This is a genomic window from Chromobacterium sinusclupearum (assembly GCF_002902845.1).
Classification (GTDB): Bacteria; Pseudomonadota; Gammaproteobacteria; order Burkholderiales; family Chromobacteriaceae; genus Chromobacterium; species Chromobacterium sinusclupearum.
On record NZ_PPTF01000098.1, the window covers coordinates 79,537 to 137,207 of the forward strand.

General features: G+C 55.9%; 43 protein-coding genes and 1 pseudogene (1 of these 44 running past the window's edge). 28 read left to right on the top strand and 16 right to left on the bottom strand.

Features of this window, described 5'->3' with window-relative positions:
• Nucleotides 1-509: the 5' portion of a peptide chain release factor 1 gene (gene prfA / locus C2134_RS20145; RefSeq protein WP_103321846.1), read on the bottom strand. Its footprint begins 568 nt before the window's first position; 509 of the gene's 1,077 nt are visible here — the first part of the coding sequence; the start codon lies at nucleotides 507-509; its stop codon lies beyond the left edge, outside the window.
• On the bottom strand, nucleotides 509-1,762 hold the full coding sequence (gene hemA, locus C2134_RS20150) for a glutamyl-tRNA reductase (protein ID WP_103321847.1): 1,254 nt from the start codon (nucleotides 1,760-1,762) through the stop codon (nucleotides 509-511). Before hemA ends, prfA begins: the two co-directional genes overlap by 1 nt.
• Before the next feature lie 378 nt (nucleotides 1,763-2,140).
• On the opposite strand from hemA, the gene C2134_RS20155 reads away from it, so the two are divergent.
• Nucleotides 2,141-4,708 (top strand): TonB-dependent receptor, encoded by a 2,568-nt coding sequence (locus tag C2134_RS20155; protein ID WP_103321848.1) that lies wholly within the window; start codon nucleotides 2,141-2,143, stop codon nucleotides 4,706-4,708.
• Nucleotides 4,709-4,794: 86 nt separating this feature from the next.
• Here C2134_RS20155 and C2134_RS20160 read toward each other — a convergent pair whose 3' ends face one another.
• Nucleotides 4,795-5,256, bottom strand: coding sequence for a GNAT family N-acetyltransferase (locus C2134_RS20160; RefSeq protein WP_103321849.1), 462 nt, complete (start codon nucleotides 5,254-5,256; stop codon nucleotides 4,795-4,797).
• Nucleotides 5,257-5,355: 99 nt separating this feature from the next.
• Here C2134_RS20160 and parC point away from each other — a divergent pair, with 99 nt between their 5' ends.
• The 3 genes from parC to C2134_RS20175 are packed head-to-tail and all read left to right on the top strand — an operon-like array spanning nucleotide 5,356 to nucleotide 10,578.
• Nucleotides 5,356-7,707 (top strand): DNA topoisomerase IV subunit A, encoded by a 2,352-nt coding sequence (gene parC / locus C2134_RS20165; protein ID WP_103321850.1) that lies wholly within the window; start codon nucleotides 5,356-5,358, stop codon nucleotides 7,705-7,707.
• Entirely contained in the window at nucleotides 7,707-9,263 is a 1,557-nt protein-coding gene (locus C2134_RS20170) for a two-component system sensor histidine kinase NtrB (RefSeq protein WP_199180009.1), read from the top strand. Before parC ends, C2134_RS20170 begins: the two co-directional genes overlap by 1 nt.
• Nucleotides 9,256-10,578, top strand: a complete 1,323-nt coding sequence (locus C2134_RS20175) for a sigma-54-dependent transcriptional regulator (protein WP_103321851.1) — start codon at nucleotides 9,256-9,258, stop codon at nucleotides 10,576-10,578. Before C2134_RS20170 ends, C2134_RS20175 begins: the two co-directional genes overlap by 8 nt.
• An 84-nt stretch (nucleotides 10,579-10,662) precedes the next feature.
• Here C2134_RS20175 and C2134_RS20180 read toward each other — a convergent pair whose 3' ends face one another.
• The 3 genes from C2134_RS20180 to C2134_RS21675 form a co-directional block, all read right to left on the bottom strand.
• Nucleotides 10,663-11,961 (bottom strand): hypothetical protein, encoded by a 1,299-nt coding sequence (locus C2134_RS20180; protein ID WP_103321852.1) that lies wholly within the window; start codon nucleotides 11,959-11,961, stop codon nucleotides 10,663-10,665.
• Nucleotides 11,961-13,277: a hypothetical protein gene (locus tag C2134_RS20185; protein WP_146042233.1), complete on the bottom strand. Its 1,317-nt coding sequence runs from the start codon at nucleotides 13,275-13,277 to the stop codon at nucleotides 11,961-11,963. The genes C2134_RS20180 and C2134_RS20185 overlap by 1 nt, the downstream gene beginning before the upstream one ends.
• A 161-nt stretch (nucleotides 13,278-13,438) precedes the next feature.
• Nucleotides 13,439-13,603, bottom strand: coding sequence for a hypothetical protein (locus C2134_RS21675; protein ID WP_158248836.1), 165 nt, complete (start codon nucleotides 13,601-13,603; stop codon nucleotides 13,439-13,441).
• A 442-nt stretch (nucleotides 13,604-14,045) separates the two neighbouring features.
• Here C2134_RS21675 and C2134_RS20195 point away from each other — a divergent pair, with 442 nt between their 5' ends.
• The 3 genes from C2134_RS20195 (at nucleotide 14,046) to C2134_RS20205 (ending at nucleotide 18,403) form a co-directional block, all read left to right on the top strand.
• Nucleotides 14,046-15,290, top strand: coding sequence for an HlyD family secretion protein (locus C2134_RS20195; protein WP_103321855.1), 1,245 nt, complete (start codon nucleotides 14,046-14,048; stop codon nucleotides 15,288-15,290).
• A 1-nt stretch (nucleotide 15,291) separates the two neighbouring features.
• Entirely contained in the window at nucleotides 15,292-17,469 is a 2,178-nt protein-coding gene (locus C2134_RS20200) for a peptidase domain-containing ABC transporter (RefSeq protein ID WP_103321856.1), read from the top strand.
• Between the two features lie 136 nt (nucleotides 17,470-17,605).
• Nucleotides 17,606-18,403, top strand: coding sequence for a DUF3658 domain-containing protein (locus C2134_RS20205; protein ID WP_158248837.1), 798 nt, complete (start codon nucleotides 17,606-17,608; stop codon nucleotides 18,401-18,403).
• Nucleotides 18,404-18,994: 591 nt separating this feature from the next.
• On the opposite strand, the gene mnmE is transcribed toward C2134_RS20205, so the two are convergent.
• From mnmE to rpmH, 5 genes are all read right to left on the bottom strand, one after another.
• On the bottom strand, nucleotides 18,995-20,347 hold the full coding sequence (mnmE, locus tag C2134_RS20210) for a tRNA uridine-5-carboxymethylaminomethyl(34) synthesis GTPase MnmE (RefSeq protein WP_103321858.1): 1,353 nt from the start codon (nucleotides 20,345-20,347) through the stop codon (nucleotides 18,995-18,997).
• Nucleotides 20,348-20,556: 209 nt separating this feature from the next.
• A complete protein-coding gene (gene yidC, locus C2134_RS20215; RefSeq protein ID WP_103321859.1) occupies nucleotides 20,557-22,191 on the bottom strand; it encodes a membrane protein insertase YidC in 1,635 nt (544 codons plus the stop codon).
• 18 nt (nucleotides 22,192-22,209) lie between these two features.
• Nucleotides 22,210-22,419: a membrane protein insertion efficiency factor YidD gene (gene yidD / locus C2134_RS20220; RefSeq protein WP_103321860.1), complete on the bottom strand. Its 210-nt coding sequence runs from the start codon at nucleotides 22,417-22,419 to the stop codon at nucleotides 22,210-22,212.
• A complete protein-coding gene (gene rnpA, locus C2134_RS20225; protein ID WP_043628229.1) occupies nucleotides 22,395-22,757 on the bottom strand; it encodes a ribonuclease P protein component in 363 nt (120 codons plus the stop codon). The genes yidD and rnpA overlap by 25 nt, the downstream gene beginning before the upstream one ends.
• Nucleotides 22,758-22,763: 6 nt before the next feature.
• On the bottom strand, nucleotides 22,764-22,898 hold the full coding sequence (gene rpmH / locus C2134_RS20230) for a 50S ribosomal protein L34 (protein WP_021477546.1): 135 nt from the start codon (nucleotides 22,896-22,898) through the stop codon (nucleotides 22,764-22,766).
• Nucleotides 22,899-23,229: 331 nt separating this feature from the next.
• Between rpmH and dnaA the strand changes: the two genes are divergently transcribed.
• The 3 genes from dnaA (at nucleotide 23,230) to gyrB (ending at nucleotide 28,285) form a co-directional block, all read left to right on the top strand.
• Nucleotides 23,230-24,630 carry a chromosomal replication initiator protein DnaA gene (gene dnaA, locus C2134_RS20235; protein ID WP_103321861.1) on the top strand — a complete coding sequence of 467 codons (1,401 nt, stop codon included), beginning with the start codon at nucleotides 23,230-23,232 and terminating at the stop codon, nucleotides 24,628-24,630.
• A 45-nt stretch (nucleotides 24,631-24,675) separates the two neighbouring features.
• Complete coding sequence (dnaN, locus tag C2134_RS20240) at nucleotides 24,676-25,785, top strand: DNA polymerase III subunit beta (RefSeq protein WP_103321862.1); 1,110 nt, start codon at nucleotides 24,676-24,678, stop codon at nucleotides 25,783-25,785.
• Between the two features lie 109 nt (nucleotides 25,786-25,894).
• On the top strand, nucleotides 25,895-28,285 hold the full coding sequence (gene gyrB / locus C2134_RS20245) for a DNA topoisomerase (ATP-hydrolyzing) subunit B (protein WP_103321863.1): 2,391 nt from the start codon (nucleotides 25,895-25,897) through the stop codon (nucleotides 28,283-28,285).
• 144 nt (nucleotides 28,286-28,429) lie between these two features.
• Here gyrB and C2134_RS20250 read toward each other — a convergent pair whose 3' ends face one another.
• Nucleotides 28,430-33,373 (bottom strand): DEAD/DEAH box helicase, encoded by a 4,944-nt coding sequence (locus C2134_RS20250; protein ID WP_103321864.1) that lies wholly within the window; start codon nucleotides 33,371-33,373, stop codon nucleotides 28,430-28,432.
• Between the two features lie 340 nt (nucleotides 33,374-33,713).
• Here C2134_RS20250 and C2134_RS20255 point away from each other — a divergent pair, with 340 nt between their 5' ends.
• The 14 genes and pseudogenes from C2134_RS20255 (at nucleotide 33,714) to C2134_RS20310 (ending at nucleotide 50,086) form a co-directional block, all read left to right on the top strand.
• Nucleotides 33,714-34,136, top strand: coding sequence for a helix-turn-helix domain-containing protein (locus tag C2134_RS20255; protein ID WP_103321865.1), 423 nt, complete (start codon nucleotides 33,714-33,716; stop codon nucleotides 34,134-34,136).
• A gap of 239 nt (nucleotides 34,137-34,375) precedes the next feature.
• Entirely contained in the window at nucleotides 34,376-35,098 is a 723-nt protein-coding gene (locus C2134_RS20260) for a TnsA endonuclease N-terminal domain-containing protein (RefSeq protein WP_103321866.1), read from the top strand.
• Nucleotides 35,061-37,031 carry a TnsB C-terminal domain-containing protein gene (locus C2134_RS20265; RefSeq protein ID WP_103321867.1) on the top strand — a complete coding sequence of 657 codons (1,971 nt, stop codon included), beginning with the start codon at nucleotides 35,061-35,063 and terminating at the stop codon, nucleotides 37,029-37,031. The genes C2134_RS20260 and C2134_RS20265 overlap by 38 nt, the downstream gene beginning before the upstream one ends.
• Nucleotides 37,028-37,996, top strand: coding sequence for a TniB family NTP-binding protein (locus C2134_RS20270; RefSeq protein ID WP_103321868.1), 969 nt, complete (start codon nucleotides 37,028-37,030; stop codon nucleotides 37,994-37,996). The genes C2134_RS20265 and C2134_RS20270 overlap by 4 nt, the downstream gene beginning before the upstream one ends.
• A pseudogene (locus C2134_RS22195) lies at nucleotides 37,989-38,342 on the top strand (TniQ family protein); the annotation flags it as partial. The gene C2134_RS20270 and the pseudogene C2134_RS22195, both read left to right, overlap by 8 nt.
• A 60-nt stretch (nucleotides 38,343-38,402) precedes the next feature.
• Complete coding sequence (locus C2134_RS20275) at nucleotides 38,403-39,236, top strand: hypothetical protein (RefSeq protein WP_233196522.1); 834 nt, start codon at nucleotides 38,403-38,405, stop codon at nucleotides 39,234-39,236.
• Nucleotides 39,211-41,055 (top strand): TniQ family protein, encoded by a 1,845-nt coding sequence (locus C2134_RS20280; protein ID WP_158248839.1) that lies wholly within the window; start codon nucleotides 39,211-39,213, stop codon nucleotides 41,053-41,055. The genes C2134_RS20275 and C2134_RS20280 overlap by 26 nt, the downstream gene beginning before the upstream one ends.
• Nucleotides 41,056-41,619: 564 nt before the next feature.
• Nucleotides 41,620-42,183, top strand: coding sequence for a hypothetical protein (locus C2134_RS20285; RefSeq protein ID WP_103321871.1), 564 nt, complete (start codon nucleotides 41,620-41,622; stop codon nucleotides 42,181-42,183).
• A 37-nt stretch (nucleotides 42,184-42,220) separates the two neighbouring features.
• Complete coding sequence (locus C2134_RS21410; protein ID WP_146042235.1) at nucleotides 42,221-42,832, top strand: hypothetical protein; 612 nt, start codon at nucleotides 42,221-42,223, stop codon at nucleotides 42,830-42,832.
• Nucleotides 42,833-42,868: 36 nt separating this feature from the next.
• Nucleotides 42,869-43,930: a DUF4062 domain-containing protein gene (locus C2134_RS20290; RefSeq protein WP_103321872.1), complete on the top strand. Its 1,062-nt coding sequence runs from the start codon at nucleotides 42,869-42,871 to the stop codon at nucleotides 43,928-43,930.
• A 281-nt stretch (nucleotides 43,931-44,211) separates the two neighbouring features.
• The gene (locus C2134_RS20295; RefSeq protein WP_103321873.1) at nucleotides 44,212-46,035 is read left to right on the top strand and encodes a DUF4365 domain-containing protein; all 1,824 of its coding nucleotides are present in this window, start codon (nucleotides 44,212-44,214) and stop codon (nucleotides 46,033-46,035) included.
• A 646-nt stretch (nucleotides 46,036-46,681) separates the two neighbouring features.
• Nucleotides 46,682-47,779 carry an ABC-three component system protein gene (locus C2134_RS20300; protein ID WP_103321874.1) on the top strand — a complete coding sequence of 366 codons (1,098 nt, stop codon included), beginning with the start codon at nucleotides 46,682-46,684 and terminating at the stop codon, nucleotides 47,777-47,779.
• Nucleotides 47,772-48,263 carry an ABC-three component system middle component 2 gene (locus C2134_RS22200; protein ID WP_103321875.1) on the top strand — a complete coding sequence of 164 codons (492 nt, stop codon included), beginning with the start codon at nucleotides 47,772-47,774 and terminating at the stop codon, nucleotides 48,261-48,263. Before C2134_RS20300 ends, C2134_RS22200 begins: the two co-directional genes overlap by 8 nt.
• A complete protein-coding gene (locus C2134_RS20310; protein ID WP_103321876.1) occupies nucleotides 48,260-50,086 on the top strand; it encodes an SMC family protein in 1,827 nt (608 codons plus the stop codon). Before C2134_RS22200 ends, C2134_RS20310 begins: the two co-directional genes overlap by 4 nt.
• A 290-nt stretch (nucleotides 50,087-50,376) precedes the next feature.
• On the opposite strand, the gene C2134_RS20315 is transcribed toward C2134_RS20310, so the two are convergent.
• The gene (locus C2134_RS20315; RefSeq protein WP_103321877.1) at nucleotides 50,377-52,179 is read right to left on the bottom strand and encodes an ATP-binding protein; all 1,803 of its coding nucleotides are present in this window, start codon (nucleotides 52,177-52,179) and stop codon (nucleotides 50,377-50,379) included.
• Nucleotides 52,176-53,342: an SIR2 family NAD-dependent protein deacylase gene (locus tag C2134_RS20320; RefSeq protein ID WP_103321878.1), complete on the bottom strand. Its 1,167-nt coding sequence runs from the start codon at nucleotides 53,340-53,342 to the stop codon at nucleotides 52,176-52,178. The genes C2134_RS20315 and C2134_RS20320 overlap by 4 nt, the downstream gene beginning before the upstream one ends.
• Before the next feature lie 193 nt (nucleotides 53,343-53,535).
• Between C2134_RS20320 and C2134_RS20325 the strand changes: the two genes are divergently transcribed.
• From C2134_RS20325 to C2134_RS20330, 3 genes are all read left to right on the top strand, one after another.
• Nucleotides 53,536-54,372 (top strand): hypothetical protein, encoded by an 837-nt coding sequence (locus C2134_RS20325; RefSeq protein ID WP_146042236.1) that lies wholly within the window; start codon nucleotides 53,536-53,538, stop codon nucleotides 54,370-54,372.
• Between the two features lie 43 nt (nucleotides 54,373-54,415).
• Nucleotides 54,416-55,330, top strand: a complete 915-nt coding sequence (locus tag C2134_RS21415) for a competence protein CoiA family protein (RefSeq protein WP_146042237.1) — start codon at nucleotides 54,416-54,418, stop codon at nucleotides 55,328-55,330.
• A 109-nt stretch (nucleotides 55,331-55,439) separates the two neighbouring features.
• Nucleotides 55,440-55,718 (top strand): HigA family addiction module antitoxin, encoded by a 279-nt coding sequence (locus C2134_RS20330; protein ID WP_103321880.1) that lies wholly within the window; start codon nucleotides 55,440-55,442, stop codon nucleotides 55,716-55,718.
• A 73-nt stretch (nucleotides 55,719-55,791) separates the two neighbouring features.
• Here the strand turns inward: C2134_RS20330 and C2134_RS22205 are convergent, their stop codons facing one another.
• Complete coding sequence (locus C2134_RS22205) at nucleotides 55,792-56,199, bottom strand: antitoxin Xre/MbcA/ParS toxin-binding domain-containing protein (protein WP_103321881.1); 408 nt, start codon at nucleotides 56,197-56,199, stop codon at nucleotides 55,792-55,794.
• Nucleotides 56,200-56,268: 69 nt separating this feature from the next.
• On the bottom strand, nucleotides 56,269-57,039 hold the full coding sequence (locus tag C2134_RS20340) for an Arc family DNA-binding protein (protein ID WP_103321882.1): 771 nt from the start codon (nucleotides 57,037-57,039) through the stop codon (nucleotides 56,269-56,271).
• 117 nt (nucleotides 57,040-57,156) lie between these two features.
• Between C2134_RS20340 and C2134_RS20345 the strand changes: the two genes are divergently transcribed.
• The gene (locus tag C2134_RS20345) at nucleotides 57,157-57,366 is read left to right on the top strand and encodes an Arc family DNA-binding protein (protein ID WP_158248841.1); all 210 of its coding nucleotides are present in this window, start codon (nucleotides 57,157-57,159) and stop codon (nucleotides 57,364-57,366) included.
• The last annotated feature ends 305 nt before the right edge of the window (nucleotides 57,367-57,671 follow it).

Genomic DNA, 57,671 nt, shown 5'->3' on the forward strand with positions numbered 1-57,671 from the left:
CCCTGGCCGATTAGCCGCACAATCACTTCCTTGTAGCCGCCCAGGTCCGACTCGCTGGCGGAAACGATCTCCACCTGCCAGCGGTTGCGCTCGGCGTAGCGGGTATACATGCGCAGCAGGTCCGCCGCGAACAAGGCCGCCTCGTCGCCGCCGGTGCCGGCGCGCACTTCCAGGAAGATGTTCTTGTCGTCGTTGGGGTCCTTCGGCAGCAGCAGCTTTTGCAGCTCGATATCCAGCGCCGCCAGCTTGTCCTTGCCTTCGGCGATTTCCGCCTGGGCGAATTCCTTCATTTCCGGATCGGCCAGCATGTCTTCGGCGGCGGCGATATCGCCCTCGCACTGCCGATAGGCGGCGAAGGTTTCCACCACCGGCGTCAGCTCGGCGTGTTCGCGGGTGAGTTTCCGGAAGGCCTCCATGTCCTGGGTGGCCGTTTCACTGGCCAGCAGGTGGGTCACCTCTTCCAGACGGTCGGCCAGCTGCGCGAGCCTGGCCGCAATAGACGCTTTCATTACGACTCCGGGTGTAAACGGTAAAGCCGCGCGATGGTTTGCACCTGCGCGTCATGCTCCGCGCCGCTGCCCGAGGACAAAGCCTGGGTCGGCGGGTGCATCAGTTTGTTGGTCAGCTGGACGGACAAGGCCTCCAGCACTTTTTCCGGCGCGTCGCCGCGCGCCAGTTGTTTCATCGCGCCTTCCAGCGCGTGGCGGCGGGTGCGCTCCGCCTCGTCGCGCAGGGCGCGGATCAGCGGCACGGTTTCCCGCTTCTTCAGCCAGTCGTTGAACTCGGCCACCCGGCTCTGGATGATGGACTCGGCCTCGGCCGCGGCCTGCTGCCGCGCCTCCTTGCCCACCTCCACGATGCCGGCGATGTCATCCACGCTGAACAGGAACACATCGTCCAGCTTGTCCACCTCCAGCTCGATGTCGCGCGGCACGGCCAGGTCCAGCATGAACATGGGACGGTGGCGGCGCGCCTTGATCGCCCGCTCCACCATGCCCTTGCCGATGATGGGCAGCTGGCTGGCGGTGGACGTCACCACCACGTCGTAGCGCGACAGCGATTCCGACAACTCGGCCAGGGTGATGGCGTTGCCGCCAAACTGCTCAGCCAGCCGCTGGCCGCGCTCCAGCGTGCGGTTGGCCACGGTGATACAGGACGGATTGCGCGCGGCGAAGTGCGTGGCCACCAGCTCGATCATTTCCCCGGCGCCGACGAACAGCACGTTCAGCTCGCTCACCGAGGGGAAAATCTGCTCGGCCAGCTTGACCGCCGCCGCCGACATCGACACCGAACTGGCCCCCACCGCGGTGCTGGAACGCACCTCCTTGGCCACCGCGAATGTGCGCTGGAACAGCCCATTCAACAGGGTGCCCAGCGTGCCGGCGCTTTCCGCGCTGCGCACCGCGTCCTTCAGCTGGCCTAGAATCTGCGTCTCGCCCAGCACCATGGAATCCAGCCCGGACGCCACGCGGAAAGCGTGGCGCGCCGCCTGGGAAGCCTCCAGCCGGTACAGATATGGCTCCACCTCGGCGCGGCTCAGCCCGTGAAACTGGCATAGCCAATCCAGCGCGGCATGCGGGTCCGGGCTTAGGCAATAGATCTCGGTGCGATTGCAGGTGGAGACGATAGCCGCCTCCCGCGCGGCCTGCGAGGCCACCAGACTATCCAGGGCGTGCGGCAGGGTTTCCGCCGGGAATGCCAGCTTCTCCCGTATCGACAACGGCGCGGTGTGGTGGTTGAGTCCGAGGGCAAGCAGATGCATGGGCGAACAATGCCGCAGACGAAAACAGGACATTTTAGCCTAACTGGGTCGCGCCGTCCCGCGCTTGCCCCTGGTCCTTGGCTTCCCTTCTGCAGTCACCTGCGAAAGATGACAAGAATGTTGCATCATCGAGACACGAGCTGGAAAATTCCCGCCTCAAACCATTAACAAAAAAACACAATTAATTTCATAGCCTTAACATTTCCCACGCAGCCTCCATCCGGCCGCACCAACAGACAATGCCAAGTAAGTACCTTGCCTTTGCCTCTTTTCAATGCCATTTTCATCAATCGCCAATGATGTTGCGGCCACGAGACTGCAACGATACGCCCCGCGCTGACACGCTACGGGCGCCGTGATGACAAAGGAAGAGAAGAAATGAAGGTCAAGATTCTGGCCCAGGCGATCGCCGCCATCGGCCTGCTGGGGAGCGGCTTCGCCCACGCCGCGGATGACTCCAACAATCAGCTGGAACGGGTGACGATTACCGGTTCCAACATCAAGCGCAGCATCAAGCAGGAAAAGGCCCTGCCGGTCACCATCCTGAAGACCGAAGACTTGGCCAAACAGGGTCTGACCACGGTGGAGCAGGTGGTCAACAGCATCGCCGCCAACCAATCCAGCCAGGGCTCATCCTATTCCGTAGGAGCCTCCACCGGCGGCGGCTCTTTCGCCAGCCTGCGCGGCCTCGGCAACCAATATACGCTGGTACTGCTGGATGGCCGCCGCATGGCCAACCAGGCTATCGACGGCACCTCGGCCGACCTGAACGCCATTCCACTGTCCGCCATCGACCGTGTGGAAGTACTGCTGGACGGTGCCTCCGCCATCTATGGCACCGACGCCATCGGCGGCGTGATGAACTTCATCACCAAAAAGTCGCTAAAGGGCTTCAGCATTGGCGGCAGCTTCGCCAACCCACAACATGGTGGCGGAGATGAAAAACGCGTCAATGCATCCTATGGTATCGGCGATCTCGCGCAAGACGGCTTCAATGTCTACGGCGCGATAGACTATCTAAAACACGATGCCATCATGGCTAGCCAACGTGATTTCTCCAACAAGATCACCGCAGACACTGGTAATAGTCCCAATGCCTGGCCTGGCAATTATGTGGATGGCGTCACCAAAAAATGGAAAGCTACCAGCACCACTTGCCAGCCGCCATTCTCTCAGTCCGTCGGGGGCATCTGCAAAGAGTACTACTCGCTTTATCCGGCCTTGTCGCCGGAAGTCGAGCAGATTTCGGGCATTGTCCGTGGCACGAAACGCCTTGGTGATAACCATGAGCTTTCCTTGCAGTACACGCGCACGGAAACCATCACCACCTCTCAGAATGCTCCGCTGCCAACCGGCGGCGACATCACCAGAGCCAATGCAACCGACCCAACCAAGCGCGACTTACTGTATGTACGGACCATTCCGCTAGGCAACCGGGAAACCGAGGCCAATTCGGTAACCCAGCGCTTGATGCTGAACCTGGAAGGCCTGGTTGCCGGCTGGGACTACCGCGCGGGCATTGGCCGCTCGGAGAACTTGGTCAAGGAAAACCTGAATTCCGGCTATGTCAGCAAAGCCAGGATGCAAGCGGCCGTGGATAGCGGCGCGCTGAATCCTTTCGACACCAGCGGCAACAATCTGGCCGCCTGGAGATCAGTCGGCATCACCGGCCAAACCAAGGAAGCTAAATCGACCATAGACTTGGCGGACGCCAAAATCAGCCGCGAATTGTTTGCGCTGCCGGCAGGCATGGTGGGCGTGGCACTTGGTGCGGAAGCCCGTCATGAAAGCCTAAGCACTGTCTATAACAAGGCCGTTACCCGTGATGCATTAAGCACAGGCCAAAACAAGACCGAAGATTCGATGGGCAGTCGTTCCGCCTACGCCATCTTCGGCGAGGCAGAAATCCCAGTCTTGAAAAATCTGGAACTGCAGCTGGCGACACGTTACGACCACTATAGCGACACCGAAAGTTCGCTCAATCCCAAGGTGGCATTCAAATTCCAACCAGATCCAAAGGTGATGTTCAGAGGTTCCGCCAGCAAGGGATTCCGCGCACCGTCGCTGTATGACATCTACCGTCCGAACCAGCTGCAGCTTACCGGCACCAAGTTTGTCGATTACGCAACGTGTCCGGATGGCCAAAATCCGCTCCCCGGTACCGATGGAACCGGTTGCAGCAAGATGCAACGCGACAAGCGGGTAGGCGGCAGCAAGAATCTGCAACCGGAAAAATCGTCCTCCCTGTCGTTCGGCATGGTCATTGAACCGACCAAGGATTTCACTGCCAGCGCCGACCTATGGTGGACCATGATCAAGGACCAAATCAGCATCTTGGATGAAACCTTGATCATCAACGATCCGGTCAAATACGCCAATCGCTATGTCCGCGATGCCAACGGCAACTATCAGTACATGATTGACGACATTTCCAACCTGGGCAACATCAGCGCCTCCGGCGTAGATCTGCGCCTGAATTGGACACTGCCGAAGACTTCATTTGGCACTTTTGTCGCCACCCTAGACGGCACCTATCTGGCTAAATTCTCATACCAGAATGAGAAAGGCGGCGATTACACCAACACCGCGGGTCAATATGTCGATGCCGGGCCTAACTTCCGCTGGCAGCACAATCTAACGCTGAACTGGATGTACGGTCCGTGGAGCGCCATCGTGTCTCAAAACTACAAGTCTGGTTATACCGACCAGAATGCGACACCGAACTCCGCAGGCAGCAACCACATGGTCAAACCTTACTCCACCTGGAATCTCTCGGCCTCCTATGCGTGGACCAAGCAGCTGACCGTGACCGCTGGCGTGAAGAACCTGTTTGACCAAGAGCCGCCTTATTCCAACCAGCAGCGCATGACTCAACAGAACTACGACCCGCGCTTTACCGATCCCACTGGCCGCAGCTTCTTCCTGAAGGGTTCATACAAGATGTAATCAGTCTAAGCCTGGCAGACATGACAACGGACAAGCCGCCCACACGGCTTGTCCGTTTTTATTTGCCAACCGGCAGCAAGCTATGACTACCCCTCCCGCCGCATATCCACATGCAGTATCCCGCCATCGTCGTACGGCTCAGACACCGGGGCGAAGCCGAAACTGGCGTATAGCGCGCTGGCATCGCACTGCGCCGACAGCATGATGGGCTGGCCGGCAAAGTGGATTTGACACTGCGCCACCGCCTGCGCCATCAGCGCCTTGCCCAGCCCCCTGCCGCGCGCCTCCGGCGCCACCACCACCCGGCCGATGGCCGCCGCGGCCGGGTATTTCTCGCCCGGCGCAATCAAGCGCGCGTAAGCCACCAGATTGCCGGCCTCATCGCGGCCGGACAGGTGCAGGCAGTGGATGTCCACGCCGTCCACATCGCCGTAGATGGACTGCTGCTCCACCACGAACACCTGGTCGCGCAATTGCAGCACTTGATAAAGCGCCAAGGGGGTAAAGCCGTCAAAACCGTGGCAATGCCACGCTATCCTGTTTGCCATAGTAGAATCCCTCCCATTCCTGACACAGCCGTCTGCGATGCTATAGCATGCACGCTGACGCCGTGCCTCAATCCAGATCAAGACGATAGCATTTAATATATGAGCGACCACGACCTCTTCGACCCGCCGGCGCCGGCCGGCGACCTCACGCCGCCGCCTCCGGCCGCGCCGGACGCCATCAGCGGCGACTGGATTCCGCTGGACCTGTACGCGGAGCGCGCCTATCTGGAATACGCGATGAGCGTGGTCAAGGGCCGGGCGCTGCCGGAAGTGGCGGACGGCCAGAAGCCGGTGCAGCGCCGCATCCTGTACGCCATGCGCGACATGGGCCTGGCCCACGGCGCCAAGCCGGTGAAGTCGGCTCGCGTGGTCGGTGAAATCCTCGGTAAATACCACCCGCACGGCGACAGCTCGGCCTATGAGGCGCTGGTGCGCATGGCGCAGGATTTCACGCTGCGCTACCCGCTGATCGACGGCCAAGGCAACTTCGGTAGCCGCGACGGCGACGGCGCGGCTGCCATGCGTTACACCGAGGCGCGGCTGACGCCCATCGCGGAACTGCTGCTGTCTGAAATCGACATGGGCACGGTGGATTTCGTTCCCAATTACGACGGCGCCTTCGACGAACCGTCGCTGCTGCCGGCCCGCCTGCCCATGGTGCTGCTGAACGGCGCCTCCGGCATCGCCGTGGGCCTGGCCACGGAAATCCCGCCGCACAATCTGACCGAAGTGGCCGGCGCCTGCGTGGCGCTGCTGGACAATCCGTCGCTGGAAACCGCCGATCTGATGCAATACATCCCCGGCCCGGACTTCCCCGGCGGCGGCCAGATCATCACCCCGGCGGCGGACATCCAGTCCGCCTATGAAACCGGCCGCGGCAGCGTGCGCGTGCGCGCCAAATGGGAAATCGACAAGTTGGCGCGCGGCCAGTGGCGCGCCATCGTCACCGAACTGCCGCCCGGCTCCAGCGCGCAAAAAGTGCTGGCGGAGATTGAGGAAGCCACCAATCCCAAGCTCAAGGCCGGCAAGAAGCAGCTGTCGCAGGATCAGCAAAACCTGAAGAAGCTGATGCTGGACCTACTGGACCGCGTGCGCGACGAATCCGACAGCGAAAACCCGGTGCGCCTGGTGTTCGAACCCAAGTCCAGCCGCCAGGACCCGGACGAGTTCATGAACATCCTGCTGGCGCAGACCAGCCTGGAAGGCAACGCCTCGCTGAACCTGGTGATGATAGGCCTGGACGGCCGTCCGGCGCAGAAAGGCCTGAAGTCCATTCTGACCGAGTGGATAGACTTCCGCCGCACCACCGTCACCCGCCGCCTGGCGCACCGCCTGTCCCAGGTGGACAAGCGCATCCACATCCTGGAAGGCCGGATGATCGCCTTCATCCATATCGATGAAGTGATCCGCGTCATCCGCGAATCGGACGAGCCCAAGCCGGACTTGATCAAGGCCTTCGGCCTGACCGAAGTCCAGGCCGAGGACATCCTGGAAATCCGCCTGCGCCAACTGGCGCGGCTTGAAGGGTTCAAGCTGGAGAAGGAGCTGTCCGACCTGCGCGAAGAGCGCGAAGGCCTGCGCCACATCCTGGACACGCCGGACGCGCTGACCCGCCTCATCCGCGAGGAAATCCAGGCCGATGCCGCCAAGTACGGCGACAAGCGCCGCAGCGAGATCAAGGCCGCCGAGCGCGCGGTGCTGACGCAAACCACCGCCGACGAGCCGGTGACGCTGATCCTGTCGCAAAAAGGCTGGATCCGCGCCCGCGTCGGCCACAACCTGGAGCTGGAAACGCTGAGCTTCAAGGACGGCGACGCGCTGGCGGCCGTGGTGGAAACCCGCACCGTGTGGTCCGCCATCGTGCTGGACAATAACGGCCGCGCCTACACCATCGACCCGGCCACGGTGCCGACCGGCCGCGGCGACGGCGTGCCGGTGGCGTCGCTGGTGGATCTGCAGGACGGCGCCAAGCCGGCGCAGCTGATCTCCGGCCGCGATAGCGACCGCTTCGTGGTGGCCGGCAGCGGCGGCTACGGCTTCATCGCCAAGATCAGCGACATGGCCGGCCGGGTCAAAGCCGGCAAGGCCTTCATCACCCTGGACGCCGGCGAGACGGTGCTGGCGCCGGTGCCGCTGCCGGCCGCGCCGCTGGAGCAGCTGCAACTGGTGGCGGCCAGCGACAGCGGCCGCCTGCTGGCCTTCCCGGCGACAGAGCTGAAAGAGCTGGCCAAGGGCCGCGGCCTGATGCTGCTGGCGCTGGACGACGGCGCGCGCATGACCGCCATCGGCCTGGTGGCCGGCGACAAGGCGCTGCTGTCCACCACCTCCGTCCGCGGCAAGGTGGCGGATGAAAAGCTGGCGCTGGAAGAGTTTGTCGGCAAGCGCGCCAAGAAGGGCAAGCTGATGCCGAAGAAATGGCTGATCAGCGCCATCCGCGAGCTGCCGATGTGATGAAACTGACAGCCCAGCCGCAAGCCCTGTCGCCGCGCGCCGCCTTGTTGTTCGTCAACGGCTTCCGCGCGCTGCTGCTGCTGGTGCTGTTCTCGCTGTCGCTGATCAACGGCGACAGCGGCCAAGCGCTGATCGAAGGCGGGCCGCATTTCTACCTGTGGAGCAGCGTCTACCTGCTGCTGATCGCCATCTGGTACCTGCTGCGCGAAGGCAGCCTGGGCGACACGCTGCAACTGACGTTGGCCATCGCCGCCGACATCGCCATGATGGTGTGGCTGATGGCGATGAACGATGGCGTACGCGGCGGCTTCGGCCTCTTGCTGCTGCCCTATCTTGCCGCCGCCGGCTTGCTGTCCACCGGCCGCTACGCGCTGTTCTACGCCTCCATCGCCACGCTGATGCTGCTGAGCTACGCCGGTTTCGAGAGGCTGCTGGGCAATGCCAGCCAGGCGGACCTGTCGTTCAGCGCGCTGCTGTCCGCCGCCGGCTTCATCACCGCCATCGCCACCTGGCAGCTGGGCCGGCTGGCCCGCGCCTCGGAAGCGCTGGCGGCGCAGCGCGGCGGCGAAATCGCCAACCTCAACCACCTGAACGAACTGATCCTGCAAAGCCAGCGCGACGCGGTTGCGGTGCTGGACGAAGCGGGCCATCTGCACCAGTTCAACCGGCAGGCGGAACGCTATTTCAGCCAGCTGCAGCGCGGCCAGTTGATGCCGGAACTGCTGCCGCTGGTGCAGCGTTGGCGGGACAACGGCTACCCGGCCCTGTCCACCTTTGTTCAACACAATGTGCGCGGCCGCCAGCTGGTGGGCCGGCTGGTGCCGGTGCCGGTGCCGGAAGGCCAGCTGCGCGGCGTGGTGCTGTTCATGCGCGACATGGCGGACATGGCGGAGGAGGCCAAGCGAGTCAAACTGGCCGCGCTGGGCCGCCTCACCGCCAACATCGCCCACGAAATCCGCAACCCGCTGTCCGCCATCAGCCACGCCAGCGACTTGCTGGCGGAAGACGAAACCGATCCGGCGCGGCAGCGGCTGCTGCGCATCGTCCAGGACAACGCCCGCCGCATCAACGGCATGGTGGAAGACGTGCTGACGCTGGGCCGGCGCGACCGCGTCAAGACCGAAACCATCGATCTGCCATCGTTCATCGCCCAGCTGCTGGAGCAATTTGCGCTGGTGCAGCCGCAATCGGCCGGCGCCATCGTCTGCCAGCTGCCGGACCATTGCAAACTGGCATTCGACCGCGGCCACCTGGCCCAGGTGCTGAGCAACCTGCTGGCCAATGCCTGGCGCCATGGCAGCCAGGGCCGCGGCTCGGTGCGGCTGGAAGCCGGCACGGCGGAACACCACCTGATCCTGCGCGTGATCGACGATGGCCCCGGCGTGCCGGAGGCCGAGCAATCCCGCCTGTTCGAACCCTTTTTCACCACGGAAAGCGCCGGCAGCGGCCTGGGGCTGTACATCGCGCGCGAGCTGGCCGAAGCCAACGACGCGCGCCTGGAGTACACCCCGCCCGGCGGCGTGTTCCGGCTGATCTGTCGGCTAGCCCATGACTAAGACACCCTTGCGCGTATTGATCGTCGACGACGAACCGGACATCCGCGAACTGCTGGAACTGACCCTGCTGAAAATGGGGCTGACACCGGTCTGCGCCGGCAGCGTGGCTCAGGCCAAAACGGCGCTGGCGGCCGGCCGTTTCGACCTGGCGCTGACCGATATGCGGTTGCCGGACGGCGAAGGCCTGGAGGTGGTGCGCCATATCGGCGAAGCCGGACTGGACCTGCCGGTGGCGGTGATCACCGCCTATGGCAGCGCCGACAACGCGGTGCAGGCGATGAAGGCCGGCGCCTTCGACTACCTGCAAAAACCGGTCAGCCTGGCCCAGCTGCGCAGCCTGGTCAAATCGGCGCTGAAAGTGGAAACGCCGTCCGCCAAACCCACCCAGCAGCAACGGCTGCTGGGCGAATCGCCGGCCATCCAGGACGTTCTGCGGCTGGTGGACAAGCTGTCGCGCAGCCAGGCCGCGGTGTATATCAGCGGCGAATCCGGCACCGGCAAGGAGCAAGCGGCGCGGCTGATCCATGAGCAAGGCCCGCGCGCCGGCAAACCGTTTGTCGCCGTCAACTGCGGCGCCATTCCGGAAAACCTGATGGAAAGCGAGTTCTTCGGCTACCGCAAGGGCGCGTTCACCGGCGCCGACGCCGACCGCGACGGCTTCTTCCAGCAGGCGCAGGGCGGCACGCTGTTTCTGGACGAAGTGGCCGACCTGCCGCTGGCCATGCAGGTCAAACTGCTGCGCGCCATCCAGGAGCGGGCCGTGCGCAAGCTGGGCAGCGCGCAGGAGGAGATGATGGACGTGCGCATCATCTGCGCCACCCATCAGGACCTGGCGGCCAAAGTGGAAGACGGCGGCTTCCGCCAGGACTTGTACTACCGCCTAAATGTGCTGCCGCTGCGCATGCCGCCGCTGCGCGAGCTGCGCGAGGACATTCCGCTGTTTGCCGAACGGCTGCTGCAGCGCTTCGCCAGCCACGGCCCCACGCCGCAACTGAGCGCAGACGCGCGCCAGGCGCTGCAGGACTACGCCTATCCCGGCAACTTCCGCGAGCTGGAAAACATCCTGGAACGCGCCGTCGCCCTGGCCGCCGGCCCCGCCCTGTCCCGCGACGACCTGCAACTGACCCCCTGCGCCGAATACAGCCCGGAACCGGGCAGCGACGAACCGCTGCAAGACTATCTGGACCGCGTGGAGCGCGAAGCCATCGTCAAGGCACTGGAAGCCACCCGCTACAACCGCACCCAGGCCGCCAAGCGGCTGGGAGTGACATTCCGTTCGCTGCGCTATCGGATGGAACGGCTGGGGGTGAAGTAAACCCCGCGCAAATCAGTTCCTCAGCCGACTTGCGCCTACGTAAAAGCACGCGCACATGACAGCAGCCACTTATAGCCTTCAACTCTAGACAAGCGATATGCCACGATGCTTGTGCAACATCTTTAGCAAATAGCATACCTTTTGTTCCGCCAGCGGATCATCCATTGCCTCCACCAACTGATTTACATCGACCATTTTTTGATTGTTGATTCGATCAACAATCTGGTCTAATCCTTGGAAATTGCGCAAAGTAACCTTTGTTCCCCGGACAAACAGGTCAAAATGGCCTAACTCCTCAGCTTCCCTGCAGACTATTTTATAGGGTAAGTCAGCATACACTCGGTCTCCCCGTTTGATGTCGACATCCTTGGATCTTGGAATTGGACGGTTCCTGAACCCGGCGTTACTGAATAAGGAATAGCGAAAATCTTTATAGATGCTACCAAGCAAAGACTTGATTCCAACATCCCCGCCACCAGGCAGATCAAACAATGATAGAATCGGCTCCACCGTGCTGATATCGTCAACAGGTTTTTTATCTGGCTTCAACATTACTCGAGAGTTTTTCAAATAATTTGACCTGAATCGTTCGAGTAATTGGTTGGCAAAATCATAGTCACAACGATTGAAAAACCAGCAAGCAATCCCAATTGACAATTCATTTTGCATGCCGAGATGGTATTTATTTTCCGGCATGAAATAGAACTCACCCTCACCAAAAGTATGCTTAGTTGCATGGGGCAGATGCTTTTCAATATTCATATTATTGAAGCGATTCTCTTCCGGCCCAGTCTTATAGTCATCATCTTCCCAAACATACATGGTCTTGGGACCCGGTCCAAGATGGAAGTGCAAAACGCTCTTACCAGCAAAATCACGATGAATCCCCAGCGGGGTCATATCGTAGTTTCCAACAAAGATCGTATACAGAATCCCCTCTGTCGGCATGCCTATTTTCTTCAAAATAGGCTCCAACATTAATGCGGTAGCCTGCGATAGCTCCTCGCTGAACTTCTCCCCTCGATTTAAAATAACCCCGAATTTTTTCTCCCCAAATGCCCGGCTTACCCACTCCTCGGCATCTTCATCAGGCCTAGGGTGACGTGAGAAATGATCCTCAAGGTCTAATACTTGCTTACCATCAATCCACAATCGGTATCCATATTTTTCCTTATGAACACACCCAACCTCGGCTAATATGTCCAAGATATACCGTCGTAAAATTCGCGTCTGCTCCCGACTGAGAGATGTCGGGAGTATAGCCGGTATCGTCATGTTCTTGGTTTTCGTCAAAAACCCATCCCACCACTCATTATTGAATTGATTCTGAAGTTGCTCCAAATCAATCCCTACAGCAGGATTATTAATTACGACTCGCTCCATTACACTTCACTCCCCATGATTTCATTTTGATGAGCTAGATGGCTAACATTCACTACTTTCACAATACCATGGTATACATGCAGCTCAGACAAGAAATGCAAGCCAACCTTCTCGCTCCACTGCGGGTCTAACAGCTTCAACAAATAACTAACTTTATGCTCACGCCCATCATTCAGCGCCTTGATCAACTCAAGCAAGCATGCATGATATTTAATCTCGAATTTATGCCCTCGCACATAAATCATCACTTTCTCCATGCCATCTATTCTTCGCGTCAGAATACGGTATGGACTTTCAATTTTGACAACATCCAGAGGAGAGAATACTTCTCGAGTTTTATTTGCAAAAGGAGGATTCCGATACCCAGCATTGCTGAAAATCTCCAGCCGCCAATCCTGATATGCCTTTTTAATCAATTCTTGAAGCGTCAAGTTTTTATATTCTTGTGGCAATTCGCAGGCTGGGAAAATATCATCTATATGACTATCATCTTGGGGAGGGCGGAGATCATGATCAATAGCATCTTTACCTGACAGGTTGATCTGCTTGTGCACATGATTCAATAACTCTTGGGTAAACCTTCCATTGGTGTGGGTGTACTGCCACACCGTTATGGCAATGGAGAGTTCTTTTTGAGCCCCAATATGGAATGTGCCTTCCGGCATGAAAAATAAGTCACCAGACTGTATATGGTAGCTCTGCGCATAAGGCTCTAAATCATTAAAATTCCCCTTGCGCAGCCCTCCCTCAGTTGTCAACTTACCGTATTCATCCTTATCCCACACATACATGGTTTTTTCACCAGGCCCAACATGTAAGTGCAAGACATTTTCACCGCGATAATCTTGGTGTATCCCAAGCGGAGTCTTGTCGTAATTTCCGACAAAGATTGAAAATTGAATCCCATCGCGAGGAAGTCCAATTTTGTCAAACAAGGGCTTCATCAAAACAGCAACGTCTTTTGAAAATTTCTGATCAAACTTTTCCCCGGAGTTTATTATTACCCCAAACTTCTTATCATTAAATACTCGCTCGCACCATTGAACAACACACTCTCCATCTAGCGGTGGATTATCATAGATATCCTCTATCTCAGATGAGCCTAGTTGGTGGCCCTCCAGATAGACTCGAAAACCATATTGAGAAGAGCGTAGTTTAGCAATGGCAGAAATAATGTTTGCAACAGCGTGCCGGTATGAAACTATTTTCTCTGCATCTAGAGGCTTACAAAAAACCGCTGGAACGCTAAGTTTTTTAGTAACATGAATGAATTCATCCCACCATTCATTGCTAAAGACAATCGGCTGATTTTCCATTTGCATCCCTGAGATTACCACCAACACCATAAAACCCGAGCACGCCTAAATACTTTTAGTCGCTACTAAAAACATGAAAGGGCCTAACTTCTGAATAGATGTTAGGCCCCTCCAAGCAAGTCATGCGCAGAGCATATCCCTACGCAATCATTGGTCCAACCTTATTCAGCAACGACATTTGCATGAATATGAGTGCTGCCAGAATCTACGTGAACAGCGCCACCAGAAACAGAAACTTCTTCCAGCGGAGACAGAACCGAAATGCCCAGAACATCAGCGATTTCTTGATCTTGTGCGAATTGTTGCGCTTGCTTTTCGTTTTGCATTTTATTTCTCCTTGACTTGATGTGATATGACCAAAATAAATGGTCGCTACTCTATTTTCACTAAATGAAGTGCCTATCACTCCAGACTGCATTACCCACATGGGTAGCGCTGGAAATGACATAATCATATTATGACTTTGACATTTGACTGTCAACGGCGAAACTTGTCATTTTTTTATTTATCATAAAATAGCGATTAAATTGCAATTAAAAGTTATAACAAACATTATTGTAGCTTTAACTTATGATTTATTAGCACCAAAATACTTAATTAAATTCTACTCTACAGCACTTTTGCAATGCTGATTTACAAATAATCTCTTTTCAATACAATGGCTTACCATGCGCCTCAAAGCGGATACTGCTTCGTACAACTATCTTTCTTGAAAAAAATGTTGCCAGGATAGAGAATGATTCCAATGACATACAAATTAAGACTACCATGCAATCTCTGTTCCGCCCTCAAGCCTTATCCCACGCGACTGTTAGCCAATATGGGAATATTATTTTATTGCGGTCAACTAGTCTTGCCTGGCTAACCGCAACGTTTTTCTTACTCTCCATTTCCATCATTCTTCTCTTTTCTTTCGCGAGTTACACTAGAAAAGAGCAAGTTAATGGCGTCCTAATGCCACTCCAAGGGTTGATTCGGCTTCAGTCACTACAACCTGGCATCGTAATCGCGGTAAAAGCAAAAGAAGGACAACAGGTACATACAGGCGATGTACTGTTTGTTCTGGCGAATGAGCGGGTCAGCGCAACACACGGCGATACTGCTAGCACAATTAGCGCCCTGCTGCAGGCGAGACGTGACAGCCTGCAAAATGAAACGGGACTGCTGCATCATCAAATGGAACAGAAAATCAATGCTCAGCAACGCAGACTGAAAGATCTCGGCAGCGAAATCCAGCGTATCGATGAGCAAGTGATGCTGCAAAAAGGCCGCATCAAACTAGCGGAGCAGGCTGTTGAGCGAAATGACAAGTTGCTATCATCGCACTTTATTTCTGCGGCGGCCTTGCAAGACAAGCAAGCGGAGCTGATAGACCAGCAAGCCAAGCTTGCCGACCTTCAGCGCGCCAAGGCATCGACAGAAAACGACCGGGATACTGCGGCGCAAGATTTGAATGATTTGCGCTTCCAGATACGTCGCGACGAGGCTGCCGCCCAGCGCAATGTCGACGCAGCCGAACAAGACCTCACCGAAAACGAAGCTAAACGCACGACGCTGATCCGCGCCACGCAGGCCGGCATCGTCAGCGGCATCGCCACGCAGGCAGGGCAAACCGTATCGAGCAGCATGTCCTTGGCTAATCTGTCTCCTATCGGCTCACCGCTCGAAGCGGAACTATATGCGCCTTCACGCGCCGCGGGTTTCGCCAAACCAGGCCAAATCGTGCAAATCCGCTATCAAGCCTACCCTTTTCAGAAGTTCGGCCAGTTTCAAGGTGTGATCCGGGAGGTGTCGCATAGCCCCATGACCAAGGATGAGCTACCCATGGGCAGCAATGCGACTGAGCCGCTCTATCGAATACGCGTCCGGCTACAAAACCAATCGGTGAAAACCTATGGCCAGCAACAACCCCTAAAAGCAGGTATGGCACTGGATGCAAGCATACTACTAGAGCAGCGCAAGCTGTATGAGTGGGTGTTGGAGCCTCTGTTCAGCATCAGCGGAAAGGTTTGATATGGCCCTACAGCACCCAGTGCTCCAATTTTTCAGCCGACGCCGTCTCCCCCTACTGCTGCAAACTGAAGCGGCAGAATGCGGACTGGCCTGTCTTGCCATGATCGCCAGCTATTGGGGACACCATATCGATCTGACCAATATGCGTCGCCGCTTCGCCGTTTCGCGCAAGGGCACGACGCTGAAAAGTCTGATCGGCATGGCTCAGGGTTTGGGCCTACAAACCCGGCCATTGAAGCTTGACATGCCATTCTTGCCACAGTTGAAGCTGCCCTGCGTGCTGCACTGGGATATGAATCACTTCGTGGTGTTGAAGCGCGTCACCGCCAAGCACCTTATCATTCATGATCCAGCCGTCGGTGAAAGAAAACTGTCGCTGGAAGAAACCGCCAAACACTTCACCGGCGTCGCGCTGGAGTTGGCTCCGGGGCACGAGTTCACGCCGATGGAGGAAAGACAGCACGTGAGTTTGCTCGCGCTGATGGGCCGAGTCGACGGCTTGGGGCGTGGCGTGACACAGCTGCTATTGCTAGGGCTGGCGCTGCAGGTATGCGTGTTGGCGGCACCCTTCTATCTGCAATGGGTGGTGGATGAGGCCTTGCTGGCAGCGGATCGCAATTTGATCACGGTGCTCGGTATCGGCTTCCTGCTACTGGTGCTGCTGCAATCCGCGATTGAAGCCGTCCGATCTTGGGCCACCACAGCCCTGGCCACTAGTCTCAATTTCCAATGGTTTGGCAACGCCTTCGCCCATTTGATGAAGTTGCCGCTCGCCTGGTTCGAGAAACGTCATCTAGGCGATATTGTCTCTCGCTTTGGCGCGATCCAAACCATACAACGCAGTCTGACCACCCAATTTGTCGGGGGCTCGATCGATGGCTTACTGGCGCTCGCTACGCTTGGCGTCATGCTGCTCTATAACGCCAAGTTGTCGGTCGTCAGCCTAATTGCCGTTTCCTTGTACACCATGCTTCGCTGGTCCATTTTCAGAGGCCTGCGCGAGGCCACGGCGGAGCAAATCATGCATGCCGCACGGCAAAATACCCATTTCATCGAGTCGGCGCGTGGCGCGCAAAGCATTCGACTATTTGGCCGCCAGGAATCCCGCCGCATTTTGTGGATGAACATGCTGGCCGATCAGTTCAACGCCGACTTGACCATTGCTCGATTGACTATCTCTTTTCAAACAGTCAACTCCCTACTATTCAACGCGGAACGCGTCATTGTGGTATGGCTGGCCGCATTGGCCGTACTAGACCACCAGTTTTCCGTCGGCATGCTGATCGCCTTTCTGAGCTACAAAGACCAATTCAGCCAGCGCATCTCCTCCCTCATCGACAAGCTGTTCGAACTCCGTATGCTGCGTCTGCATGGCGAACGGCTGGCCGATATTTTGATGGCGACGCCAGAGCCCGAATACAGTGATGTGGAAGTCGACCCGGAACAGGTGCAGCCGGCGATAGAAATACGCAATGTCTCCTTCCGCTACTCCGACGGCGAGCCCTATGTACTGCAAGATCTCAATTTGATCGTGCCTGCCGGCCAATGCCTGGCCATCACCGGGGCCTCTGGTTGCGGCAAAACCACCTTGCTTAAATTGATGCTGGGCCTGCTGGAGCCCAGTGAAGGGGAGGTGCTGGTCGGTGGCATCCCGCTGAAACAGCTTGGCCTAGCCAATTACCGCCAGCTGCTGGGCACGGTGATGCAGGACGATCAGCTATTCGCCGGTTCCATCGGCGACAATATCTGCTTCTTCGATCCCCAACCTGATGTGCGCCGCATTTATCAATGCGCCAAGTTGGCCGCCATCCACGACGAAATCATCGCCATGCCTATGGCCTACAACACGCTGTGCGGCGACATCGGCTCAGGCTTGTCCGGCGGCCAGAAGCAGCGCATCCTGCTGGCGCGCGCGCTATACAAGCAGCCCAAGCTGCTAGTGCTGGATGAAGCCACCAGTCATCTAGATGTGTGGAACGAAAAACTGGTCAACGCCGCGGTGCGCGACATCGCCATGACGCGGCTGCTGGTGGCGCACCGGCCGGAAACCATCGCCATGGCCGAGCGCGTGGTGGTGCTGGAGCAGGGGAGAATCGTTCAAGATGCCCTCAATACTTCGACCGTTACAGACGCCGTACAGACCAAGCAAGAACATCCGCTGAACGCCTCAGTAAACTGAGTTCCCTGCGCGCCCAGTCGATTGACGATAACTTTTCACAAAGACAAATTTTGAGCAGAGTAAACCCCGCGTAAAACCCCTCACGCCAGCCATCAGCAACGGTATGCTTGGGTCGGTTTGTATCCAATCGACATTGATGATGACACCTCTTCGCCACTTATGCTGGGGCGACAGCGCCGCCGGCAACCTGAAGCAACGCAACCGGCTGCTTGGCTTGTCCCAGCCGATCACCGCCATGATGGAAGACTTCCGCATTGGGGAGCTGGCCGACGCCGATGCGGCCATGCCGCGCCAGCGCATCGCCTGGCTCAAGCGCCTATGGGCCGCGCAGTGGTGGTATGAAGCGGAAGAGTACGAAACGCCGCTGCTGCTGCACCAGGCGGAGTGCCACGGCCAGTTGCTGGAGGCGCTGCAAGCGCCGGCGCCGCTGGTGATCTGGATAGGCAACAACGCGCACGACCGACTAATGCTGGCCATGGCCGCCAGCGTGGCCGCGCCCGCCACGCCGCTGCTGGCAGCGGACATCACGGGCCAGGTGGCTTTCCAGCATGAAGGGCATTACGCAGTGGCGATGTGCCCGCCGGAAGCCTTGTTGGATATCAAGCCGGTGGAGCTGGACCCCGCCGCGCGCGCCTCGCTGGCCACGCAATGGGCGCACTGGAAAACGCGCGAGGCCGGCTGGCGCGAAACCGCCTCGGACGGCGGCATCATCCAATACCCGCTGGACCATCTGGACCCGCTGCTGCTGGCCAGGCTTTCCCGCTCGCCTCAATCGGCCAGCCGCGTGGTGGGAGAGGTCATGGGAACCCATTCTGGGCTGGTGCCGGACAATTTCCTGTTCTGGCGGCTGGATGCCCTGCGCCAGGCTGGTCAGGTGGTCTTTACCCCGGTTGACGGCCCCAAGCCGCAGTCGCCCCTCGTCGCCCTGGCTTGATCTAGACATTCCACGGAAAAGACCGACAGACAATGGCGGAACGCCCTGCACAGCAGGGCTTCCGCCCTACGGGTCGATGCAAAAGCGCGAAGAAGGTCATGCCCAGCTCGGTAGGGCGGATGCCCCAACGGGGCGATCCGCCGCGCCCCGTCATGGTCAACAGCAGTGGAGCGCCCGGCCAGGCCGCGCTTCCGCCCTACGGGTCGATGCAAAAGCGGGAGAAGATCACGCCGAGTTCGGTAGGGCGGATGCCCCGTCGGGGCGATCCGCCGCGCTCCGTCATGGTCAACAGCAGTGGAGCGCCCGGCCTGGCCGGGCTTCCGCCCTACGGGTCGATGCAAAAACGCGAGAAGACACGCCGAGTTCGGTAGGGCGGATGCCCCGGTGGGGCGATCCGCCGCGCCCCGTCATGGTCAACAGCGGCGGAACGCCCGGCCTGGCCGGGCTTCCGCCCTACGGGTCGATGCAAAAGCGCGAAGAAGATCATGACCAGCTCGGTAGGGAGGATGCCCCGACGGGGCGATCAGCCGCGCTCCGTCATGGTCAACAGCGGCGGAACGCCCGGCTTGGCCGGGCTTCCGCCCTACGGCCTTACTTGCCAATACAAAAGCGGGAGAAGATCACACCCAAGAGGTCATCGGCGGAGAAAGCACCGGTAATCTCGGACAAGGCGTTTTGCGCCATGCGCAGTTCTTCGGCGAAGATTTCCACCTGTTCCCAGTCCGCTTCGGCCTGCTCCAGGTGGTCGGCGGCGCGGGCGATGGCGTCCAGGTGGCGCTGGCGGGCCAGGAACACGCCTTCGTCGGCGCCGCTGAAGCCTATCATTTCCAGCAGCTTGGCCTTGAGCAGGTCCACGCCCTGATGCGTCTTGGCGGACAGGCGCACCAGCGGGTGGCCGTCTTCGTCGGCGATGCCGGCCGGCTCCTCGGTCAGGTCCACCTTGTTGAAGACGTGCACGCGCGGCAGGCCGGCCGGGATGCGCGCCAGGATGGCTTGCACCTCTTCGGTCAGGCCGTGGCGGCTATCGGTCAGCACCAGCGCCAGGTCGGCGCGCTCCACCGCCTGCCAGGTGCGCTCGATGCCTATCTTCTCCACCACGTCGTCGGTTTCGCGCAGGCCGGCGGTGTCGATGATGTGCACCGGCACGCCGTCGATGACGATTTCCTCGCGCACCGTGTCGCGGGTGGTGCCGGCGATATCGGTGACGATGGCGATGTCGTCGCCGGCCAGCGCGTTCATCAGGCTGGACTTGCCGACATTGGGCTGGCCCACCAGCACCACGTGCATGCCCTCGCGCAGGATGGCGCCCTGCTTGGCGGTGGCCTGCACGTCCACCAGGGTGGCCCGCAAGCGGCGCAGGCGGCCGATCGCATCGGCCTGCTTGAGGAAATCGATCTCTTCTTCCGGGAAGTCCAGCGTGGCTTCCACCAGCATGCGCAGATTGATCAGCTCGTCCACCAGGCCGTGCACCTGGCGCGAGAACGCGCCCTTCAACGACTTCAGCGCGCTGCGGGCCGCAGTTTCGCTGCTGGCGTCGATCAGGTCCGCTACGCTTTCGGCCTGCGCCAGGTCCAGCTTGTCGTTGAGGAAGGCCCGCTTGGTGAATTCGCCCGGCTCCGCCAGCCGCGCGCCCAGCTCCACGCAGCGCGCCAGCAGCATCTTCATCACCACAGGCCCGCCGTGGCCCTGCAGCTCCAGCACGTCTTCGCCGGTGAAGCTGTTGGGGCCGGGGAAGAACAGCAGCAGGCCGTTATCGATGGCCTGGCCCTGCGCATCATAAAAGTCCGTATACGTGGCGTAGCGGGGCTTGGGCGTCTTGCCCTGGGAGATGGCCTGCGCAAACGGCAGCAAGTCCTTGCCGGAGACGCGGATCACGCCGACGCCGCCGCGGCCGGGGGCGGTGGCGATGGCGCAGATGGTGGCGGGGGTGTAACTGAGGTTCATTGCCATTCCTTGGATTTTTAGCCACGAAATCCACGAAAGGACACGAAAGAACGATCGCAGGCCGGAAGCCGTCCCTGCGCCGCCTCGGAGGCGATTCGCGTTCGTGTTCTTTCGTGGGGTTCGTGGCGAATTGTTTTGAGATCTTTTCCCAGATTATCCAGCAAAAAACCCGGCCAGGGGCCGGGTTTGTTCAGCAATGCCAGCGGCGCTTAGGACTGCAGCGCGGCCTTGTTGCTCTTTTCGATCTGCTTGTTGATGAACCACTGCTGCGCAATGGACAGCACGTTGTTCACCACGTAGTACAGCACCAAGCCGGCCGGGAAGAAGAAGAACAGCGCGGAGAAAGCCAGCGGCATGATCTTCATCATCTTCGCCTGCATCGGGTCAGCCGGCGGCGGGTTCAGGAAGGTCTGCAGGAACATCGTGGCCGCCATGATGGCCGGCAGGATGAAGTACGGGTCCGGGCGGGCCAGGTCGGTGTACCACAGCACCCACGGCGCTTCGCGCAGCTCCACGGAAGCCAGCAGCGACCAATACAGGCCGATGAACACCGGGATCTGGATCAGCATGGGCAAGCAGCCGCCCAGCGGATTCACCTTCTCGGACTTGTACATCTCCATCACGGCCTGCTGGAACTTCATGCGGTCGTCGCCGTATTGCTCCTTCATCCGTTCCAGGCGCGGCGCCAGGGCCTTCATCTTGGCCATGGAGCGGTAGGACGCGGCGGTCAGCGGGTAGAACACGGCCTTCACGGTCAGCGTCAGCAGGATGATCGCCCAGCCCCAGTTGCTCACCAGCGCGTGCAGCTTCACCAGCAGCCAGAACAGCGGCGAGGCGAAGATGTAGAAGATGCCGAAGTCCTTGGCATACTCCATGCCGTCCGCTACCTTGGAGATGATGTCGTACTCTTCCGGGCCGGCAAACAGCGGCACGCTCACGCTCAGGCTCTTGCCCGGAGCGATGACGGAATAGTCAACCAGCGCGGCGGCGGAGTTCAGGCCGTTGGTCTGGGTCAGCTCGAAGCGGCAGGACTTGTCGTCCTTGCACACGCTCTTGCCGTCCAGCGGCTGCAGAATCCAGGCGGACATGAAGTAATGCTGCACCATGGCCACCCAGCCGTCGGTGGTGGTCTTGGCGTAGTCGCCCTTGCCTTTGGCCAGATCGTCAAAGCTCACCTTCTGGAACTTGTGCTCGGAGGTGAACACGGCCGGGCCGGTGTAGGTGTGGGCAAAACGGCCTTCGCCTTCCGGCGCCTGGCTGTCGCGCAGCAGGCGGTAGTAAGCGGTAGGTGCAACCGGAGCGGCGCCGCCGTTCACGATGTCGTAACGCACGCCAATCTCGTAGCTGCCCTTGGTGAAGGTGTACACCTTGCTCACCTTGACGCCATTGGCGTCCGGCGCAGTCAGCTTCACTTCCAGCTTGTCGCCGGTCATTTCGTAGCTGGGCTTGTCGGCAGTGAAGACGGTTTTATGCGTCGGCAGGGCCGGGTTGCTGGCTGCGATCAGGCCGGTTTGCGCCACATAAGTGTGCTTGGCGTTGTCCTGGAACAGCTTGAACGGCTGGTTGCGGTCTTCGGCCTCGCCGTGCTTCAGCAGAGACAGCGAGCGCAGGTCGCCGCCCACGGTATCGATCTCGGCTTCAACCAGGTCGGTCTTGACGCGAATGCGCTGACCGTGGGTCAACTTGTTGGCATCGGCAGGCTGCGCGGCGCTGGAAGCGCCGGCCGCGGCCTCGGTCTTGGCCACTTGCTGTTGCGGGGTGTGCTTGGGCATGAAGAACTCATTCCACCCAAACAGGATGCCCACGGACAGTACAACAAAGATAATCAGTCGCTTGGAATCCATCTCTCGATACCGGAAAGTTCAGGGAACCGGGTCATAACCGCTGCCGCCCCAGGGATGGCAACGGCAGATGCGTCTGGCGGCCAGACAGCCGCCCTTCAGCGCGCCGTGTTTTCTCACCGCCTCGATCGCGTAGCTGGAACAGGTGGGCTGGAAGCGGCAACGCGGTGCCAGCCACGGGCTGATAGCCAGCTGGTAAAAGCGGATCAGGAGGATGAGGATGCGCGACATCGTGCCAGTTTAGCAAACAGAGCCGACAAAGCCGTGACGGCCTCGGCGCGCTGTTCGCGGGCAAACGCCGTCTTTGCTCGCACCACGTAGTCCACGCCGCCCAGCTCCTGCTGGTTCAGGCGGAACCACTCGCGCACGCAGCGCTTGATGTAATTTCGGCGCACCGCCCGCTTGGCCACCTTCTTGCCCACAACCAAACCCACGCGGGCATGGTCCAGGCCGTTGGGGCGGGCATACACCTGAAAGAACGCATTGCTGCGTTGTTGCCGCAAACTAAAAACGGATGAGAACTCATCCGTTTTTAACAGCCGGTGCGCACGGCGAAAGCGGTAAGCCACAAGGACTTAGACGGCCAGCTTCTTGCGGCCCTTGGCGCGGCGAGCGGCGATGACAGCGCGGCCGCCACGGGTCTTCATGCGGACCAGGAAGCCGTGAGTGCGTTTGCGACGGGTATTGGAAGGCTGGTAAGTACGTTTCATGATATGGGTTTCCTGTTTCGAAACGGAAATAAACGCGTGATTTGACTCGAAATCCGCAACTTTGTCAACGAGGAATTTTCTGCAGGCCTGTGGATAACTTTGCAAAAAAACGTTAGAATGTCGGGGTTTATCGCTGTCGACCGGCTGCACAACAAATGAACGCATCCAGGGCCCACAGGCCCGCCGCGTTTGCCACACCGCAGCCTGCCGGCCGCTTCATGCCGAACATCCGCTGCTTGCGCGCTGCCCTATCCGCGCCGCGAGCGGCCCATCCCGCTGTTGCAAGCCGAGCGCGCTCAGCGGGTTTTTCGCTTTCACATGCGTGTATGTAATGACCGAACTGGATCAATTCTGGCCTGCCTGCCTCGCCCGACTGGAGGCCGAACTGTCTTCGCAACAGTTCAATACCTGGATCAAGCCGCTCAACGCCGAAGCCGGCGATGAAGGCATTGCGCTGTTCGCGCCCAACCGCTTCATCATGCAGTTCATCAAAGACCGTTTCCTCGCCCGCATTGAGGAACTGGCGGTGGAACTGATTGGCGAATGCCCGGTGGAGCTGCGTCTGGGCGCGCCTTCCGCCAGGCCGCTGCAGCCGGCTGCCAGCATCCAGCCCAAGGCCAAGGAGCCCAGCAAAACCGCGCCCAGCGCGCCGGCTGCGCCGTCCCCGGCCAAGCAGGCCGCGGTCAAGGCCATTGGCGGCAGCCATGAAAGCACGCGCCTCAACCCCTCCTTCACCTTCGATACGCTGGTGACGGGTAAGGGCAACCAGCTGGCGCGCGCCGCCGCCATGCAGATTGCGGAAAATCCGGGCGACCAGGCTTACAACCCGCTGTTTGTCTACGGCGGCGTGGGCCTGGGTAAGACTCACTTGATCCAGGCCATCGGCAACCATGTGTTCCAAAAGAACCCGCAAGCCAAGATCCGCTACATCCACGCCGAACGCTACGTGGCCGACATCATGCGCGCCTACCAGCACAAGGCGTTTGACGAATTCAAGCGTTACTACCACTCGCTGGATCTGTTGCTGATTGACGACATCCAGTTCTTTGCCGGCAAAAACCGCACCCAGGAAGAATTCTTCTATGCCTTCAATGCGCTGATCGAGGGCGGCAAGCAAGTCATCATGACCTGCGACAGCTACCCCAAGCAGATTGAAGGGATGGAAGAGCGGCTGATTTCGCGCTTCTCCTGGGGCCTGACCGTGGAAATCCAGCCGCCGGAGCTGGAAATGCGCGTGGCCATTCTAATGAAGAAGGCGGAGGCGGACAGCATCAAGCTGGAGCACAACGTGGCCTTCTTCATCGCCCAGAACGTGCGTTCCAACGTGCGCGAGCTGGAAGGCGCGCTCAAGCGCGTGGTGGCCTATGCCCGCTTCACCAACCAGAACATCACGCTGGAGCTGGTAAAGGAAGCGCTGAAGGACATCCTGGCCGCCGGCAACCGCCAGGTGACGGTGGACGCCATCCAGAAAACGGTGGCGGAGTACTACAAGATCAAGCTGTCCGACATGCACAGCAAAAAGCGCAGCCGCGACATCGCCCGGCCGCGCCAGGTAGCCATGGCCCTGGCCAAGGAGCTCACCCAGCTGTCGCTGCCCAATATTGGCGATGCCTTTGGCGGCCGGGACCACACCACGGTGCTGCACGCCTGCAAAACCATTAATGAGATGCGCGAAAACGACGCCGACATCGCGCACGACTACGAAGCGCTGCTCGCGATGCTGCGCAATTAATCGAACCATGAAACGACTCTTCACCATCTACTGGGAGCCCGCCACATGCTGATCCTGCAAGCCGAACGCGATGCCCTGCTCAAGCCCCTGCTGGCAGTTACCGGCATTGTCGAGCGTCGCCACACGCTGCCGATTCTGTCCAACGTCCTGATCGAGAAGAAGGGCGGACAGGTTGGATTCCTGGCCACCGACCTGGAAATCCAGATCACCACCGCCAGCAGCGACGAGCTGCCGGGCGAAGACTTCCGCCTCACCACCTCCGCCAAGAAGCTGCAGGACATCCTGCGCGCCATTCCGGGCAATACCACGGTGACGCTGGAGCAGCTGGACGGCGGCCGCCTCACCCTGAAGGCCGGCAAGAGCCGTTTCAACCTGCAAACCCTGCCGGCGGAAGACTTCCCGCTGCTGTCCGTGGGCACCGCCTCCGACGCCAGCTTCAGCCTGAGTCAGCGCGAACTCAAGCGCCTGATCTCCCAGGTGCAGTACGCCATGGCCGTGCAGGACATCCGCTACTACCTCAACGGCCTGCTGATGCAGACCGACGGCAACCAAGTGCGCCTGGTGGCCACCGACGGCCACCGCCTGGCCTTTGCCAGCGCCGACGTCACCGCCACCCTGCCCAAGGCCGAGGTGATCCTGCCGCGCAAGACCATCATCGAGCTGTACAAGCTGCTGCAAGACAGCGACGACGAAATCAAGATTGAAGTGCTGGCCAACCAGGTGCGCTTCAGCTTTGGCGCCACCGTCATCATCAGCAAGGTGGTGGACGGCAAGTTCCCGGACTACAACCGCGTCATCCCGCTGGACAACGACAAGATCTTCCTGATCGAACGCCTGGAATTCCTGCACGCGCTGCAGCGCGCCGCCATTCTGGCCAACGAGAAGTTCCGCGGCGTGCGCCTGGTGCTGGCCCCCGGCAAGATGTCCATCCTGTGCACCAACAGCGAACAGGAAGAAGCCGAAGAAGAACTGGAAATCGCCTTCCAAGGCGATGGCCTGGAGATTGGCTTCAACATCAACTACCTGCTGGACGTGCTGACCAACCTGCCGGCGGAAACCCTGCAGCTGGCGTTTGGCGACTCCATCCGCAGCGCGTTGTTCACCATTCCGGATGTCAGCAACTTCAAGTACATCGTGATGCCGATGCGCATCTGACGCAGCAAACGGAGTCAGCGGGCGGCCTAGCGCCGCCTCCCGGATTTAAGAATGACCGGCCACGCAGCCTGTTTCACCCCGGCGGCGCGGCCATATGGAAAGTGTGAGTATGAGCGAACAAGAATACGGCGCGGACAGTATCAAGGTGCTTAAAGGCCTGGATGCGGTGCGCAAGCGCCCCGGCATGTATATTGGCGATACCTCCGATGGCACCGGCCTGCACCACATGGTGTTTGAAGTGCTGGACAACGCCATTGACGAAGCGCTGGCCGGCCATGCCGACACCATCAAGGTCACCATCAATCCGGACAACTCCGTTTCCGTGGAAGACAACGGCCGCGGCATCCCCACCGACATCCACCCGGAAGAAGGACGCTCCGCGGCGGAAGTGATCATGACCATCCTGCACGCAGGCGGCAAGTTCGACAGCAACAGCTACAAGATCTCCGGCGGCCTGCACGGCGTGGGCGTATCCGTGGTCAACGCGCTGTCCGACTGGCTGAAGCTCAAGATCTGGCGCGACGGCAAGGTGCACGAGATGGAATTCCGCCGCGGCGACGCCGTGGCCCCGCTCACCGTCACCGGCCATACCAGCCACCGCGGCACGGAAGTGACCTTCTTTGCCAGCGTGGACACCTTCGGCCACATCGAATACCACTTCGACATCCTGGCCAAGCGCATCCGCGAACTGTCCTTCCTGAACCAGGGCGTGGGCATCCAGCTGCTGGACAAACGCACCGGCAAGGAAGAAAACTTCGCCTTCTCCGGCGGCGTGGCCGGCTTTGTGGAATACATGAACCGCAACAAGAACGTGCTGCACCCCAAGGTGTTTTACGGTTTTGGCGAAAAAGACGGCATGAGCGTGGAAGTGGCCATGCAGTGGAACGACTCCTATCAAGAGAACGTCCAGTGCTTCACCAACAACATCCCCCAGCGCGACGGCGGCACCCACATGACCGCGCTGCGCCAGGTGATGACCCGCACGCTGAACCAGTTTATCGAAGAGAGCGAAGTGGCCAAGAAGGCCAAGGTGGACACCACCGGCGACGACATGCGCGAAGGCCTCACCTGCGTGCTGTCGGTCAAGCTGCCGGACCCCAAGTTCTCCAGCCAGACCAAAGACAAACTGGTATCCGGCGAAATCGGCCCGGTAGTGAACGAAGTGATCAGCGAAGCACTGAAAACCTACCTGCTGGAAAACCCCAACGACGCCAAGATCATCTGCGGCAAGATTGTGGAAGCCGCCCGCGCCCGCGAAGCCGCGCGCAAGGCCCGCGAAATCACCCGCCGCAAAGGCGTGATGGACGGCCTGGGCCTGCCCGGCAAGCTGGCGGACTGCCAGGAAAAAGACCCCAGCCTGTGCGAACTGTACCTGGTGGAGGGTGACTCCGCCGGCGGCTCCGCCAAGCAAGGCCGCGACCGCAAGTTCCAGGCCATCCTGCCGCTGAAGGGCAAGATCCTCAACGTGGAACGCGCCCGCTTCGACAAGATGCTGCAAAGCCAGGAAGTGGCCACCCTGATCACCGCCATGGGCTGCGGCATCGGCAAGGACGAATACAACCCGGACAAGCTGCGCTACCACCGCATCATCATCATGACCGACGCCGACGTGGACGGCGCGCACATCCGCACCCTGCTGCTCACCTTCTTCTACCGCCAGATGACCGAGCTGGTAGAACGCGGCCACATCTACATCGCCCAGCCGCCGCTGTACAAGGCCAAGCACGGCAAGCAGGAACGCTATCTGAAAGACGACGGCGAACTCAACCAATACCTGCTGCAGCTGGCGCTGGAAAAAGCCGAGCTAGTCCCGGCCGAGGGCGCCGCCCCGCTGTCCGGCGAAACCCTGGGCGAAATCGCCCGCCAGTTCCTGCTGGCCCGCGCGGTGATGGAACGCGAAAGCCGCGTGATCGACCCGCTGGTGCTGGAAGCCATGCTCAAAACCGGCCCGCTGTCGCTGGAAAGCCAGCAACAGGCCGACCACACCGTGGCGGAGCTCTCCAAGCACCTGCCGGCCGAAACCATAGACCTGCAACTGCTGCGCGACGAAAAGAACGACGGCCACCTGATCAAGATCATCCGCAAACTGCACGGCAACGTGCTGGTGACGGTGCTGGACCAAAACTTCCTGGACAGCGGCGACTACGCAGAGCTGAAGAAAACCGGCAGCCTGCTGGGCGGCCTGCTGCGCGAAGGCGCCCACGTCAAACGCGGCGAAACCGTCAAGCCGGTAAACGAGTTCGGCGAAGCGCTGGACTGGCTGCTGGCCGAAGTGAAAAAGGGCATGAACATCCAGCGCTACAAAGGCCTGGGCGAGATGAACCCGGAACAGCTGTGGGAAACCACCATGGACCCAGCCGTGCGCCGCCTGCTCAAGGTACGCATCGAAGACGTGATGGGCGCGGACGACGTGTTCACCACCCTGATGGGCGACGAGGTGGAGCCACGCAGGCAGTTCATCGAAGGCAATGCGCTGATTGCGCGGAATATTGATGTTTGATTCTGTAGGGTGACACTCAAAGTGAAATTTGTGTCAGGTTAGTGAAAAAATGCTGACATAGATAATGAAAAACCCACCGGATGACTTCGGTGGGTTTTTTCGTTAAAGCTACTTTAGCTCTGGCACTACCAACTTCAATCCCATTCAAAGGTCTAGCGGTGGCAGCGCCTTTACGATCTTCATGGTTTCCAAGCTAACGGTAATCACACGCAAGAACAGCTCCAACGGGTAGCGAGGGTTATTCATCGTCTCGATGGCCCAATCGTTGGCGTCGTTGACGATGCCGCTATCCTTATCGCGCTTCACGCACTGGCGCTCAACCACCCAGTTCAATGCCGGCTTACCATTAACCACATACTCATAAGCTTCTAACGGAATGCTCGTGACGGTAATTCGGCTGTTGTAGTGCAGCGTGGTAAGGTCTTTGTCCTTGCCCTTCTTGCCGTACTTCATCTGCTCTACACGATAGTCGGCAGCCATCAGAGGCTTGCCCCCGGTATCCACCTTGACCCCCTCGTACATGGGTACGGTCTCATAGTTCAGATGCAACTCGGCCAACTTACGACCAGCCTGGCTAAAGGCCCAGAAGTTGGCGGCACCTTTTACACACGGAATGCGCGGCAGCTCTTTGCCGAGGTTATCGGCAAAGCGCTCGCGGTAATCCGGTGAGTGTAGCAAGCCGTAAACGTAATAGAAGATATCTTCCTTGCTGATAGATTCGCCCGGATAAGCAGCCACGAAATGCGCCAAGCCTTCATCGGTAATAGCGTCGCGACGGATGCCGCCAACACTTGTCGCTGTGACTGGCTTAGTGTCGAACAGACCTTGCTGCTCAGGTACGAAACTTGCAGGCTTATCATCCTCATCGTACAAATATAGAGGGAAACATTGAGTCCCCCCCTTCATTGCAGCTACGCACAGCTCAGGCGGAACATCTGCCATCAGTGCACAAAACCCAGTAGTGAATCCTGGAGCCGAAACAGCAATCACCAGATTTTTTGCTGCATCATTCGGGAAGATCCGTGGCATCTGGTATACCATCTCGTTCAGTTTTCGACTGTAATACATTCCTTGCTTAAAAAATGGACGATACAAGCCAGTTACAACACTTCCGGAATCGAACGATAAAGTCCGGCCTTTCGCAAGCTCCTGTTTCAGTGCGCGTGTCCAACTGATCTTAGTTGGGTCATTATTAATAACACTATCCAATATAGTTTCCCGCTCTTTTTTGCTTAGTTCTTCCCGACCCTGATTAAATCTTTTCAACTCCGTATTGTAAAAGCTAATCATGCGTTCAATGTTCTCAGCGGCCTGACTCTTGCTGGCATTGAAGCACCAAGCATCACGCTGAGTCTTTACGCCAGACGAATAGTTGGCAAACAGGGTGAGAGCCGTATCATCGCGTTTGTCACCCAAGGAAATGAAACCATCCACGCTGCTATCCCGCTGCTTCAACCAATCGCCATGCTCATCTGGAGTGATGAACTGCCAGCCCTGGGCTTCGGTGATACCTGCCACACTGCACAGGCGGCTGATACGTTCTAGCTTTTCTTCTCGACTAAGGTAGTCACCAATGTCGTGGAAGTGGACGGTCCCCAGCTGGCTGGCTGCGGGGTTCTTCACTAGCAGAGAAATGGCAATGGGGGCACGACTACCACTGCCGAAAATCTTGCCTCCCTCACGTCGGGAACGATCGCCTGATGTGTATTGATTCCCACGCAGATGGAAAACATACAGGCTGGAGAACTCATCTACCAGACAACGCCGGATACCTGACTCTGCAATGCCATCAATCCAGCCGCCGTTGGTAACAAATCCGATAATGCCGCTGTCACCTATGCGATCACTGGCCCAGCGAATAGCACGAACATAATTGTTATAAAGCCCGTTCTTGTTTTGTCCGTTTGATCGTGCTGCATAGGTGTCCCGGATTTTTGCATCCAGACAGGGGTAGGCAAGATTTGCATTATTATCGTTTGCCTCCCCCTGTCCTTTGGAGTACGGCGGGTTTCCGATGATGACGCGGATATCCAGCGCCTTTTGCCGTTTTCGGCGAGCGCTGTTCTGGAACAGCACTTGGTCTACCAGGTCCTCCTTTTCATACATCTGGAAGGTGTCGGTAAGGCAAATGCCGTCAAACGGCACGTAGTCGCCCCCGACAATACCGTGGTACACCGCCTCGATATTGATGGCGGCGATGTAATAAGCCAGCAGTACCAGTTCGTTGGCATGGATTTCACCCTTGAATTTCTTTTTAAGTTGCTCGGGCGAGATGATGCCGCTTTGCATCAGGCGGGTAATGAAGGTGCCAGTGCCCGTAAACGGATCGATGATGTGCACACCGTCGCTGGCTAGGCTCTGGCCAAACTGGCTTTGCAGGATGTGCTCGACGCTGTGGATGATGAAATCCACCACTTCCACCGGGGTGTAGACAATGCCCAGGCGCTCGGTCATGCGCGGGAAGGCATTACGGAAGAATTTGTCGTACAACTCGACGATGATCTTTTGCTTGCCTTCGGCTTTGTCGATGCCTTCGGCGCGCAGCTTGACGCTGGCATAGAACTTCTCCAGCGTGTCGGCTTCTTTAACCAGTCGGTGCTCATGTAGGCGATCCAGCACATTCTGCATGGCCTTGGACATGGGGTTATGGCTGGCAAAACTGTAATCGGCAAATAGTGCATCGAAAACTGGCTTGGTAATCAGATGCTGGGCCAGCATTTCAATTACTTCTTCGCGGGTGATGCTGTCGTTCAGATCGTCCCGTAGTTCGGCTACCAGGCCTTCAAAGGCAACCTGCTCATCGTGATTACTGTCGTTGTTGACGATTTCTGTAATACGGGTGATATGGGTGCGGGCGATCTTGGCGATGTCGTTGGCCCAGTCTTCCCAGTGGTGGCGGTTGCCACACTTTTGTACAACCTTGGCGAAGATGGCGCGCTCGATTTCGCCGATTTCGAATTCCAGAGTTTGCTGTACGGGGTTGTTCTGGCCGTCTTCGACCTTGGCAATACTACCAATGCCATAGGTTCCTTTGCCCTTGCTCAGACTGGCTGCTGCAGCGTTCTTGTCGGCCTTTTTCTGCACCTTTTCGGTAACGGCGATGACTTCCATCTTGCTAGTGTCATTGCCGACCAGATCAAGCTTGTTGATCATGGCGTCAAAGCGATCATCGTGTGAACGCAGCGCCTGCAACACCTGCCATACCACCTTGTAGGTCTTATTATCGTTCAGCGCTTCATCCGGTGCCATACCAGCGGGGATCACCACCGGCAGAATCACATAACCGCGCTTCTTTCCTTCTGCCAAGCGCATCACGCGGCCAACAGACTGCACCACGTCCACCTGCGAGCTGCGCGGCGTCAGGAAAAGCACGGCATCCAGCGCAGGCACATCCACCCCTTCGGACAAACAACGCACGTTGCTGAGGATACGGCAGGTATCGTCCGGCACCGGGGATTTAAGCCATGCCAGCTTGCTTTCCTTCTCGCCGGCATTCATACCGCCATCAATGTGGTCGGCCTCGCACATGAGCGTGGCGCAATCTTCATCAGGATTGCTGGCCTTATACTCCTCCACCACGGCCGAAAACATGTCGGCAATTTTCTTGGAGCTGATTTTGTGAGTCTTGGCGTTGCTCTGGTACTCGATCACTTGGCAGAAAGCTACCGCGCGACGCATGGCGGCCGCGTCGTCCCCCAGGTCTTCACGGGTGTCTTGCTTGGATAGCGCCTTCCAGCAACCCACTATCTTGGCGGCATCTTCCACCTTGATTTGGTTGTCATCATCCTTCAGCAGGTTTTGCAGGCTTCGGCTGATGTGGGCCTCATCCATCGCCAGCACCAGCACTTTGTAATCCACCAGCAGTCCTGCTTTGACCGCCTCGCTGAAAGTAATGACGAACAACTCTTTACCGAACAGGGTATCGTCATCCATCGAGCACAGAGTGACATCGCCCTTTTCCGCCGTGACTTTGGCGCTATCGCCATAAATGCGTGGGGTCGCGGTCATGTAAAGACGCTTGGCAGCGCGAATGTAAGCGCCGTCGTGCACGCGAACAAAGGCGCTTTCTTCTTCGCCGTCAAAGGTCGCGCCCGTTGTGCGGTGCGCTTCATCGCAAATGATCAGATCAAAATCGGCCAGTCCATGCTCCAACTGAGCACGACTAATCACGTCGATGGAATGATAGGTGCTGAACACCACGCTCATATGCTCGTTATCGTGACGCTTGGCCATTTCCGTGGCCAACCTGGCAGCATCGGTTGTCGCCGGGTAGCGCAGCTCATGGGCAAGAGTCTGCACGACATCGTCGTCTTTCTTACGCCTCTTGCCGACATCGCTATCCGAGCACACCGCAAAACTATGGAGTGGGGTGTCACTTTCCTGAGTCCACTCGGTGAGAGTTTGCGATAGCAAAGAAAGGCTTGGAACCAAGAACAACACTCGCTTGCCTGCCCCAACCAGCTTTTCCGCGATTTTCAGGCTGGTAAAGGTTTTACCTGTGCCGCACGCCATGATGAGCTTGCCACGCTCTGCTGTGGCCAAGCCAGCTTCGACTCGGGCCAAGGCGCGAATTTGGTGATCGCGCAGCTGCTTTTTGGGTTTGAGGACGACGGCCTGCTTGGAAGCATACTGGCTCCAATCAATCTGGCTGTCTTCCAGTGCCTGCAGGTCCAACTTGGTAACGGGGGGCTGCTGACCAATCAGCGCATCTTCCGCATTTGGCCCCCAGTTATTAGTGGTGGTAACGATCAGTCGACGACTGAAAGGGTGCTTGCCCGAGGCGGTAAAGAAACTGTCGATGTCTGACTTTTGGACTTTGTAGTCTTCGGCGTAGAACTTGCACTGTATGGCGTGATACTCACCTTCTGTCGTCCTGGCTACCAAGTCGATGCCGGTATCCTTCTTGTTCCAGCCGTGACCATACTGCTCAGCCCACTCGGCAAACGTCCACACATCGCTGTAGAGATCGCGGTAAGTGGCCTCGTTCTTGAGATAGCAGATGATCAATTCTTCAAAGTAGGTGCCTTTCTCACGCTCAGTGACGGCGGCATTGCGGAAGGAAGCGAGAAGATTTTGTAAGGCAGACATGTTTTTCTTTTCAGATGTAAGAAATTATTTAGCACTGCGGCCAAATTTTACCCGTACTACATGCGGCATTGTGCGGCTATCAGGTTAGAAATCCTTTTTCGACCAAAGTGGTGTTGGTCAAGGCATATGATGACGCGAAAACCAAGCATTGTTGCATTTTGCCCAAAAATTTTCTCAGCAAAACCATGCTCACGTAACAGCATGAAAAACAACAAAAATCACTCAACATGCTGATTTCAAAATGATTTCAAACTCTACTTGCGCAGCAAACATCCTCTTTGACACTGGATTTTCACCGGCCTAGCCTGTGGTTTGATACCACCGGCTTCGGCAATTGAACATGAGTCCATTTTCCAACTTTCTGCATGAGCTGCGGTTGCGTAAACGCATCAGCCAAACGGAATTAGCCGACTTGCTCGGCTGTGGGCAAAGCTATGTGTCCGCATTGGAAGTTGGTCTCAAAGGCCCGCCCCCTGCTGAGTTCATCGCAAAGATGATCTCGGCCCTGAACCTATCTGAGAATGACCAGCTCAGGCTGCAAGAAGCCGTTGCGGCTTCCGAGCGTAAATTGGTACTTGATGTGGATGCGCCGCCGGAGGTTTACCAGTTGGTGGCGGACATGAAGCAGCGATTGGCTACGCTGCACCCTGCGCAAGTCCGCATGATTCGCGAAATTCTCGCGATGAAAGAGGTCTTGATCGAAGCGGTACCCGTACCGGCCAGGCGCTTGAAACGCCGAAAGAGGGAGGACGCCAGAATGTAAAAACGGAGCCAACTTTTCAGTGGCCCCGCTTGGTGGCATCAGCTGATACCACAGTCTAGTCAACTCAAGTATCTGCACAGCTCCCGCCAACGTCAAGCCACTGCTCATCCCCACTCACCGTTTGCCTGCCGGAATAACTCCGTCAGCAGGGCGTTGTTACGCCCGAAATCGGTGATATTCGACCCTTTTCGGTGGGTAAGTGGCCGTTGCTGCCCCTTGCCCACGTAGGAGGAGCAGTCATGCCTGCCATTTCACTCAAACGTCAGTTACTCAATCGTTCCCCAGGTGGCCTGGTCCACCAGCGCTCCCGAGAGGTGATCCACTCCACAGGCGGGATCATGCGCGGCAAATTCCCCAGCCGTAAAACCGGCCGTCTGGTGCACTACGAAGGCTTGCTTGAGCGGGATGCCATCTACCTGTTCGAGACATCCCCGCTGGTTGAAAGCTTCGCGGAGCAGCCCGAGCGCATCTACTTCCCCGATGGCAACAAGCTGCGGCGCTATACACCGGATTTTGTCCTCGATCTTCACGACGGCCGGCGCGTACTGGTTGAAATCAAGCCCGCCCGCAGCCTTCAGCAGCCCGATGTACGCCACAAGCTCGATTGTGTCGCGGCAGAGCTGGGACGAACGGGCCAAACCTTCCTGGTCTTGAGCGAAGCAGACCTTCGGCAGCAACCCCGGCTCGACAACCTGAAATGGATTTATCAGCACGCCTCCATGCGCGTCGTGTCGTTCATGCAAAGCCGTACCGCGATGGAGTCGTTGGCCGGCGGTTTCCCCATGACGCTAGATGCAGCAAGCCATGCGCTAACTATGCATGGCGTGGAGCCATTCGGCTTGTTACTGGATGGCTGGCTGCAATGCGACCTGTCTGAGCCCGTCAATTTCGATACCCCGGTTACCCTGAGCATGGAGAGCGATCATGAGTGGTTTCGCATTGCGCCAAAATATGGCTTTTGAATGGAATGGTGTCCCCCACATCATCGAGCGCCTGACGCCACAACAACAAGCCATCGTGCGCAGGGAGACGGATGGGCACACCCTCATCTGCGCATTTGATGCGCTGTTGTCCGCATACAGCGAAGGGCAGATAGCCGTGCCAGAGCATGCACTCGCCAAGAAACAGGTGCGTAGCTACAGCCGCCCGCTGGCGGACTTACCCCCTCATCTGCAAAAGGAAACCAAGCGCCGCATGGCGTATCTGGAAGGCCTGAAAGAACAAGGCAGCTATGTTCTGACCCCACAAAGCCTGGCCCCCATCATTACGCAGATTGCGCAGCAACTGGGTGACCCAAAGCCACCATCCCCTTCATCCCTCTACCGCTGGCTGAGCCGATTTCGCAATGCACAGGATATACGCGCGCTGATCCCCCGTTATGACCTGCGCGGCACCCACGCACTACGCCAGCCTGACAAGCTGCTGGAGCTCTTTTCCGAGGCCGCACAGGAAGCCTTTGCATCCACTCCTGCTGCGACAGGAGGGAATGTATATGATCGGCTGCAAATGAAGGTAGCTCAGGAAAACCGGCTCCGGTTTAACGAGAACCGCTTGGTCATGCCTTCACGACGCACCGTCTACCGCATGTTCAGCCGGATTGATGCCTACGATCTCACCGCGCTGAAATATGGCAAGAATGCTGCTGATCGACGCTTCCATATCTTCAAAAATGGCCCCGTCGTAGAGCACATCCTGCAACGGGTCGAAGTGGATCACACCCCTCTCGACTTGTTCCTGATCGATGACTTTTACCAGTTACCCCTTGGTCGCCCGACCCTGACCATTCTGATTGATGTCTATAGCCGTTTCCCGGTCGGATACTTCATCAGCTTTGGCCCACCTTCGGTGGAAGCGGTAGTTGGGGCCTTGCGCCATGCCATCCTGCCGAAGAAGGCGGCAAAGCCCGCAGTCCCAGCGGTTATTGTCGAGCATCGTTGGCCTTGCTATGGAGTGATGCAAGAACTGATCTGCGACAACGGGCTGGAGTTTCTTGGCACGACCCTGGAAGCCATCGCGCTGGACCTTGGTATCGGGCTGCAATTTTGTCCCAAACGTCAGCCTCGTTTCAAAGGCGTCATCGAACGCTTTCTCAAGACCGTCAATTACTACTTCACGCACCAAATGCCCGGCACCAGTCTGGCGCGCTTCACCGAGCGCGGGGACTACGACCCACAGAAGCATGCTGTCCTGACGCTCGGTGAATTTACCCACCTCTTCGAAAAGTGGCTGTTGGATGTGTATGCCCAGACCGTGCATCGGGGCATCGGCACGACGCCATGGGCCAAATGGCATGACGGTCTGCAACGCATGACACCGCAGTTGCCGGGAACCCTGGAAGACCTGCGCACCCGCATAGGCAAAGCTGAAGTTCGCAAGCTGAATCAGGAAGGGCTGTTCCTGATGGGTATCCGTTACGCAGGACCTGAGCTGGAGCCAATTCTGCGTACCTGGGGAAGCGGTACGCCTATACGGGTGGTGTATGACCCCTGCGATCTGGGCTCCATACTGGCTTGGCCACCCAAAGCCGAACACCCACTCACTATTGCTGCTGCCGATCCTGATTACGCGAAGGGGCTCACCGAGTTCCAGCACAAGACCATTCGCAAGATGCTCAGGGAACAAGGCAAGAAGGCTGCTAATCCACAGCGGCTGGCGGAAGCGCGTCATCAATTGATGCAGGAGGTCGATGCGCTGGTGCAAAGCCGCAAGCTCGGCAAGCGCAAACGTGCCGCCCGGCTCTCGGGTGCAAACAGCGACCAGCCTGAAGCCCGAATGTCCGCGCCCAAACCCAAACGGCAACTCAAATCGCAGCAACCTATCGCCAACCCTGCGTCGCCGCTGGCGCCGAAGCTGATTCCCTCCTTCAAGCTCCCATCGCGAAAGGACTGGAAATGATCCATCAGGAATTCATGGCGCTCAGCCAGTTCAGTCAGGAACACCTGAACTTCCCACCCTTCATGTCGGCATTCGAGGAAGTCGAGCGCGCCCTACAGCTGTATCGTTCCGGCGCAATGATCCAGAACCTGCTGATCACCGGGGAATCCGGCACCGGCAAGACCACGCTTTGTCAGCTCATCTGCCAGAAGTACCCGCGTGTCGTTCTGCCCGAACGCGATGTGCAGCCGGTGCTGTATGTCTCGATTCCTCCAGCGGCCACCATCGGCGGCGTGGCGGAAGTCATGCTGACCCGGTTGGGCGATCCACAACCCGGCCAGGGGACAGGCTCTGCCAAGACGGCTCGCGTCGCACGCTTAGCCAAGGGCGTTGGCGTCGAGCTACTGCTGATTGACGAAGCCAACCACATCCAGGACAGGGGGCAGTCGCCAACCCAGTACCTGGTCGGAGACTGGATCAAGAGTCTGCTGGATAACCTGCAAGTCCCGACCGTCCTGCTGGGGCTGCCTCGCGTGGAGAACCTGCTGCGGGTCAACGAGCAGTTACGCCGCCGCTTTTCCCGGCAGATGCGGATGGAGCTGGGGCAGAACCCGGATAAAAGCGTCGAGCAGGAATGCCTGGACCTGTTCTACACCCTGGCCAGCTGCATGCCAATTCCGTTTTCCATCGGTTCGGAAAGCTGGGAAAGCCTGGCATGCCGGGTGTACTTCGCCACCGATGGCCGCGTGGCCTACCTGAAAAAGTTGTTGATCAGCGCGATCCGCTTGGCCTTCGAGCAGTCCCTGAACGAAATCCGCCGGCAGGAGCTGGCACAAGCCTTTGAAGCCGAGATTTGGCCGCAAGGCACAGGCGCGCTCAATCCATTCAGTCGCGATTTCGTTTTCCGTCGTTTGGACCGACAGGGCGAGCCCTTTGAACAGGGCGCGCTCCGCGCCCAGACACGGGGGAGACCGGCTCATGTTTAAGCGTTCCGCCCTACCTCTTCGCCCTAGGCCAGCCATGGATGAAAGCATCGGTGGTTTTCTCCACCGGCTGTTTAGCCTTCATGGCCACCGCACACCACGATGGCTCACACGGGCGCTTTGCACGAGCCCCCGTCAGGCTGCCCTTAACGACTTTGGGGATCAGTTCTTTGATCTGCCAAGCGATTCCGCGTGGCTGCGGGCTCAGCACACGCTCAAATCGGCTATCCCGGAACCTTGGCGCAGCCGCAGTACGTCATCGCTTCGACTCTGCCCTCGATGCCTTGTGGAGCGCGGGCATCATGCCGCGTACTGGACTTTACCTTGGGTGACGGTCTGCCCTCGGCATCGCACCCAGCTACGGGAGCGCTGTCTCTGCGGCCGCACTCTGTATTGGACAACCCTGGACATGGACTGGTACTGCCTTTGTCGGCGGAGCCTGTTGGATGACGACACGGCGGAACCTACCGTACTCAACTACCGATTGTCCGAGGTGATTATCCAGCGCGCCCAGCAACATCCTGTGCGTCTATCCGCATACCTGGCATGGCTGCACTTTGCCAGCCAGTTGGTAAGCCGACTTCCGCCGACCGAAGAAAAACCGCGTGGTCCTCAGTTGCATCTGGAAGTACTGTCCCAGCCGCTGACACAACTTAGGCAATGGCTGGCGCACGGCATTCTGGCGACCTACGCCCAGCCTGGGGGGGCGTTCATCTACCTGAACTCGGAAAGCAAGCCGCTGGCCATCTCGCGCTGGATTTCTCGGCATGACCTGGGCCATACCCGACTCATGGCGCGCTATATCACGCCATTACTACACTACCCAACGCCACTCAATCATGACCGGATCACGCTGAACCCAGCCATACCGGCTCAGGCATACCAACAGCAACTGTGCCGGCTGTGGAACCAGTGGCAACATCGACCACGGCCGGCGGTTCTGCCGCAAGCGTTCCCGGCCTGGCTCAAGCACCGCCATGCACATGATCAGGATCAGCAACACATTCGTCTGCGGTTACAGCTGCTGAACCAATGGCTGGCCAACGGCATTCAGCCGGCCTTGCCTCTCTTCGCCGTACTTTCCGAGCTGCCCGGCAACGATGGCTCCCCAACGACCCTGATTCGGCAACTGGACCACTGGCTTGGTCAGCTACGTCGTTCCAGTCTGGAACATTTTGCCCAGCAAGTATTCGCCACCGATGCAAAGGAGAACCCGCATGTTGCGCTATCACGTCGCGGCTAACCGACAGCTCCCCAATTACCGCCGGACAAACCAGAAACTCCGTCTGCCGATTCGTGTGCGGCCCTATCCAGGCGAATCCGGTATCAGCTATCTGACTCGGCTCGCCTGGGCCAATGGCTATGACTCGTTCAATCCGCTGCTACGCCAACTGGCATTGCTATCCGAACAACCTGCCCGACTACGGGCCTTGCTTCATTTATCACAGGAGGAATGGCAAGGACTGTATTTGCCTTGGCCCACGCGTATGCGGCCTGCTGATGCGCAAGCCCCGGATCAGCGCGATCTAGCCATCAATTACGCCACGACCCGATGGTGTCCTGTCTGCATGCGCAATGAGCCCCATCTAGATGCGCGCTGGAGCATTCGCCTGTACTGCATCTGCCCCTACCACCACAACCTGCTGCTGGATGCCTGCCCGGAATGCGAAGCCGTGTTGTCTGCCGGACAAGTCCTGTGTGGTCACTGCCACCACTGCGGACAGTCGCTGACCGAAAAAGTCTTTGAAGCGTCCGAAGCCATCAAGATGGTTCAGAGTACGTTTCAATGCTCGGTCGAGCGTGAAAACCAAATATTCCTGTCAATCACGCCACAAGGCTGGGCACGACTGATCCAGCTTGTCGCCAATATCGAACTGAGGGCGCAAGGACAGAAAACCGGGCAACTGGCGCAGCTGCATCGCGTGTCGGTATTGGCAGCCGTCAGCCACAAGCTCGGCTCTTTGTTGGAAAACTGGCCAGACAACTTCTACCCCTGGCTCGACAAGATCAAAACCTCCGCACCCAGCTCATTCAGTCTGCGCCGCAGCTTCGGTCGCCTCTATCACTGGCTGTACGTGGAACTGGACTCTCCCGAGTTTGACTTCCTGCGCGAAGCATTCGAGGTCTACCTGAAACAGCATTGGGAAGGCCCCATTACCCTGCGCAATCATTGGCAGACGGGGCTGCATGGGCAAGGCAATTGCATCACGATTCAGGAGGCCTGCCTGAAGCTACGCGTGACGCCTGCCGAGCTAAAGCGGCTGCATGCTGCCGGCTGGTTGCAGGCCAACATCGTCACCAGCCAATGCGGACGACGATTCTGGTCGATTCCCGAAGCGCAGTTACCCCTGGTCAGGATGGAGCTAAGCGAAGGCCTTACCCTGGAAGCGACCGCCAAGTACCTGGGGTTCAGCAAAACCCGAATCCGACAGCTGGTGGCTACGCGGGTACTGCTCCCGCAATTCACGCCTGGTGAGCATGGAGCAAGTGTCTGGCGGTTTGCGCTGGATTCCCTGCGGGTTCTGGTGACGCGTTGCCAGATACGAGGCATTACGCCTTCACCAACCCAGCCAACCATCACGCTGAGCAATGCCCTGAAAACCATGCGGATTGACGGGCCATGCTTTACCGCGCTGCTGCGCGCCATCATGAAGCGCGAGGTGTTGCTTGTAGAGGGTAGCTCAGAGGCAAGCAAGCTCAGCCGCATCCTGCTCGACAAGCGAACACTTGATGACTGGTTGTCGACTTATTGGATAGAGCACGCGGGGTTGCTGACGATTCCTGAGGCGGCAAAACAGTTAGGACTCAAGGAACAGGTGGCATACCACCTGGTGCAACGCCGATTGCTGGCATCGACCCTCCGCAATCAGACCCAGCTTTGGATCACGGCCGAAGCCGTTGCCGATTTTGAACGGCAGTACGTGGCGCTCAGCACGTTAGCGCACGATGCCCAAACATCGCCGAAGACGCTGCTCGCAAAGCTCACCGTACAGCCCGTCACCGGGCCGACCGTAGATGGCTGCCGGCAGTATTTCTACCGGAGGGTGGACTTGCAAACGTAGCGCTCAGTGCTTGGGCTGACGGGGCTTTCGGTGGGCTTTACGCTGGTGGCCGGCATAGGCGGCTAAGGATGCAAAGCCGAGAACGACCACCACAAGCGCCACCAAGGATTCTGCAGGCATCAGTGTCTCCGTGAAATCAACCAAGTGCTTGTACTCAAAGCTAACCAAGGATGGAAGAGGTGGCAAGGGTTAAGTCTGGCGAGATCATGGCAGGAACGGACCCACGGCAGGTCCAGCATCAAGAGCAACCGACAACGCTATTGTCATAGATCATTCCGGCGATGGATACTACTCAGATACTATTCCCTATCACGCTTTACTTTGCGCCGTGGCTGGTGGTCTTGCTGTCGGTGGCTACCTGCATAAAGTACCAAGGCTGCAAAGAGCAGACCGAAGACTACTAGCCCAAATATCGACGCTGACGCCATATATCTTCTCCTTCTACCTGAACGCATGCGAATCATCAAATATAGTGCGTAACCATATCGAATAATTTTTGGAAAAATGGCGTTTATGACATATATAAAACATAGATCAAAAAATAGCAACTCTTGGATATCATCGATGATGATAGCAATTGCTCCTGCCTTAATAGGTATATTTGCATCACTAATTACAGCATATGCAGGCCAAAAAACGACAGCATATCTTGAAAGTGAAAAAATAATTAGAACAAATTTAGAGGATGCATACAACAAAACATTGCAATATGACAAATTGGCCACCGAATTAAATATGGCTGCATTTCCAAATAAAAATGAAGTTCAGAGCAATTTTGCCGCCATGCGCTACAACAATGCAATCGAGAATTACAACAAGCTTTTAAATTCAACTTATGCGCTTATTGATATATATGGGGATAACATAGAAGCACAGTCAAGCAAGTTGAAAGAGTGCAGCAAAGAATATGTCAACAGTGCGGCGGATATGTTCATAATGAATTTACAAATATACAAAATAACAGACTTCGGAACGCCAGCATACAAAGAGATCGCTGGAAAATATAAATTACCAGAAAAACAAAACCAATTAGTCGCCATCAGATTAAATTGCACAAAAGCTTCCGATGAAATGAGAGATTCGATCAAGCGTGAAATAAAAAGTCGTCTGACTCATAGCATTCTATAAGCAGAAAAATATATGCACACAGAACTTTCAATTGTTTATGAAGGCAATTATTCAAAACAATAAAGGGGTGAAATTGAAACACTACAGAACAAAAAAGAGATGTACATCATGTAAAGAGCTCATCCACTATCAAGCCACAAAATGCGCACATTGCGGAGAGTACCAGACAACGAGAAAAATTATAACATCCGGCCTGCCAATATTAGCCGGATTTATATTAACATCTCTTTCAATTATCACAGCATTGCCAATAAAGAATCTCATTGAGAAGCAACAACCAATCATACAGATAGCAATACTAAATAGTAATTCGCATGACATGACCTTCATGGTCACAAACGTAGGAAATCAACCAGCAGGTGTTGCAAGTGTAGAAATTGATGCGAATTTCACCAATGGTGATTATTCAACACACTATCTTCAAGTTGGAATAGATAAGGGCTTAATTGAGCCGAATAAGGCTTATATAATAAAGGCTGAAAATGGATCACCCATACCTTGGACTATGCCACCAGATATTATTCAAAACTTACCAGTAAAAATAAAGCAATCGCTCGGCAATGCATGCAAGTTATCAATAAACTATGTGAGAGTTGACGGAAGAGCAGAAAGTGCATCATTGCCATTTTCATGCATTCCGATTGGTTAATTTAAATAAACTTCACTATTTAAATGATTAAAATATATGCAAAAGCGCTATCAAGTATTTCTTAGTTCGACATTCCGAGATCTTGAAGTAGAGCGCCTAGAGGTAATGCGAGCACTCTTAGAGCTAGACTGCTTTCCGTGTGGAATGGAGTATTTTCCTGCATCGAGTGATGATCAATGGTCGTTCATAAAAGATCTAATCGATCAGTGTGACTACTACGTAGTAGTGATAGCAGGTCGTTATGGCTCTGTCGATGCAGAGGGCATTAGCTTTACAGAAAAAGAGTATCGCTATGCCCTTGAGAAGGGGATTCCTGTTTTAGGGTTTGTCCATGCAGACCCAAGCCAAATCCCCAATGGAAAGTCCGAGCTTGAGCCTGAAGCACAAAAGCGATTGGAGCAGTTTCGTGCGCTTGTGCAGACGCGACTGTGCAAGGAATGGAAAACGGCGGCAGAACTCGGTGCAGTAGTGTCGCGGAGCTTGACACAACTCATACGGCGTACTCCACGGCCAGGATGGGTTCGAGCTGATCAGTTAGCTAGCACGGAAGCTGCAGTGGAGATCGTTCGTCTCCGACAGCTCAATGATCAACTCACACAAGAGCTTGGCAAATTATCAGTCGCGCGTCCAACAGGATCGGAGGAGCTTGCACAAGACGATGATAGAGTCGAGCTTGCTTTCACTGTTACTCTCACGGATCGTAGTGAGGGATACCCGTATCAGTATCAAAGGGTCGCAAGCACCGGACTCTTCAGTTGGCGTGAGTTGCTTGTCGCGTGTGGCCCATATTTGCTATCAGAGTCAAAGCTCTCAAATATAAAATCTGCACTTAATCGCATTCTAAAAGAGAAAGCGTTCCCAGATATATCCGCCTCTTACCCCAACCTCGATTTCAGCGCAGTAGCAATTCATGAATCAAGCCTCCAACTTGTAATTGTTCAATTCACAGCACTAGGCTATCTACAAATCTCGACTACTCGAGATGAAAGTGGAAAAGAACTCCGTACTGCTGTACTTACACCTTTAGGACGGAGTGAGTTGATGGCCGCGTCAGCAGTCAGACGCGGCGTTAAAGTCACATCTGAAACTAAAAATTGAATATATTACTGTACATGACGTCGGCAGCCCGATCTTATGAGCAGTCACAGTAGAGGCTACGAGCCTGCACATCAAGGCTATTGGTGGGAGGAGAGTTCCAAACATCTCTAATGTTAGATGTTAATCTTTAAGTGATGAAAATGTCTTTACAAAGGCAGCTCAAACCAATATCTAAATATCATTAAATAAATAATATATCGATAACCGAGTACTCACGGACCAGATCATCGAAAGGTCAAAGAGTTTTTATAAAATTTTAACTTGAGTATTGCCCAACGAAAATGAACGCAAAAGAGATCGGCCGGACCGCGGGGAGAATTTTCGCCTACCATTTGCCAGCTAATTGGGTTTTCCGCAGCCAGGAAGACCAGGAGGATTATGGGATAGATGGTGAAATTGAAATTACTAGCCCAAAAGATATGGCTACTGGTTTTATTTTCAAAGTCCAGATCAAGGGGCAACAGAAGGTCTCCTACATAGATCAGGGTACATATGTCTCTTTCGACATGCCTGTAGAGCGTCTGCGTTACTACATGCTGCAGATTGAAACACCAATTATTCTAGTTGTAGTCGATGTAACCGATGAGAAGATATTCTGGGCAAGTCTACAAAATAATACGAAAATAGCCAATGACCTCGCGAAAGCTACGGAAAGTGGCCAAAAAACGGTGGTGGTTCATCTTCGGTCTGAAGATACTGTGCCAGAGCATACGACTGAACTATTGGTTGCGGTTGAGCAGAATATGAATTGGCTACGGCTACACGCTTTTGAGCGGCTGACAGGGTCAATCGACACCCTGATTAAAAGCTCTCACAGCGATGTACTCAGAGCCTTATTGGAGCAGAACAAAAAGGTCACATTTGACATCTTCAATGAACAGTTTGAACGACTCTACAAAGAGGGTAAGTTCAAGGAGCTGGTAACGTCAGCTAAACCAGTGATTAATTCTGCGACCGAGCTGATCGAAACTCGGATAAGTGCAGGGCTCTATGTTGAGCGAGTATTTGAAGCAGAAGTTGGTAGGCGAACACCTCAGGGACTTGCTGCATTTGCTGATTTGTATGCGTTAATGTTAAAAATCATTCGGAAAGAGAAGACCCCCGCATATTTGAGGCGCTACGTGATTATGCTAGTGCGTGTACTACGCCTACAGGTGGCAGTAGAGTCAGACTATCATTACTTCATTTCATCTGAGCAGTTCCCACGAGAAAGTATCACTGGGTGGATCGTATCAACCTCCAGATCACAAATTAGTGGTCGTGCTTCACGTGAAATTGAGAAAGTTATCTTGCTTATAAACAGGATGATTCTTGTTGGGGAATATCATGTTTTTCTGGATGCTCTTCCAAGATTGATAGGTGCTATTACGCTGTTTGCGCTTAGATTAAAAATAGAAAAATTTGAAAATCAGGCAGATTATATTTCATCATGGCTGAAATTCTGTCTAAATCTCGCGATGGAATTAGCTATAACTACTAAAAATCAAGATTTGCTGGCTCAAATGATTATGCAATATGCGCTATCTGAACTCGATGAAAAAGGGAAGCTAACGCGCATCGAAGAATCTTTTACGTTTTTGAACAAAATTGATGACTCTGATGTGAAAATGAGAGTTCAACAACATCTGCAAAATCTAAAAAGCCAAAATGAGCAGGAACAGCCTGAAATGACACCATCCCAGGAGATCGATGCATTTCGCTCTCGTGCATTTGCTCTTGGGTTTAATGTTGATGATCCAGATGACGAAATTGGTAAAATTATTCGGCAAGGATTAATTGACTACAACCCAGAACGAGTCGTTAGAGATTGTGAATCACTAGTAATGATCCCCTCTCTTGCACTCGGAGTTCCAGCCCAAATGGTCGGTCTCAGATCTGCAGGGATGAAGTGGTTGTACTGTTTGAAGAAAGGTCATGCCATGGCTGGTTGGCGGCTTGATGATATTTATTCATCTCCAATTCCAGGAACAGGCTTCAAACTTATTCATTGCGAATCCTGTGAATTCAGGCAGCCTAGAAGCACAAACTGGCAGTGGACAAGCAAATGGCAACAAAACCTTGCAGAGGAACACAGCGAGATATACGACCGTATTGGCCGGATTTGAGGATGCAGCGAGCCAGTACAGATCAGTTGGAGCTTAACTATAAAATCTCACTAATTGTGTCGCAAACTCAAGAAATATGCATTAATCGTGGCATATGGAAAACGTGGCAAGTCAGTGAATTTGAAAAAAGCCTTGTAAATCATAGTTAACGTTTTTACCAATCGTGTCACCCTACAGATTCTGTAGGATCCCACGAAACTCTAGATTTTTCCCACTTTTCTAGATTTTTGGGATTTCACACGCAGCCTACGCTGTGAAAGGGTGGCCTCCTAATTTTTGGAGGCCATTCTCATATTAGCTTGATGAACTCCCTGACCGAGGCGTCTACTCGGCCTACTAAGTGGGTTCTCGCTGTTGTGGCCTGGACGGCCTGCTGCCGACCCATTGCAGCCGTTCGGGTTCAAGCAATGTTTTACCCATACTAGAGTGGACGAATGATAGCTAAAACTGATGGTCACTCTGTCGCAGCTGCTAGAGTATGCTGATAAAATATAGAGCTAAAGGCTGTACTACTGCCTTGTCTAGCTTCAGGCCTACTTTTTGTTGCGTTTTCATCCAAGAGTGGGTTTAGTGAGGCCCTTGAGACTTGTGTGGGTACCAGCTTCCGAGAGGCCTTGGCCTTGCTTTCACGTAGTGAGCAAACGGATTGATCTCCAACACGGACCTCTACGATATCAACCCTAAGGTACCGACTTGCAAGGCATCTCCTGTGCACGTCCATAGTGGTGTTCCAATACCCAAAGTTATGCGGGTGAGAGTCTTTAGTCCTGAAGATTGGGAAGAGTTCATTCAGGAATGGGCTAGCTCACTCAAGACTCAATACGACAAAGTTCGTCGCTTTGGTGGCTCTGGTGATCTCGGTGTGGATATAGCAGGCTTCTGCACGGACCAGGGCTTCAGAGGCGCTTGGGAAAACTATCAGTGCAAGAGATATGATCATCCCCTTCGACCTAGTGATATCTGGGTCGAGATCGGAAAGATCATCTACTACTCCCATATTGGCGAGTACGTTTCGCCGCAGAAACACTATTTTGTATGCCCGCAGGATATCGGCACCAGCCTAGAAAAACTCCTGAATACGCCTTCAGAACTCAAGAAAAAAATGGCCGAGAATTGGGACAAGCATTGCTTGGCTGGTATTACCTCAACAACTGAGGTGCCGCTTACAGGAGCACTACTATCCTATTTTGATACCTTCGATTTTTCTGTTTTCTCATCAAAATCGCTTGTTGAGCTCATCGAAGGCCATAGCAAGACTGGTTTTCATGCTGTACGCTTTGGAGGTGGGTTACCACCACGACCTGATCCTGAGTTTCCACCGGAAACCCCAGCGGAAATCGAAAGTCGGTATATCCGACGACTTCTCGACGCTTATGGCGAGCATCTTGGCGTGAGTATGCTCGACCCAGATGCTCTCAACGCGCACACTCCGTTGAAACGCGACTACCTGCGGCAGCGCGAGCGCTTCTATCACGCCGAATCCCTGCGTAACTTCGCACGCGATACTGTGCCAGAAGGTACATTTGGTGCACTGCAAGAGGAAATTTTTTACGGTGTCATTGATGTCTGTGAAAGTAGTCACGTCAATGGCTTTGAGAGAATGAAAGCGACGGTTGCGCAGGCCTCGAGTGTCGCAGCAACATCGAACCCATTAGCTTCTGCCGTCAAGACACAGGATCGGCAGGGGATTTGCCACCAGTTGGCCAATGATGACCGCCTGATATGGGTGCAGGAAGATGAGTAGTCCGAATAGTCCTAGCCCCTTTAATAGCCCGCTCGAGACGGGCGTCCGCTCACTTGCGATTCTTGTCGCAGGATTTCCTACAGCATTCGATTTGCAGCGGCTCGTTGAAATGGACTACCTTGTCGTCCACTCTGGGGATGCTGATGGCCCAGAAAGCCTTCATGTGCCATTGCCCCTGCGCGCTGGTGAACTCCTAGTGAGGCGCGGCCTGATTGAAAAGGGACTGATCCTAATGATGAGCCGCGGCCTGATACAGCGCACCCTGGGAGATGATGGATTCAGTTATGTGGCGTGCGAAACTGCAGCCCCCTTCATCTCCTCTCTCACATCGGAGTATTCCCGTCGACTAATACTACGTGCCGAATGGGCCTTTAGTCGATTCGAGAACGTGCCAACCGAGGAGGTACGTCGTATTACGCACCGTATATTCGAAAGGTGGTCAAGCCAGTTCCAATCAACTCATCGGGCTGGGAGTGACCAATGAGCGATAACTACCTACAGCTCCGCAGGATCATATTTGAAGGACCGAGTGACCAGGCCGAGCTGAATTTCGTTTCTGGCGTCAATGTCATTTGCGGTGCGTCCGATACAGGTAAATCGTTTCTCGCTGAGTCAATCGACTTCATGCTCGGTGGTTCGGAACTCCGAGAAATACCGGAACGAGCAGAATATGGCGAGATAAAACTCGACCTAAATGTCTCCGATGGTGAGAACTGGCGCTTATGCCGGTCGACGTCGGGCGGGAATTTCAGAGCCATCAACCTCGACAGCGGTGATGCTACTGGAATCGTGCTCAAACAAGCTCATGCCCATGGAAAAACCGACAATCTTTCTGGATTCCTTCTTGAAAAGTTGGGACTCCTTGGCAAACGCATTCTAAAGAGCAGCGCCAAATCGACAACCCAAAGCCTGAGCATACGAAATCTCGCGCGGCTAGTCATTGTTCAAGAGGATGAAATCCAGCAAAGGGGCTCGCCATTCTGGGGTGGACAATATACGACCAAGACCGCAGAACTAGCAACAATAAAATTACTACTTACCGGGATTGATGACTCGGCGGTAGTCTCTTTCATTGACACAGGCCCCGAAAATGAAAAGCAGATCGCTCTTATTGATGATTTACTCGCCGACATCTCTATCGAGCTCGAGAAAATTGGAGAAACCCGGGGCGAATTAACTGCCCAGCTTGAGCGCCTCGAAATTTCAATAGAGACCCGCCGTGAGGCCCTTGATGCAGCCCAGCGCCAGCTCGATGATTTGTTGGCTCAACGGCGCAAGCTGTTTGAGGAGCGCCGGACTATTCAGGATCGTCTCGACGAGATTTCGGATCTACTTACCCGCTTCGACCTGCTTCGTGAGCACTACAACGTGGATATCGAACGACTTATAGCGATCCGCGAGAGCGGATCGTTGTTTGTTCATACCAGAGCCGTACCATGCCCGCTTTGTGGCACGCCACCTGAAGCTTTGCACCTCGAACAGTCATGCGAAGGCAATGTTGACATCATTGTGCTAGCTGCAAGTGCCGAAATTAAAAAAATAGAACGACTGCAAAGCGAGCTTAACGATATGATCGCAGATCTACGGGATGAAGCAATGGAACTCAAAGCCTTGCTTTCGGACAAAGATGCTGCATACGAGCAACTCAACATGAAAATCCAGGAGACTGTCGCCCCGGAAGTTCGCGATGTCCGTTCGTCTTTTTCAATGCTCATAGAAATACGAGCAAACGTCCAGAGAGCACTCGATCTTTACTCACGAGCAGAGAAACTCGAAAACCGGAAGCTGTCATTACAAAACGAGGATAATGGCAATGCAATAGTGGGTACTGTAACATCAGGTATCCCAGAATCCGTAGCACACGCCCTCTCCAAGAAGGTGTCTTTCATCCTCAAGGCTTGGAATTTTCCAGGTGAGTGCCACGTATACTTCGACAAACAATCCACTGATTTCGTGATCGATGGAAAACCGCGCGGCAGCCGTGGTAAGGGATTGAGGGCGATTACTCATGCAGCTGTTTCCATCGGACTACTGGAATACTGTCAGGAAAACGGGCTGTCTCATCCGGGGTTTGTTGTTCTTGACTCACCTTTGCTTGCATATTTCAAACCTGAAGGTGATGAGGATCTTGCACTCAAAGGAACGGATCTCAAGGAGCGATTCTACGAATATCTTTTAAGCCACCATGGTACCGAAAGCCAAATAATCATCATCGAAAACCAGCACCCTCCAGAGACTCTTACAGGTCAACTTGCGATGGATATTTTCACTGGCAACCCTAATGAGGGCCGTGCTGGCCTTCTGTAGGCGCGGTGGCTTTCGTGGATTCCGGAAATAAGGGAATTGGCAAGTTGCCGCCGGCCATCATCGGCACTAGTAGCTAGCGGCACCGCTAGCCAGATTTGCGAGAATCTGCATTAGCAACTTGTGCCCCTTTGGGTATACGTCCTTGACGACCTGAAACCTCAATTCCTTTACTTCGTCTGCCTCAAAGCAAAAAAGCTGACTAATATCCTGGAATTAGCGAAGGACCGCTTATGCCGGCGATCAGCCCTCACTACAACGAGCTGGCTCGCAGGCGCTGTACTTCATAAAGATCATTGCGTCCAACGTCCGATCGCAGGGCCTACCGCAGCCTCGTCATTGGGTAGATCCGCCCACCCACCAACAAAGCTTAAGTCGTTCGAGTTAGGTAGCTGCTCTGCCGTAAGCTCTCTAATCTTGATCCGCGCGGGCAGCGCCGCAGCCTCACCGACAAAAACAGCTTCACGTCGACCGAGTGACGACAACATTCGCACGATGCCGGAAAGGCTATCGGGAAGGAATCTTCGGACGTGATCTTGGTCGGCACCATTCGTAAGCCGAAGGATGATCCACGAGTTGCATTGCGACAAAACAGTGCTTTCAACATCAGAGGGTCTTTGCGATACCAGCATCAAACCCAGTCCATACTTGCGGCCCTCCTTCGCAATACGCCGAACAGCGTCTTGGGCTTCCTTATACTGTGCATCTCCTCGATCGGGAACATATCGGTGCGCTTCTTCACACACAATCAATACCGGGTCACGCTCTCGCTCAGCCCTAGTCTGCCAGACCTTGTAATTGAAGAGCAATCTGCAGACTAGTGCGGTTAGAGTCCCTGCAACCTCATTTGGTGCGCCCGAGATATCTACAACTTTGACGGTAGCCCCATCAGCTGTCGCGCCAGTCAATTGCAGGATGGCTGCCGTGAGCGTATCCGCGGCTTCATCCCTCATCAGAAACTGTAAGCGGGGATCGGTCCGAAGAACACTTAACTTATCGAGAATTGAGTCGTGGGACTTCCGCTCAGTTGCAGACAGCGAGTCTTTTCTCCCACTCTTCCTCCCCTGTACTTGGTCAATATGTCGCTGAAACTCGTCCAACGAGAAGCGAATAGGCTTATCACGATCAAACGCTACGATATCAGCATGCGTCTTGCCGTCCACAAGCACCTCGGAAAGGTCCCCGTCAGGGTCGTCGGGGATGGGCTGCACGATTCCAGCAGTAACCATCCGAGCATGTTTCAGCGCCTTGTAGACGATGTTGTTCTGAGACGTGGCTTCCGCTTCCGTCTTTCCGATGATTAGCGCTCTTAGCTCATCACCCGACATCAGCCAGTAAGGCAATCGGAGCTCAGTTCCTGGCGCATCTTGCACAGCCGACGCATACGCACGAAGGACTTGGCATTTCCCCTGGAAGGCAGCCCCATACTCACCATGGGGATCAATCACGACCATCCTTGGCCGAATTACCTCATCGCTATCTTTTTTCTTATGCTCAAGTACCGAATGAATCAGCGCAGCGACCGTGCCTGACTTCCCGGAGCCAGTAGACCCCAAGACAGCGCAATGCTGCCCAAAGAGCTTATCCACGTTTGCTCGACATACAGCACCATTACTGCCGACATAGGTCCCAATCGGAACGAGTGGCGAAACGCCGTTGGACAGCTTGGCTCGCTCCGCCGCAGCAAACAACTCGTCCAACTCATCTGCCGTAGTGAGGTACACTCCCTGCAAAGGCAAGGGATACATTTCAACCCCCCGACTGATACCTAGACCATCCCCATCGCTGCGCCAGGTCCCTTGCGCGAATAGATCCGCCTCAAGGAGGCGAGAATCATCTCCAGGCGCGATCCGCGCGGCCCCCTCTTCAATCGCAAGTTCCGATCGCATTCGCAGCATCCTGACGTAGGCGAACAGCAGCCGCCGCCCGTAATGAATTTTGATGATGCTACCCAGTTGGCCAACCAAATACACCCGTCCATCCACGACTCGTGTCAGGTCAGAGAGCTCAGCGTCAATCTCAACTCTCATCGACTCCCCAGATACTTCAACGATCTTGCCAATGCGAAGCTCAGCACGTTCTGAGAACTTGCTCATTTGATGGCTCCAGTCTTGAGGAAATTGGTGAGTCCACCGAAGGTCCACCATGGGAGATTAGCAGCAGAATCGTCGACCAAGCGTTTGCCACCTGCATACAGCGCCTTGTCGGTAGCCACGTAGATTCGTGATTTGAACGGCGCAGACTGCCATGCCTCCAAGCGGCCTGGCAGCTTGGAGACTCCAGATGAACCTACTTCGCGCACAAAGGCAATCACATTGGTTTTATTGCCTTCACGGAGCAACGCATCTTCAATTTCAAGGTTGATGTGTTCATCCCCGAAGCTGTATCCCACGACGCAAAGAACATGGCTCTCAGACGAATACAACACCCGACGAAAAGCACCAAAGAGTTCGGCAAACGGGTCCTTCTGTGTTTCGACGTACTTGGTAGCTTGCGGATAGATGAGTGTATCTTCGAGCTTAGACAGGTAATTCGTACCATACCTCGCTCGCACCAAAGTACCGTCCTGCGCCCGGAGCCAGTCAACCGACCCGTGAAGTTTAATGACCTGATGGCTGCGAGGCGGCAAACTCTCTGCATCCTCAGTACGATGCCCGGTCCAAAAGCCGATACCACCGTTAGAAAACCCATCGAAGACCCTGCGCCTTGAGAGAGACAATGCATCCTCGATCAGGGTGTCGTAGTTTGTTGTAACAAAGACAACCCGAGAGCGCGACTCCAGGTTCGCGCGCCCTGCGAACAGAGCATCCATGAAAGCCTTGTGATGCGACACTTCAACGATTGGACTCTCTAGCGACCCAACTTCTTCGGGGGCACCACTGACAGGAGATTTGTAGCCATAACGAATGGTCTCCGCGATGTGTCGGATCACCGTCGCATGCAACCCGTTGAGGGCTGCTACATCGAACTCTTGCCCCCCCAAAGAAACCTTGCCTTGTCTACCCCGCGATGCAATCGCAATAAGGTCACCAAGATGGCTCAGGACGTGTTCAATATGGGCGTCCGTGGGCAGATCTTCGCGAAGGATTTTGAGTAACTCATCGTGAGGGGGCTGCACGAGCGTCCCCACGCGCTCTGTGAGCTGATACATCAAAGGGATCTTCGCATCGAAGCTAACCCCAGCGCCCATCAGCCAGACCTGTACATTGGTTTCGAGAAGTTTCAATACCTCCTCGACGCCCTCATTAAAGTCTTTCATCCCTTCTCCTAATTAATCTGGACTCCATCCACTGCATTCGCGGAACTCAAGTGGAGTGGGGTTCGTCAAGGCTTGCTGAATTGGACGCTACCGCGCGTTTCTTCTGATGAATAGGGAGAACAGGCTTGAGCTGCCTGCACACCTGCATGATAGGATAATGGCATTTTCAAGGAGTGGCCAGCTAGGGGGGAGTATGGCATTGCCATCACTGGACGGACATTGGCATCAAAACAAACGTGGAGACGCTCGCATCTATCTATTAGATGTGCACGATAAGGATCAACCAGATGCAGGGTTCATTGCTCAACTGTTGATCGAGCAAGTGGAAAGCTCTGTGCCTGATGGGCAAGGCGGCCCGCCCTTAGAGGCCGGGTTGCAGCTGTTCTATGAGGTTATATGGCGCCACAACGCCAGGGGGCCAGCAGCGAAGGGGCACTTCCAGGCAAGTTATCGACGAGGCTTTGGTGGTGAGGAAACCGTTTCGTTAACGGGTAGCCGCGGGGCTCCTGGAGCTGTATTTCTCGACCCAGAACCGATACGCGGTCTACGAATAGGCACCTACCTGATGAATCAGGTTGTTACTTGGGCACTACGTTGGCCGGAAGCGGATGTATGCCCAATTCGCTTGAACAGCAACCAGGGCTATGAAGAAAACCGCGCACGGCGCAACCGTTTCTATGAGCGATTCGGTATAGTGTTCAATTACCGGGATGATACGCATAGCGAAGGCATATCGCAGCCAATGAAGGTGCGCGAGCTGCGGCAGGTAAATACCTGGCAGCAAAATATCCAGGAGCGTGATGTGCGAGACGGTTTAGCCATGCTACGGCTAGAAAATGAGCGCTTGGCACTGGAGCGGGATGGACGATCACGAGCGCTCGATCATGTACGAAACGAGTTGGGCCGCGCTCATCGCCATCCGCTGCTATGGGCTTTACTACAGATGTGGCAGATATATGCGCCGAGCCGCAGTCAGATCTTCCTAGCACTCTTAGCGATGGGGTTGATATGGTGGCAATTCAAGTCCTGATCAGATCTAGAGCCCGAAGCGGGTGTCTAGCTTGGACCGGTTCATGAGCCTGATCCCATTCGGTTTGAAAGATGGTGTCCTGGTCGAGGTCGGGGAGGTTTCCCAAGGGCTAGCCTGTGGCTGCATCTGCCCAGCTTGTCGCGGCCCATTAGTGGCCCGTCATGGCCAGATTAACATCCATCATTTTGCCCATCACTCGCGTGCTTCCTGCACCGAGGCGATGGGTCAAGCCATGCTGCTAGCCATTGTTGAAGCCCTGCAGGTGCCAGCTTGCAAACTCCGCTTACCGGGGCCACAACCAAGCGTCCTCATTCTTGAGGCAGTGACCCTGCCGGTGACCACGGTTCCGGGGGGGGCCGCTGTGCAGGTCTGGTACCGTCAGCATCCTCTGCAGCTGCTAGTGGAATGGGATCTGGCCTCCGGCACCGCCACACGCTCGCAATGGCGGGCGCAGTGTGTGCCCTCCATCGCGCTCAACCTAACTACTTTTATTCGCGAAATCCAACACGGGCAACAGAAGCAAATCCGCAAGCGCGATGTTCAGTTCTGGCTACAGACGGAAGGACACAAGAGTTGGATCTATCGCACCCCGCGGCCGGTGTCGGAGACACCACTCCCTGATTGTCCACAAGACGAGCATCGCGCAGTCTCCATGCCTTCACCAGTCGCATTGGCGCGACCAAGACCAACGACACCGCCGGCCATCATTCCGCGACCACGGAGTCAAACCCCACCCAGCCAGGAAGAAATTCGAGGGGCGCTGATGGCCCAGCTAGCGCATCGCACTCCTCGGGCTCCTGTTGATGTAGATCTGTTCACCTTCAGAATAGAGACCGCTATCCGGCTCGGTGTATTGGTGGATGCTGGGCGGCGCTACCTGTTCAAATCAAATCTATTACCAGCAGATGACCTTTGGGTAGGACAAGTCTTGATTCGACTCGGCTACGGGGCCGAGTGACATCAGTCCAGGGTCCTGGGTTTCTGTGTTCCCCCTAGTAGGCACCACCTCTCCCCCGTAGTTCTGCCTGCTACTATGAAATAACGAAAAGACCAAAGGAGGCTTCCGCATGCCTGCTATGCACAACCCCGCACACCCCGGCGAAGTCCTCCAGGAGTGGCTTGAAGGCATCAGTGTGACAGAGGCTGCCGATAAGCTCGGGGTAACTCGGGCGGCGCTATCGCGCATTCTGCACGGTCATGCAGGCATTAGCGCTGATATGGCCCTCCGCCTTGCAGAAGCATTAGGTACCAGCCCTGAGCTCTGGCTAGGTATGCAATCTTCCTGGGCGCTTTGGCAGGAACAGCAGAAGCCACGGCCGCATGTCGAGAAGCTGTTGATACGCTGACCAGGGGGCCTGAGCGGGCAGTCGGGCTTGGCCTGATCACCCTGTAATAAGATGGCGCCGCGCCTCTTCCGCTTCAGACCGGTAGTCCCCAAGAAATAGACTGAAGCACTCGCCTGACCATCTCGGCCCCAAGTGCGGTATCCAGCAAGCTGATGGGTGCGCAATCTAGCTCTTGGTGATAACGGGTCAACCATTCTCGAGCGTTTTCATCACTCCCCAGCGTTTCTCTCGCTTCCCTAACCATGCCTATCACCCGGAGTAGCCGTTCGCTAGCCGCAGAATCCAGATGCCGCCCCGATGCGTTTGCCCGCAAGGCCCTCTGGACCGAGATGCCGACTACATCACCGATAACCTGAGCCGGCACCTGCAACCACTCTGCAACTAGCATCAGTCGATTAGCTGGTAAACCTGCTCGAATCGCCTGGATCTGCTCCATCGGTGCCAAGCCAGTCAGATCCCACTCCTGCAATAACATACCCATCCTTCCTGTTTGCGCATGTCATGGAAAATCTCAACAACCACGAACTTGCACTCAAACCAGACCCGAGACCTACTTCTTTTCTAACTTTCCCGCCAAAAGGCTGATGGAGTCCTCAATGGCATCAAGCCTTTCCAACTGCTGCTGATGCAAAGCTTTGACTAGCTCTCCAAGGCGGTTGCCATGCTCACCACCCGCACTCTGCGGAGCCACCTCGTAAATCCAGACCGCCACCAATTTCTCCAGATAGTCTGGCAAAACCTCAGGAATATCGATGATTTTGCCGCGTATTTGGCGTATGCCATCGGTTTTATATGCCTTGCAGAAATTATCTAGCGCTTCAGGGGCCAGGGGGTCTAGCTCAGATTGTTTGCACCAATCCAAGTAACCTAATACCAGCTCGCCTTTTCTTCTTTCTTCAACCAGCCGCAAAAACCGCGTAGGGTCCTCATGTGCTAGATACGTGGACTCTCTAGCATACCGACGCCATGCGACAGCGAGCTCCCGCAGGTAATGCGCATCTACCTCATCGATGCCTGAGATAGCCTCCACCTGCCCGTTCCCTGGATTTTCGCTGTTATAAAGCTGGCAATACCCTTTGAAATTCTTCTCTTGCGTGGGCGTCTGCTCGCTGGCCCACGATTCGAAATCAAGAAGGAGCTCAACTTTTCGCATCTCAGGCGCCTGTCGAACCGCAATCGGCGAGGGGGCAAGAAACGACGCCTCAAGACGAAAAACGATCTCTGCATTCAGGGATCGTCCTGCCTCTTCGGCACTCTCCTTCAGCTGCTCATACAGGTCCCAGGGCAGCCGAAACTGGGAACGAAAGATGTCTTTGCTCATGTCTACATAGTGACATCAGATCACTACGCTGCTAAAGTGACAAAACAGTGACACATGGTAATTTATACCATTCTCCAAGGTAGAGAAACCTCGGTGAACTTGCAGGAGAGAGCACAGATGACTCACAAAACCTCCGGAATCCACCGCTCACAGTATCGCTTTCCCCAGCCTGTCGCCGACTGGCTGAAGCAACAAGCCGCCACGAACTTCAGAAGTGTAAACGCAGAGCTACTGGCAATTCTCCATGATGCGATGCAGAAGCAAATCCTAGATCCATCTCGGTCATTGAGCCATCAAGTGGACGACGAAGTCGTCACCAAGTCTTAGCAGCAAAAACGCAATGGAGAATTGTGACGAGTGAAAGCGCAGAAATCCTCGTCATCCCGTGAAGCTGGGAGCCAAGTTGACGCGCTGGGAACGCTACTCACCGAATAAATGACATTCAACTAATCTTCATTTCCACACATCACTAGATGTCGGGGAGAGGGCCGCCTACGCCACCTCCTTACTGATGAAGGAAGTGATCTATGCACAGGAGCTCTAGATATGAAAAAAGGCTAGCGTAAGTGGCTAGCCCTTTGATGCAAAAGACGAATCCTTTGCGGTCTCAAACCTAGTATCGTCCCACGCAT

Bases quoted from the DNA above. Each gene is read 5' to 3' on its own strand.
- C2134_RS20175 (WP_103321851.1), top strand. From the start codon at position 9,256: ATGACTAAGACACCCTTGCGCGTATTGATCGTCGACGACGAACCGGAC.
- C2134_RS20345 (WP_158248841.1), top strand. From the start codon at position 57,157: ATGACTCACAAAACCTCCGGAATCCACCGCTCACAGTATCGCTTTCCC.
- C2134_RS20315 (WP_103321877.1), bottom strand. From the start codon at position 52,179: ATGAGCAAGTTCTCAGAACGTGCTGAGCTTCGCATTGGCAAGATCGTT.
- rpmH (WP_021477546.1), bottom strand. From the start codon at position 22,898: ATGAAACGTACTTACCAGCCTTCCAATACCCGTCGCAAACGCACTCAC.
- C2134_RS20170 (WP_199180009.1), top strand. From the start codon at position 7,707: ATGAAACTGACAGCCCAGCCGCAAGCCCTGTCGCCGCGCGCCGCCTTG.
- C2134_RS20260 (WP_103321866.1), top strand. From the start codon at position 34,376: ATGCCTGCCATTTCACTCAAACGTCAGTTACTCAATCGTTCCCCAGGT.
- C2134_RS20155 (WP_103321848.1), top strand. From the start codon at position 2,141: ATGAAGGTCAAGATTCTGGCCCAGGCGATCGCCGCCATCGGCCTGCTG.
- mnmE (WP_103321858.1), bottom strand. From the start codon at position 20,347: ATGAACCTCAGTTACACCCCCGCCACCATCTGCGCCATCGCCACCGCC.
- gyrB (WP_103321863.1), top strand. From the start codon at position 25,895: ATGAGCGAACAAGAATACGGCGCGGACAGTATCAAGGTGCTTAAAGGC.
- C2134_RS20330 (WP_103321880.1), top strand. From the start codon at position 55,440: ATGCCTGCTATGCACAACCCCGCACACCCCGGCGAAGTCCTCCAGGAG.
- C2134_RS20290 (WP_103321872.1), top strand. From the start codon at position 42,869: ATGCAAAAGCGCTATCAAGTATTTCTTAGTTCGACATTCCGAGATCTT.
- dnaA (WP_103321861.1), top strand. From the start codon at position 23,230: ATGACCGAACTGGATCAATTCTGGCCTGCCTGCCTCGCCCGACTGGAG.
- C2134_RS20270 (WP_103321868.1), top strand. From the start codon at position 37,028: ATGATCCATCAGGAATTCATGGCGCTCAGCCAGTTCAGTCAGGAACAC.
- C2134_RS20265 (WP_103321867.1), top strand. From the start codon at position 35,061: ATGAGTGGTTTCGCATTGCGCCAAAATATGGCTTTTGAATGGAATGGT.
- C2134_RS20325 (WP_146042236.1), top strand. From the start codon at position 53,536: ATGGCATTGCCATCACTGGACGGACATTGGCATCAAAACAAACGTGGA.
- C2134_RS20285 (WP_103321871.1), top strand. From the start codon at position 41,620: ATGATGATAGCAATTGCTCCTGCCTTAATAGGTATATTTGCATCACTA.
- C2134_RS20275 (WP_233196522.1), top strand. From the start codon at position 38,403: ATGGACTGGTACTGCCTTTGTCGGCGGAGCCTGTTGGATGACGACACG.
- C2134_RS22200 (WP_103321875.1), top strand. From the start codon at position 47,772: ATGAGTAGTCCGAATAGTCCTAGCCCCTTTAATAGCCCGCTCGAGACG.
- C2134_RS22205 (WP_103321881.1), bottom strand. From the start codon at position 56,199: ATGGGTATGTTATTGCAGGAGTGGGATCTGACTGGCTTGGCACCGATG.
- yidD (WP_103321860.1), bottom strand. From the start codon at position 22,419: ATGTCGCGCATCCTCATCCTCCTGATCCGCTTTTACCAGCTGGCTATC.
- C2134_RS20195 (WP_103321855.1), top strand. From the start codon at position 14,046: ATGCAATCTCTGTTCCGCCCTCAAGCCTTATCCCACGCGACTGTTAGC.
- C2134_RS20255 (WP_103321865.1), top strand. From the start codon at position 33,714: ATGAGTCCATTTTCCAACTTTCTGCATGAGCTGCGGTTGCGTAAACGC.
- yidC (WP_103321859.1), bottom strand. From the start codon at position 22,191: ATGGATTCCAAGCGACTGATTATCTTTGTTGTACTGTCCGTGGGCATC.
- C2134_RS21675 (WP_158248836.1), bottom strand. From the start codon at position 13,603: ATGCAAAACGAAAAGCAAGCGCAACAATTCGCACAAGATCAAGAAATC.
- C2134_RS21410 (WP_146042235.1), top strand. From the start codon at position 42,221: ATGAAGGCAATTATTCAAAACAATAAAGGGGTGAAATTGAAACACTAC.
- C2134_RS20160 (WP_103321849.1), bottom strand. From the start codon at position 5,256: ATGGCAAACAGGATAGCGTGGCATTGCCACGGTTTTGACGGCTTTACC.
- hemA (WP_103321847.1), bottom strand. From the start codon at position 1,762: ATGCATCTGCTTGCCCTCGGACTCAACCACCACACCGCGCCGTTGTCG.
- C2134_RS20200 (WP_103321856.1), top strand. From the start codon at position 15,292: ATGGCCCTACAGCACCCAGTGCTCCAATTTTTCAGCCGACGCCGTCTC.
- C2134_RS20280 (WP_158248839.1), top strand. From the start codon at position 39,211: ATGTTGCGCTATCACGTCGCGGCTAACCGACAGCTCCCCAATTACCGC.
- C2134_RS20250 (WP_103321864.1), bottom strand. From the start codon at position 33,373: ATGTCTGCCTTACAAAATCTTCTCGCTTCCTTCCGCAATGCCGCCGTC.
- parC (WP_103321850.1), top strand. From the start codon at position 5,356: ATGAGCGACCACGACCTCTTCGACCCGCCGGCGCCGGCCGGCGACCTC.
- C2134_RS21415 (WP_146042237.1), top strand. From the start codon at position 54,416: ATGAGCCTGATCCCATTCGGTTTGAAAGATGGTGTCCTGGTCGAGGTC.
- C2134_RS20205 (WP_158248837.1), top strand. From the start codon at position 17,606: ATGATGACACCTCTTCGCCACTTATGCTGGGGCGACAGCGCCGCCGGC.
- C2134_RS20310 (WP_103321876.1), top strand. From the start codon at position 48,260: ATGAGCGATAACTACCTACAGCTCCGCAGGATCATATTTGAAGGACCG.
- dnaN (WP_103321862.1), top strand. From the start codon at position 24,676: ATGCTGATCCTGCAAGCCGAACGCGATGCCCTGCTCAAGCCCCTGCTG.
- C2134_RS20185 (WP_146042233.1), bottom strand. From the start codon at position 13,277: ATGGAAAATCAGCCGATTGTCTTTAGCAATGAATGGTGGGATGAATTC.
- C2134_RS20340 (WP_103321882.1), bottom strand. From the start codon at position 57,039: ATGAGCAAAGACATCTTTCGTTCCCAGTTTCGGCTGCCCTGGGACCTG.
- C2134_RS20320 (WP_103321878.1), bottom strand. From the start codon at position 53,342: ATGAAAGACTTTAATGAGGGCGTCGAGGAGGTATTGAAACTTCTCGAA.
- C2134_RS20180 (WP_103321852.1), bottom strand. From the start codon at position 11,961: ATGGAGCGAGTCGTAATTAATAATCCTGCTGTAGGGATTGATTTGGAG.
- C2134_RS20295 (WP_103321873.1), top strand. From the start codon at position 44,212: ATGAACGCAAAAGAGATCGGCCGGACCGCGGGGAGAATTTTCGCCTAC.